Below are 55275 nucleotides of genomic sequence, written 5' to 3'. Positions count from 1 at the left end.
GAAGGCCACCGTTCGCTTCGTGACGGTCAACGTGTTGAGTTCAGCGTAGTTAAAGGTCAAAAAGGCTTCCAAGCGGAAGAAGTACAACCTTTAGACTAATCGTTGGATTAATCTGAAAAACGCTCCATCTATTGGGGCGTTTTTTGTTTATAATATGATACGTTTTTGTGATTAATAAGTTAGAGCACATTTTTATGTCATCTGGTTTTGAAACCTTAAATTTACATCCGAAACTGAGACAAGCTATTGCGGCCTTAGGTTTTAAGGAAATGACGCCCATTCAGCAAAAGGTTTTAAAATTTACTTTGGCTGGACATGATGCCATTGGTCGCGCCCAGACCGGTACCGGCAAAACCGCTGCCTTCCTCATTAGCGTAATCAATGACTTATTGAATAATCCGGTGAAAGAGCAGCGTTTCCGTGGTGAGCCGCGTGCCCTGATTCTGGCGCCGACCCGTGAACTGGCCTTACAGATTGAAAGTGATGCTAAAGAGCTGGTGAAGTTTACCGACCTGCATGTGGTGACCTTGTTGGGTGGTGTCGATTTTGACAAGCAAAAAGCGCAGCTGGATAAAAACTTTGTCGACATTATGGTCGCGACCCCGGGTCGTCTGATTGACTTTGTCGAGCAAAAAGAAGTCTGGCTGGATCAGCTGGAATTTCTGGTGATTGATGAAGCCGACCGTTTACTGGATATGGGCTTTATTCCATCGGTAAAACGGATTGTGCGTTTTTCACCGCGTAAAGAGCAGCGCCAGACTTTAATGTTCTCGGCCACTTTTAGCTATGATGTACTGAATCTGGCCCAGCAATGGTTATTTGAACCGGTGACTGTCGAAATTGAACCGGAAAAGAAAACCAATACCGATGTTGAACAGCGCGTATATATGGTGTCGAATTCAGACAAATATAAACTGCTGCAAGATATTTTGCGCGACGAGCCAATTGAAAAAGTCATGATTTTTGCCAACCGCCGCGATCAGGTGCGCCGTCTGTATGACCATCTGAAACGTGATGGCTATAAAGTGGTCATGCTATCTGGTGAAATTGCCCAGGACAAACGCCTGAAAATGCTGGACCAGTTTAAAAATGGCAAGCACAACATCATGATTGCCACCGATGTTGCCGGACGAGGCATTCACGTCGATGGCGTGTCGCATGTAGTGAACTTTACCTTGCCAGAACAGTCAGATGACTATGTGCACCGTATTGGTCGTACCGGTCGTGCCGGCACGCGTGGGATCAGTATTAGTTTCCTGGCCGAAGATGATGCCTTCTATTTGCCAGAAATTGAAAAAGCCATCGGGCAAAAATTGCCATTAACCCGTTTAGATGGTTATTGCTAGACTTTACTATGTCGTGTTGTTGCTGAGGCAGCTACCCGCATTAAAATGAAAAAATGGATCAGCTCCAAAGGACCTGATCCATTTTTTATTGCATCTTTTGATTACGTTCAGATTAGTTGGCCTGACAGCGGAAGGTGAGTACGGTCTGATAATCATCATCCTGTGCCAGCTGGGCATTACGACCCGAGATGGTGCCGAGCACAGTCGCGGCAGCCTGAATCATCTGTCCGGTCTGTTCATCGACCACGCCTTTTAAAGCGCCGTTATAAGTGGTCTGTTCATCGACCACCACCGGTGTAGCGCGGCTACCACAGGTTTTGTTGGCCGCACTAATCGCATTGTTTTTGGAGATGATATTGCTTTTACCTAAACCGGTGACTTCGTACTGATTATTTTCTTTCTGAATTGCCAGCGAAGAGGTCGGGTTTGAAGCACAGGCGGTCAAAAATAGCGCAGCGGTGGCTGCAGCACTTAAACCAATCAGCTTGTTCATGTGTGGTCCCCATATTTTATTTGTTGAATCAGTCATCTATCTAAACATATCTACACTTTTAGAGTTTGTAGAAGCTGTAAAGAAATGCAGTTTTATATAGTGGCTCTGTGACAGACAAGCCGGCCATTAAAACTCAGGATTTATACAAATAACCCAACGCAAATAGAGTAAATTCTGTGGTTTATGCTAATCTTGAGGCAGATTTTATAGATAGATATAAGCCAATGACGGATACAATGGAAGCTACGGTTCATCAGAATATTCATCAACGTCAGTCGATTGGGCATCTGGTCGAGCCGGCACCGAATGCAGCGCAGCTGGAGCGTGCCTTTCAGGCAGCCTTGACCGCGCCTGATCATCATCGTTTAAAACCGACCCGTTTTGTGGTGATTCCGGCAGAGCGCCGCGAAGCTTTTGGCGAGTTGCTGGTACAGGCTCTGGCCGATTTAGGCCAGACCGATGCGGTGCAGCTGGAACGTGTGAAACATCATCCTTTTCGGGCGCCGTTACTGGTGCTGGCACTGACCAAGTTCCAGCCGCATCCTAAAGTTCCGGATTTTGAGCAAACCTTAAGTACCGGGGCGGCGGTACAGAATTTCCTGCTGTCTTTGCAGGCCCAAGGCTTTGCCAGTATGTGGCGCAGTGGTGGCGTAGTGGAATCAAAATTATTGAAAAAAGCTTTGAAATTAAATGAAGATGATTTAATTTCAGGCATCATCTATATTGGAACTGCCGCAAAAGCGATTGCGCCGCGTGCGGACATTCAGACTGACGCCTATGTCAGTTACTGGACTGAATAAGCATCGCATACGGCTGAGGATATAAAAATAATGTCAGAATTGAATTTTGCCAGTCTGGTAGAACCGGTCAATATTGATCAGAAAACCGCATTAAGAATTACCGTCTTGGGTGGGGGCAGTTTTGGTACCGCCATGGCCAATACCGCGGTGCGTAACGGCTGCGATACCATGATCTGGATTCGGGATGAAGCCACCGCTGAAGAAATTAACCGCACTCATATCAATAAACGCTATTTGCCAGATTTTCCTTTAGAGCCGGGCTTAAAAGCAGTATCGGATCTGGAACTGGCGGTGCGCGACCGCGATATTATTCTGGTGGCCATTCCAAGTCATTCTTTTCGTGATGTGCTGAAGCAGATTAAACCGTTTATCACCTCACAGGCGGTGGTGTCTCTGACCAAGGGTATTGAGGCCAAAACCTTCTGCTTTATGAGTGATATTATTCGCGCCGAATTGCCAGAAGTGCCGTATGGGGTGCTGTCTGGCCCGAATCTGGCCAAAGAAATTGTAGCCGGGCAGCCCGCCGGAACCGTGATAGCCAGCCAGTCAGAACTGGTGCGTTATGCGGTGCAGCAGGCACTGCACAGTGCTTTATTTCGTGTATTCGGTAGTGATGATGTACACGGGGTCGAACTTGGCGGGGCGTTAAAAAATATTTATGCCGTGGCGATGGGCATGGCCGCCGCGTATAACGTCGGTGAAAATACCAAGAGTATGATTCTAACCCGCGCTTTGGCTGAAATGAGCCGTTTTGCGGTCAAGTTGGGCGCCAACCCGCTGACGTTCCTTGGTCTGTCGGGTGTCGGTGATTTATTTGCCACCTGTAGCAGTCCACTGAGTCGTAACTATCAGGTCGGTTATGCGCTGGGCAAAGGTAAAACCCTGGAACAGGCCACGCAGGAACTGGGCCAGACTGCAGAAGGGATTAATACCATTGTGCAGGTCAAAGCACGTTCTGAAGAGCTGGATGTGTATATGCCAATTACCAGCGCCTTGTATGATGTGATTTATGAAGGACAGCCGCCGCTGACGATTGCACTGGCACTCATGAAAAATGGCCATCGTAGTGATGTAGAGTTTGTATTGCCGCATCATGAAGTATAAATTGGTTAAAATATGACAGTTTGATGAACCGAACTGTCATATTTACTGCTTATAATGCGGACAAAATGAAATAAGGAAATGTATATGCAATTGACCCTAGTGCGTCATGGTGAAGCTTCACCACCCGTGCATGGTAATGATATTAAACGTCCCCTGACCGAACGTGGGCATACCCAGGCACAGCAAATGGCAGAGTATTTAAAAGATCTGATCCGTCCGGATGTGTTTGTGGTTAGTCCGCTGTTACGTGCCCAGGAAACGCTGGCGCATATCCAGACCTATTTTAAAGATGTGCCTGTGGTGATCTGCAATACCATTAAACCGGAGGATGATGCGACTCAGGCTATTGAGTGGTTATCGCATTTGCCTTATGAATCAATTGCCGTGGTGTGTCATATGAATGTGGTGGCACATATTGCAGAGCAGTTAACCGGGGAATCTTTCCATCCTTATGCGCTGGCAGAAGCGCGTATTTATGAGCAGGCGGTCATTGCTGCAGGTTTATCGACACAAATAAAAAGTTTTATTCCAGACGCATAACAACACACTTTATTTCATGGCAGTACAATAACAATGTTGCAAATATGGATGCCGGAAGCCAATGGGGTTTGGCAATGGTCGAGCGGGGAGTACTGGGTTCAGGCCAATACCCTTGAAGACCTGATTCAGGCGATACAGCTTCATCAGGGTGAAGAAGCAGTGGTGTATTTCCCGAGCCGGGATATACAGATGCTGCAACAGCAGATGAACAAGGCCCAATACAAGCAGCTGGGGCCAGAGGGGATTAAATTCCTGCTAGAAGAGTTTGTGGTATTGCCAATTGATGCCATGAAAGTGCTGCATCATTTTCAGCAGCCGGACCGCCTGACTTTACTTGGTGTGGCGCAAAGTCATGTCGAAACCTTGCAACATGCTTTGGCTTTATTACCGGTCAAAGTCACGGCCTTATTGCCGGACTTTTTATTGCTGCCGGTGCCGGAGCCTGAGCATATTGTGCTGGCCAATGTCTGTGGCCGGTTGCTGGTACGTGAAAATGAATATCTGGGCAGCTCGGTCGATGATCTGGCTTTATTTCTGGATTATCAGGCGCCTGAACAGCGTTATCAGATCAGTAATTTTACCGCCGAACAGATGCACAGTATTGAGGCCATCAGCACGCATGAGCAGTTAAGCTCCTTCCATTATGAAGTGCCGGTGCTGAAAAAAGCCAAACAGCATCCTTTTAATATTTTACCCAAAGCCAAAAGTGAATCGGGCATTTCGGGTTACTGGAAAGCCTGTGCTGCGGTATTTTTGGGGATTCTGGTGGTGCAGTTCAGTTATGATGCCACGCGCTGGTATCAGTATAAAAAAGTCGCGAATCAGACCGCGGTGCAGGCGATTGATCAGTTTAAATACTGGTTTGGGCAAAACTATCCGGTCACCGAACAAAATATTAAAAGCCAGTTTGAATATCAGTTAAAACAAAGCCAGACTGCCGATACCCAGGCCTTACAGCTGCTCAGTCGGATCGGGCCGGTATTGATGCAGAATCAGATTGTGGCCAGACGGGTCAATTATGATCTGTCCAGTCTGAATATGGAATTGCAGGCCAGTTCCGCAGCCAGCTTGCAGGCATTGACCCAGCAATTAAACCAGCAAGGCTTTAAGGTCGAGCTAGGTAATATTCAACCGGCCGCCAACGGCGCAATCGGACTGGTGAAAATACAATAATGAAAGCAGTAGAAAAAATTCAGCAGCGTTGGGATCAGTCGCTGGAAAAATTAAATGACTATTTAGATACGTTGAGCTTGCGTGAACGGATCATGGTGATTTTTACCGGTATTTTTGTGCTGGTGGCCGCCGTCGGATCGGCGCTGTGGTATATGCACGGCGCAGCAGATCAGCAGCAAAAACGGCTCAATACCTTAAAAGATCTGGTGGTGTGGATGCAAAGCAACGCCGTGACCATGAAGCCGGCCGGGGATGTACAGCTCAGCAGTCTGGAAAAAGTACAGCGCGTGGCACAGCAGCAGGGTTTATCGGTGGCATCGCAGCAGTCGGGTGAAAAAATTCAAATTGTAAGCAGTCATGCACAATATTCTGTGCTGGCCAATTTCCTGACCCAGCTGGCACAAATGGGATTAAGCATTGAAAAAATGGAATTAATTTCCGATGCCGGGCAGATTAAATTAACGGCGACAGTGCAATAACCGGTAAAAATAAACAATGGTCAAGCATGGTGTTTTCAACAATCTGGGCCTATAATAGGCCGACTTAAAAAGCCGTAGACTTTTGCCGATATGTTGTATTCTCTTGCCCGCCCTTTGTTGTTTTCTTTGGCACCGGAGCGTGCACATGAGCTCACATTATCTTTATTAAAATCAGGTCATAAAATGGGCCTGATGCGTCAGCAGGTGGCAGCAAAACCGGTCACCTGTATGGGTATTGAATTCCCGAATCCGGTAGGTCTGGCTGCAGGCCTGGACAAAAATGGTGCCTATATTGATGCACTGGCCGCTCTAGGTTTTGGTTTTATTGAAATTGGTACCATCACCCCGCGTCCGCAAGCCGGTAATCCATATCCGCGTCTGTTCCGTTTACCGCAGGCCAAAGCCATTATTAACCGCATGGGCTTTAATAATGATGGCGTCGATAAGCTGATTGAAAACGTCAAGGCCGCCAAATTTAAAGGCGTACTGGGGATTAATATTGGTAAAAATGCCGATACTCCGGTAGAAAAAGCGGTTGATGATTATCTGATCTGTTTAGAAAAAGTTTATAATTACGCCTCTTATATTACGGTCAATATCTCATCACCAAACACCAAGAATTTGCGTAGTCTGCAAAGCGGCGATGCCCTGACCGAGCTGTTGCAAACCTTGAAACAGCGTCAGTTGGCGTTGGCCGAAGAGCATCAGCATTATGTACCGTTGGTGCTGAAAGTTGCGCCAGATTTAGAACTGTCCGATATTGAATTTATTGCCCAGCAATTACTGCAATTTAAAATTGATGGTTTAATTGTGACTAATACCACCTTGTCTCGTGAAGGGGTAGAGAATTTGCCACATGGCGATGAAGCCGGTGGTTTATCGGGTGCGCCAGTATTTGAAAAGAGTACCGCGTGTCTGGCAGCCTTTGCCAAAACTTTAGAGGGCAAAATTCCTTTAATTGGTGTTGGTGGTATTCTTTCAGGTGAGCAGGCAGTTGCGAAACGCAATGCCGGTGCAACTTTGGTACAAGTGTATAGCGGTTTGGTCTATACTGGCCCGGAACTTGTGAAAGATTGTGTAGACGCACTTTAAAGTCATGAACGCCATCGATATCTTTATACTGATTATTCTGCTCATTGGAGGGCTTAACGGTTTGCGTCAAGGATTTATTAAAGCCTTTGCGAACTTGGTCGGTTGGATTTTTGCCCTGATTGTGGCGGCAAAATATGCTTCCGTTCTAGCGCCTTCAATGACCGCTCTCAGTGCTGATCCGGTGGTTCAGAAAATTGCGGCCTTTGCTTTTATTGTGTTGGTGATTGTGGTGCTGACCTGGATGGTGAGCGCATTATTAAACCGCATCTTGAAATCGCTGAAACTGGGCCCATTAAATCGTTTAGCCGGTGGTGCGTTTGGTACCCTCAAAGGTCTGCTGATTGTGCTAATTGCCATTCAGGGCATTGGGCCGTGGGTCGAAAGTTCGCCGCACTGGAAACAGTCCAAATTTATTCAAACCCTTTTACCTTATGCGCCTTGGGCCACACAAATGTCCAAAGATGCCGCCAATGAGGCTTTACAGCACATCAAATCAGAAGATGCTCCGAAATCTTCTGGTTCTTCATCTGAACCTGAACGAAAGGGCGCAGATGAGTCAACGAATAATCCTTTTTATTAATCCTAGCTGGTCTGCGAGGTTGCTATGTGTGGAGTAGTTGGTATAGCTGGTAAATCACCTGTTAACCAAATGTTGTTTGATGCATTAACGATGTTACAACATCGGGGACAAGATGCAGCTGGGATTGTCACTTGCCATGAAGGTCGCTTGTTCTTGCGTAAAGACAATGGCATGGTGCGTGATGTATTCCATACCCGTCACATGCGTGCCTTGCTGGGCAACTACGGGATTGGTCATGTGCGTTATCCGACGGCAGGTTCATCTAGCAGTGCAGAAGCGCAGCCGTTTTATGTGAACTCGCCGTACGGTATTACCTTGGCGCATAACGGTAACCTGACCAATGCCGAAGAAATTCATGAAGACCTGTTCAAGACCGATTTACGTCACATGAATACCGATTCAGATTCAGAAGTACTGTTAAACGTTTTTGCCCATGAATTACAAAAACGCGGCAAGCTGGAGCCGGCAGCAGAAGATATCTTCCATGCGGTAACGCGTGTGCATGAGCGTTGTAAAGGGGCTTATGGCGTGGTGGCCATGGTGACCGGTCAAGGGATTGTGGGCTTCCGTGACCCGCATGGGATTCGTCCGTTAATTTACGGTTCGCGTGAAACCGATGAAGGCATGGAATACATCATTGCCTCTGAATCGGTGGCAATTACGGCCCTGGGCTTTAAAGTCGAGCGTGACCTGGCACCGGGTGAAGCCATCTTCATTGACTCTAACGGCCAGATGTTTACCCAGCAGTGTGCGGCACAATCTGAATATCATCCATGTATTTTTGAATATGTGTATTTTGCGCGTCCAGATGCGACCATTGACGGTATTTCGGTTTATAAAGCCCGTTTAAAAATGGGTGAGAAGCTGGCGCAAAAAATTCTGCGTGAATGGGGTGAGGAACACGATATTGATGTCGTGATTCCAATTCCAGATACTTCGCGTACTTCGGCCTTGGAACTGGCCAACACCTTAGGTGTTAAATTCCGTGAAGGCTTTATGAAAAACCGTTATATCGGTCGTACCTTCATTATGCCAGGTCAGCAGCAGCGTAAAAAATCGGTACGTCAAAAGCTGAACCCGGTTGAGCTGGAATTTAAAGGCAAGAACGTGTTACTGGTAGATGACTCGATTGTGCGTGGTACCACCTGTAACGAAATTATCCAGATGGCACGTGATGCTGGTGCCAAACGCGTATTTTTCGCTTCAGCGGCGCCAATGGTGAAATATCCAAACGTGTATGGTATTGATATGCCGGCTAAATCTGAGCTAATTGCCTCTAGCCGTAGCGTCGAAGAAATTCGTGAAATTATTGGTGCTGACCGTCTGATTTTCCAGGATCTGGAAGATTTAAAAGCTGCAGTACGCACCCATAAAGTGCCAGAAGTCAATAATTTCGATTGCTCGGTGTTTGATGGAGTCTATGTTGCTGGCGGTATTGATGAAGCCTATCTGGATAATCTTCAGCAAAAACGCAGCGATACAGCCAAAAAGAAAAAAGACAATTATATCGATGTGAATATTGATGCTGCATCGGTAGATTTGACCGGTTTGAAAGAAGAATAATTCTTGTAAAACTGGCAGGAAAAGCGGGAAATTCCCGCTTTTTTCATTTATGATGTCGCCTAAAGACAATGTAATTTAAGGAAATTTACATTGAAAGATGTAGGTTACTACTTTATTAAAAACAAGAATATGATGTGGTCTGCAAGCCTGTGTCTGCTTGCGGTCATCCTGACAATTTTTATTTTAAATACTGTACTGGGGTTGCTGGTGCATTATATTGATGCTTCGCAGTCCATTTACTGGCATAGCTTAAGTCCTTATCTGGTCGCGGTACTGCTGTCTTTAATGGGCATTTCCATTGCCATTGAATTATATATTTTCCGTTCTGGCGGCCACTCACTGGCCAAGCAGCTGTGTGCACGTCGTTTAAGCCTGATTGAAAGCACGCCGGAAGAAAGTGTTGCCTTAAAAATTACCGAACAGCTGGCCGATACCTTCGCGATTGATACACCGGCGCTGTATGTCCTGCCGGATGAGGTCGGGGTAAATGCACTGACCGCCGGTTTTTATCCACGCGATATTGCGATTATTCTGACCTGGGGCGCCTTGCAAAACCTGGATGAGCAGGAACTGTATGGCTTGCTCAGTCATGAGTTTCATCAAATTTTAAGTGGTGAAACTGCGGAAAATACCAAGCTGAAAATTCTCTACAGCAGCCTGACCACGTTTAGCCAGTGGGGCAGTAAAGTGGCCAAACTCGGCTTTGGCAAGCAGTATTACAACACCGCTTATGCACCTGCCACGCCTTTTGTTGCACTGGGCGGCATGATCTGGCTGATTGGCAGCTTAGGCATGCTGATTACCCGTTTTATTAAATATTTAAACCTGAGCGGGCGTACCTTTAAAAACGACCTGAAAACCAAACGTTTAATCCAGAACAATGCCAATATTCAAACCCTGCTCAGGATTTATGTGCACCATGCCGGTTCGCAAATTCACAGTGAATATTCGGAATCAATTGCGCATATGTGTTTTGCCAACTCGCTGAGTCCGCAAAGCTGGTTGAATATCCATCCGAGTATTGATGCGCGGATTTATGAGTTAAATCCGGCACTGGTGCAGGATCTACAACTGGAAAATTTAAAAAAGCTGCGCAGTCAGCCCTGGTTTGGTCTGTTTCGTTCACTGGAAGAGGTCAATGGTGAATATTATGCACCGTGGAGTTCGCCGCAACCTTTGCCTTTATTGCGGTTATCCCCGATTAGTTTTGCCATTAAAGATGCAATCAAGCCGCTGAAACCGGAAATCCGCCGTAATATGCCGCGTCCGGAACTGATCCAGCGTGCCTTGCAGACGGCCACTGGTTCGCGTGAGGTGATGATGGCAATTTTAATGATTCGCCAATACCGCGAATTTATTCCGCCTGAAGTAGAAGTCAGCCGTGCCATTGTCGATGCCTTGTTGAATCTGGATGGTCGGGTGCATATCTCCATTTTTCTGGAAGCCTGCCAGAATATTGGCGGTATGCCGGCCAGTATCGCGCGGCAGTTTTTGACCAAGCTGGCCAAAATTATTCAGGAAGATGGGGAAATTGGACTGCTGGATGCCTTGCTGCTGGAGCGGGTCAAATCCGAGTTGAACCTGCTGCCGCTACATACCCCGACGGCGCTGGATGAAGTTAAACCGCAAATTGTACGTTTAATTGATGCCTTGCTGCATGTGCAGCAAATCAATAGCGGCAACCAGCTGGAAGTGCGGGAAAAAATTTTACAGCGCGTACTGACACCGTATGAAATGTCGCTGTATGAAGAAATTTCCGATGAGCCAATTGATCTGGCAGAAATTCTGAATGATATGGCCGGGCTGTTGTTGCGTGACCGTTTAAGTATTCTGGGTATTGCTGAAGCCTGTTTGTGGAATGACCGGATTATCACTCAGGATGAGCTGGATGTACTGGAGCTGCTGTACTGGCGTTTAGGCTTTGCCACCGAAGAAATGGTCGAGCGTATGCAGAAGAAAAACAGTTTAATGATTATCTAAGGACTCTATTTCTGAGTGCGGTAGGTGGATCGTGTCATCATCATTGAGCAGCTTTGATATGACTGGATGCAGAAAGCACAGCAAAACCGGACTAATCCGGCTAGAATAGCCCTATGGACATAAGTGACGATAGCAGATGATTGGGCATCAACATGAGATTTTGGCAAGTTTGGGAATTGATATATGGATTCCCCGAGATGCTGCATCTCAAAATTTACCCGCATCTTCCTTATGGCGCGATCAGGCCCCGGCAGAACTGCTGACTGAAATTGTCATGCCGGCAGCTGTCGCGGCGACAGTACCTCAAGATATTGCCTTACAGCTTAGACAGCCTGTTGCGGAACCACAAGTCTCTCCGCAAGAAAATCCAGTAGAAAGCCCGGCAGAACCTGTCACACCTGCAGCCCTGGTGGAAGTGCAGCCCGCCTTACAGATTGATGCATTTCATCTACAAGCCATTGTTAAAGAACAATATACGATTGTGCTGGATGCCACCCACATCAATGAGTCGCAGCAACAGTTATGGCGCAATATCCAGCGTGCGGCACAGGCAGAATTTTTTGAGCTGAATTGGCCTTTTGCTTTGCCTGAGCTGCAAGATGGTCGAGCGGTTTCGGTATATGTACAAGGTTTTCTGGATGCGATTGCACTGGAGAAAAAGATCATTGTGTTGGGTCAATTGCCTCATGTACAGTTAACGCAAGCTACAGCATTGCCCGCTTTGGCCGAGATGCTAGAACAGCCGCTATTGAAAAAACAGCTATGGCAGGCTATGCAAGATAAAAAACACATGACGGATCAGGAATGAAACAAAAAGTTATCGCATTTAGTCAGGTTGATCAGGACGTTTTAAGCCAGCTGAAACAGCAGTATGATGTGGTAGAAATTAGCCCGAAACTGGGTGATGTTAATGAGCAGATTCGTACTCATGTCCAAGATGCTGATGGCATGATTGGTGCGGGGCGTTTGCTCAATGCCTCTAACCTGACGGGTGCGCGCCGTCTTAAAGTGGTTTCCAGTATCAGTGTCGGTTATGACAATTATGATGTGGACTATCTGACTGAGCAAAAGATTTATCTGTGCCATACACCGCATGTGTTAACCGAAACCACTGCTGATTTGGCTTTTAGTCTGTTAATGGGAGCCGCGCGTCAGCTGGCCTATCTGGATCGCTGGACCAAACAGGGTGAATGGAAACGTACCGTTGGCCCGGCCCAGTTCGGTCAGGATATTCATGGTAAAACTTTAGGGATTATTGGTCTGGGTAATATTGGTGCCGCCATTGCCCGTCGTGGGCGTTATGGCTTTAACATGAATATTCTGTACCATAACCGCCGTGAAAATCTGGCGCAGGCGCAGCCCTTAAATGCGCAATATCACAGTTTGGATGAGCTGCTACAACAGTCGGACTTTGTGGTGGTCGCGGTGGATTTAAACGCCGACTCGATCGCTTTAATTGGTGTGCGTGAATTTGAGCTGATGCAAAAACATGCGGTATTTGTGAATATTGCCCGTGGTTCCGTGGTCAATGAACAGGCTTTAATTGACGCGCTGAAACAGAAGAAAATTTTTGCGGCCGGTCTGGATGTCTATGAAAAAGAACCGCTGCAAAGTTCGGAGCTCTTTAATCTGGACAATGTGGTGACCTTGCCGCATATTGGTTCGGCGACGGCAGAAACCCGTAAAAAAATGGCCTGGCTGGCCTATAAAAATCTGGTGGATGTGCTGGAAGGCCGGCAGCCGGGCTATGCGGTCAATGGCGGATTTGCGTAAAACTTCCTAACACTTCGTTGCATATTTCTTCGATATTGAATGCTATATTCAAGACACGAGCAGATAATTTGAGAACGGCAATTTGAAACGGTTGTTTTTAGCAGGCAGTTTAGGCCTGCTTACAGCATTCACTTCGACACATGGGGTAAACTTCACCACTTCACCACAATTTAATGTGCCAGAAATTGGCGCAGGGGTGGGGCTGATCGATCAGCAAAAAGAACGCATGATTGGTGAAAAAGTCTATCGTGAAGTGCAGCGTCAAATGCCGGTGGCGCAAAATCCGTGGCTGGAAGACCAGCTGTTCTCGGTCTTCTCGCATCTGCTCAGCCAGACCCAAATGGGCCAGCCCATTGGTCTGCTCATTATTAATGATCCGCAAATTAATGCCTTTGCCGTGCCAGGCGGTCTATTTGCCTTAAATACCGGTCTGGTGACTTCTGCGCGTAATATGGATGAAGTGGCCGGGGTGATGGCGCATGAAATTGCCCACGTGACCCAGCGTCATTATAGCCGTTCACAGGAAGCTTTTAAGGGACAGGGTCTGCTGGCACTAGCAGGTGTGCTGGTGGGTGCATTGGTAGCATCCCAGGCCGATGGTGATGCCGGTGCTGCCGTAATGATGGGTTCACAGGCTGCATTAATGGATAAGCAGCTGACCTATAGCCGTAATCAGGAACGTGAAGCCGACCGGATTGGCATGCAATATATGTATACCGCCGGTTATAACCCGCAAAGCATGGCCGATTTTTTTGAGGTAATGCATCGTGCCACCAGCCGGGTCAGTTTCCTGCCAGATTTCTGGTTTACCCATCCACTAACCACAGAACGGATGAGTGAAGCGCGTTTACGTGCCAACCAGTTGCCACGGGTGAAATCATCATTACGTGATGAAGAATTTGATATTTTAAAACAGTACACCTTGGTGGTATCCAATCAGGCGACAGAGCAGCAATTGCAGGTGCTGGCCAGCCGTAACAACTTTGCTGCACAACTGGCTTTAGCGGCTTTTTATACCCGGCAGGGAGATTATGCCTTGGCACAGCAAACCCTGGACCAGGCCAAAAATCATCGCCGTTTACATCATCTTATTAGTTTAATTCAAACTGACATCTATTTAGGGCAGAATAAGCTGAGTGAGGCTTATAAAGTGATCAGTTCACCTGCGCGGATTATGCCGGAGAATCGGGCCTTGAATTACAAGCTGGCTGAAGTGCTGATCCGGCAGAATCAGCCGGCTGAAGCACAGGCACTGGTGCAAAAGTTCCTGAACCGGAATGAGCGTGATTTAAGTGCCTGGCGTTTGATGCAGCAGGCCGCCAATATTGATCGTAGTTCGCCATTACGCACGGTGAATGTATTGCGTTATCGTGCAGAACTGCAATACTGGTCTGGATGGGAGGAAGAAGCGATTAAATCCTTGCTGCATGCCCAGCGTCTGGCCAAAGACAATCAGGCCATGACTGCCAAACTGAAAACACGTACCACAGAAATGCAGCGGGAACGACAGCTCAAAATTTAACAGCATGAAAAATCATAACAACAATAAGGAGAATAATGATGTTACAGGGACAATGTTTATGCGGGCTGGTGTATTACCATTATCAGGCCGAGCTGGAAAAGACCATTTTATGTTTTTGCCAGCATTGCCAGCGTGCGCAGGGGACCATGCTGGGCTGGAATAGCCCGATTGATCAATCCAAATTTCAAATTGTACGCGGACAGCAATATTTAAAAGAATATTTTCACAGTCCGAATAAGGCGCGGGTGTTTTGTCAGGAATGTGGTAGCCCGATTTATTCTTACCGTTTAGATTTACCGGGGGTTCTGCGTTTGCGTTTGGGAACGGTGACTGAAGGCTATGTGCCGGCACCCATCGAGCAGGCTTTTGCACATCGAAAACCGCAGTTTTTGCAAGTCAGTCTGCTGGAAACCTCTATAAGGCATGGGGTTTAAAATGCTAGAATTCCGGCTCCTGGCTAAATAATGATTTTAAATAACGCGATGAAAAAATTATGGATGGGCGTATTGCTCTGGGGGAGTCTGTCTGTGGTCCAGGCAGCAAGTGTGGAGCAGTATGTACTGGCGGTTGAGCAGATTAACCAGAGTTATAAGCAGCAGACCCGGCAGTTTTTAAAGGGCTTGAATCCGCAGCAATCGGGTTTTAGTCCGGCGCAGCAACAGCAGTTTTGTGGCATTGTGCAGAATTATATTGATCAGCTGTATAGCGCTGCAGATGAAAACCGTGCCTATCTGGATCCGCAATATCGCAACATGACCAAGCAGGATGTGGCCCAGCAGGTGTATTCATCTAAAGAAATGCAGATGCTGAAAAAATATCAGGTCAATTGTGCACACTGATAGAAGTGACTCAAGAACTGCTTAAAACTTTAGGCAGTTTTTTTATTTTCGGGAAAATAAACTGATACAGCTGTTGATGCTGTTCGGGGAGGAAGTGAGGCGTATGCCTGACTTGAATTAGCTTAATTTGGCTTTAATTTTGGCAGATACTTGTGCAGGATCGGCGCGCCCGGCTATGAGCGGACGCAGAGAATTCATCACCTTACCCATATCTTTCATGCTAGTAGCTTCTTGCGCTGCAATCGTTTGCGCAATGATGGAATCAAGTTCTTCCTCAGTCATAGCTTCTGGTAGAAACTGAGATAACACCTCAATTTCGGCTTGTTCCTTACTAGCTAAATCTTCTCGGCCAGCACCTTCAAAGGCTTTAACCGATTCTTTACGTTGTTTAATTTGCTTTTCAATGACCGCAAGAACCTGAGCATCGTCAAGCTCTTTGCGCTCATCGACTTCGATTTGCTTAATTGCCGCCTGTAGACTACGAATGACCGTTAACTTGTCCATTTCTTTAGCGCGCATTGTCGCTTTCAAAACGTCAGTAATCTGGCTTTTTAAAGTAGTCATGTTTTAATCCAGGCAGTCAATCACAAATTAATCTTAGTAAAGGCGAGTAGTACGTACTGATTCACGCGCCAATTTCTTTTGGTAGCGTTTAACAGCAGCAGCTTTTTTGCGCTTACGTTCTTGAGTTGGTTTTTCGTAGAATTCACGCTTACGTACGTCAGCTAAAACACCTGCTTTTTCGCAAGAACGTTTGAAACGACGGATAGCTACGTCTACTGGTTCGCCTTCTTTCAATTTAACTTGTGGCATGAAGAATCCTCATTAAGTTATGGATAAGATCTGGGGCCGAATTGCCCTCGATCACAAGTGAAGGTCAGTATTTTACTCATTTACATCTCATATCACAAGTCTATAATAGTTCCCGCAATAAATTTGATACAGGTTATAGGCAGTTTAATGATCGTTTTAGGCTTAGAAACATCGTGTGATGAAACAGGACTCGCGCTGTACGACAGTGAGTTGGGTTTACGCGGACAGGTGCTGTATAGCCAGATCAAACTGCATGCCGAATATGGCGGCGTGGTGCCAGAACTGGCCTCACGGGACCATGTGCGTAAACTGATTCCATTAATGAACGAACTGCTTGAGCAAAGCGGTGTGAAAAAATCGGATATTGATGCCGTGGCCTATACCCGCGGTCCGGGCCTGATGGGCGCCTTGATGACCGGGGCTCTATTTGGCCGTACCTTGGCATTTGCCTTAAATAAACCTGCGATTGGCGTGCATCATATGGAAGGGCATATGCTGGCACCGTTATTGTCTGCAACGCCGCCTGAATTTCCATTTGTTGCACTTCTGGTTTCAGGGGGGCATTCACAGCTGATGGCCGCGTATGGCATTGGTCAGTATGAACTGCTGGGTGAGTCAATTGACGATGCGGCCGGTGAAGCTTTTGATAAAGTGGCCAAGATGATGGGCTTGCCGTATCCGGGTGGGCCGAATATTGCCAAACTGGCCGAGCAGGGTGATCCGAATGCTTTTGCTTTCCCGCGTCCGATGCTGCATCAGGATTTAACCTTTTCCTTTAGTGGTTTAAAAACTGCCGTTTCGGTACAGATGAAAAAACTCGGTGATGAAAACCGTGATGCCGATATTGCCGCCAGTTTCCAGGAAGCGATTGTAGATACTTTGGTAAAAAAATCGGTGAAAGCATTAAAACAGACCGGTTTAAAACGTCTGGTGATTGCTGGTGGCGTGAGTGCCAACAAGCGTTTGCGTGAACGTCTGGAAGCCGATTTAGCCAAGATTAAAGCCACGGTTTATTATGCAGAGCCTGCGCTGTGTACCGATAATGGTGCCATGATTGCCTTTGCCGGTTATCAGCGTTTGAAAGCAGGGCAGCAGGATGGCTTGGCGGTAACCACAACGCCACGTTGGCCGATGACGGAGTTAAAAAATCCTGAAGCGGTTTAAAGATAGATAGGAAAGGGGCGGAAAGCCTCTTTTTTATTGTCTTGGTTTTATTGAGTAGAAATTTTCAACAAATAATAAATTATTTTGACTCTGCCATAGTAAGTGTTTTCTTACAGATACCGTAAAATGGTTTAATCATATAGGAATCCCGCTCTATGATAGGCGGAATTAAGAATAAATTTAATTTTTTATAAAAGTGTACAAATAAAAAATATTTTTTATTTGTCTTATTTTTGATCATTTATGGTTTTAAATAAATAGAATAAAATTAAAATAGGGAGAGTGAGTGTTTTTATTGGTTATCTTCGCTTTTAAGCAAAGATTAGAGTAGTTTAAATGAATATATCTAAATATTTTTTTATTTTAGGTCTTGGTTTGTCTGCTATTGTTAGCTTTGAAACCCAAGCATACAATTATACATCAAAAGGGGTGGGTGCAGACAGAAGTAAAGCATGTAATCAAGCTGATGAGAAAATTCAACGTGGTTCGACTACTTCAGGTTGTATATGTTCAAATATTCAACAAACCTATTGGGTTTGTAAAATAAACTATGATAAGCCTAAGCCAGTTGTATATACTGCACCTCCGATTTATCAAGCACCTGCTCCTACACGACGCTCATATAATTTCAGTGCACCAGGTGTGTTATAAGTAAAAAAGGCACTATGTTTAACATAGTGCCTTTTAAACTTAAAAACCTGTTCCATTCGCTGGATCACATTTTTGCTTAAGAAATGTCATGGCATAGTTTACACGTGTCGCTATATCTTCACTTCCTAATGAAAAAATAGTGTATGGTTCATTATTTTTTAAGCGTATAGAAACAAGTTCTTTAGATTGTTTAACTTCTAAAACCTTTCCCCAATCAATTCCATTTTCGGTACTCCCTAGTCGTAAGTCAGGTCTTAGGGATACTACCGGTTCAACCATTGAACCACCATGATAAACTCTCAAAGATAAGCTATTATTATCATAATTTATTTTGCTAATACAACGATCAATAGTAGTTACGTTGGTAATTTTACTATAGCCTTCGAGTCGTGCTGATCCATCATGCTCATCAGCCATATCTGAAAAATATTTTTTTAAATCTCCAGATTGGATACCTTTGTCTGGTAATATAATCGTTAAAAATTTTTGTGCATTTGCTACAGTTTGCTCTGCTGCTATAAGTGGTGTTGTAAATAAAAAACAGCTGGACATAATAGTCAGAGACTTTAGGTAATTCATGTATAAAAAGCCAAATAAATAAATCGTTTTATTTTAAAATAAAACTCCTCTACTTTAAAGATTAGTATTTTTCTTTTTTTAGCAGTATTAGGTAATATATAAATACAACTTAAAAGCTTGATTTTTTGATTTTCAAATGAAGAAATATTTAATTTATATATCGTTCTTTACCACCACAGGTCTTTCTGCAGAATATGTAATGATTGGACCTCCTTCTGGAGAGTGGGGGCGAACCTATGGTGAAACTTATCAAAACTCGGTAAAACAAAAAGAAATTCAAAAACAGGTCGATTTGTTGGGTAAACACCGGACAGCAGAAGCTCAAAAAATGGTGGATCTTGCAGACGCAGCGCGTAAGGCAAGAGGTGAGAATACTGATTCAGTAATTAAAAATAATGATCAAAAAAAATCAGAAATTAAAAAAGAACAGTTAAGTTTAAGTGAAAAAGAAAAGGAGCTTAAACGTAAACTGGCTCAAGTCGAGAAAGAAGAGCAAGAAGCAAGAAAGAAAATTGAGTTATTACAATATCGTAATGCAGTACGTAATGGAACCAGTGTAGGTGCACTTCGTTGTGGGAGTTCAGGGCGTCCACGTGTGCATTTGGTGGGTGTAGTTGGACGTGCAACACGACCAGATCACGTGTATTCGGATTGCCGTTTGAAGCAGGTACAGTATCGTTGTCGTGGTGAAGGAAATTGGCAATTTTATACAAATAATTTATGGGTCTTAAGTAATGCATGTATTGGTATTGGTGATGACGTAATAGTAAATGTTCACTGTGATGCTGAACAAGTTGAAGTGCGACCAACACAATTTAGCTGTGATATTCACTAAGTTATATCCAGTAGCACAGTATTCAGCTTTTATCTGTCAACTCATTTTATGAGGAATGGCAAATCTATGTATCATGTTTAGTTTCAAGGTTTTGATTAATAAGATAGTGTTTTTCAAAGAAGTATTGGAGAATTTAAAAATAAAATGAATGATAAAGGGATCAAGAATGATTCGTCCTGCGACAATTGAAGATGTGGCAGTTATTGCACAAGCGCATGTGCAGAGCGGGCAAGAAACCTGTCAGCAGATGCTCTATCTACCTATTTTGGCGGAATATAAGCTAGATACACGGCTTGCTTTATGATTGCAGGTGCTCAAGCTCAATAACCATATTCTATTGGTTACAGAAGGAGCAGGGCATATTCAGGGCTTTATTGATGTTTCGCTAAGTGAAGCAAAAGGCATTGCCAAAATTATAGCGTTATATGTATTGAAAGCTGCATAAAAGCGTAGGATTGGTCGAGTCTTGTTTAAAGAGGCATTAAAAGATATTCACCCAATGCAATATCCATAGATTTTACTCAATGTTTATGATCAGAACCCAGTCTGTCAGTTTGATGAACATATGAGAGCAAAATGCATTACTGCTGAAGATGTTAGCAATGAAGGTAAAAATCTCAAGGTTCTACATATCTATGGGACCGCGATGCATTTGCTGATTTAGATGGTTTGATTTAGTAGATTCAGAGTAAAAATTGCATGATACACAAGATAAAAGACTCGGCTTTAAAAGTCCGAGTCAGGTATTATGGCAACAACATGGTGTTGCACTTCAAATGCGAATCTAAGAAGGCCCAAAGCGATATTTACGTTGAGCCTGATCTTTTGAATTTTCTATTGTTCCAGATTATTCAACTGAGTTGCCCCAATCCAGTGCTTCGAGAACTGATAAGCGGCACGACCAGAACGCTGCCCACGCGCCTGACACCAGCGTAAAGCTTCGGCACGCGCTTCAGCGGTGAGCTCCATCTCCGCCTTTTGCAGATAATGCTCGACAATTTCTAAATACAGATTCTGATCCATTGGATAAAACGACAGCCACATCCCGAAACGATCGGACAGCGAAATTTTTTCCTCAATCGCTTCCTGTGGATGCAGCTCGGTATATTGCGGCACATCTACCCGTGTTACCGGTGTATTTTCATGCATAAACTCAGGTAATAAATGCCGGCGGTTACTGGTGGCATAAATCACAAAATTACTTGAACCGGACTGTAATGAACCATCTAGCACGCTTTTTAAAGAACGATAATTTTCATCTTCGGCGTTAAAGGCCAGATCATCACAATAGACAATAAATTTTTCCGGCCGATCTGCAATCAGCTTCTGAATTTCAGGCAAATCCGATAAATCATCACGTTCAATTTCAATTAACCGTAACCCTTGTGCTTCATACTCGGTTAGCAGGGCACGCACAATGGAAGATTTTCCGGTACCACGTGAACCGGTAAGCAGTACATCATTGGCCGGTAAGCCTTTTAAAAACTGCAAGGTATTTTGAATTACTTTTTCTTTTTGTTTTTCAATGCCTTTTAAATCTTCCAGATAGATTTTTCGTGGCTGGTAAATGGCTTTTAACTGTTGATCCTGCCATTTAAATGCCGATGCAGAAAAATCGGTGGCTTGCTTGAGTTCAGGCAAATGTTGCTGGAGCTGCTGTAAAACGGTTGCAAGCGAGGTGAGAATATTATCGGGTAAATCAATATGCGCCATGATTATTCAGCTTTTCGGTCTAGGTCAAAAGATTATCGGGTGCACAAACGACTGTATACCAAGGCGAAATGATTTAGCAATGAAAACATGAATTATGCAATTGAAGAATGTCTGAAATTTCTGCATAGTTAGGAGACATCGACAGATCAGCGCCTATTCAGCGAAGCGCAGAGGGAAGCTATGTTGTTTAAAGAGTTTAGCCAGGACATTAATCCTCATCAGGCCTATCGGATCAAAAAATTAAAACGAAAAATAGAACATGCCGAGAGTTACGAAGAATGGAAAAATCTGGCACTAAAAATAGATGAAGAATCGGGGGCGCAGGAATGGAAGTATGACAACACCTCGCCGTATTTTGATGCTGAAATTATTGCCCATCGTCTGAATTTATTACGCCGTTACCGCCTGGCAGAGCGCACCAGCGACCTGATGTATATTCTGCGTGAAGGCCTGACCTATGATGTGGCCAATATTGCCCATCCGATGCTGTTTACCGCGACCTATGTCGGCACCAAAAAAATTATTGAAGATTATATTGAAGAAGTCAGCAACAGTCTGGCCTTTATTGCATCCAAAGAATGCCATTTACTCAGTACTCAGGAAAAGATCGAATTTTTTAAAAACTGTCAGGTGGCCTATGGCCAGCCGGCGATTATGTTTTCAGGCGGGGCAACCCTGGGTCTGTTTCATACCGGCGTGTGCAAGGCGCTGCTCGAGCGTGACCTGATGCCGCAAGTGCTGTCCGGTTCCAGTGCTGGGGCGATTATGACCGCCATGCTTGGCATTTCTAAACCATCGGAGATGATGCACATTTTAAATGGCGAATCGTTCTTTACTGAAGCTTTTCATTTTCGCCGCTGGGAAGACATTTTAAAGGGCAATGGCGGTATTGCCGATGTGCGCTATCTAAAAAAATTCCTGCTCACCAACCTGGGTGATGTCACCTTTGAAGAAGCCTTTAAGGTGTCCGGGCTGCATATCAATATTGCAGTCGCACCGTATGATGCATCACAGGAAGCACGCATCATGAACAGTTATACCTCGCCAGATTTGCTGGTCTGGAGTGCGGCTTTGGCTTCCTGTGCGGTGCCGGTGCTGTTTCCGCCGGTGCGTTTAACCAGTAAACGGCAGGATGGTGAACATACACCCTATATGGGCAGAACCCGCTGGGTCGATGGCAGTGTGCGTAGTGATTTCCCGCAGGAAAAAATGGCGCGTTTGTATAATGTGAATTACACCATTGCCAGTCAGGTCAATCCGCATGTGGTGCCGTTTATGCAAACCGATGCCGAGCGTTTCCGTAAAGATATGCTGAGCTGGCCGGAGCGCATTGTGCGCCGTCAAGGCAAAGTGATTAGTAAGGGGATTATGGACTTTACCCGTGAACGTGTCGGTGGTGTGCCGGCGGTACGCCGTCTGCTCGATCATGGCCATGGCATTGTCGATCAGCGTTATTATGGTGATGTGAATATTGTTGGCAAATATGGCTGGCGTCATTATAGCTATATGTTGCAAAATCCGCGTCCACACCTGTTCCGATTGCTGCAACGCGAAGGTGAACGCGCCACCTGGCCAAAAATCTCCATGATTGAAACCCATGCCCGCGTGGGTAAAACCATTCAGCATTGTCTGGAACTTTTAGAATATCAGCAGAACCCCGTTGAACACGCCAAATCCGAATTTATTGCCGTTTAGTCCGGCTGAACTTGAACACTATTGTTTTGAGTTAAAAACCAAGCCGCAAAGCTTCAAGATGGGGCGGCGTCTGTTTCAGTTTCAACAAGGGCAATCTGTATACTGGTTGAAAGCCCAGCAGAGGGATGCGCATCCGCAACTGAGCGCAGGTTTTTGCCGAGAGCTGGATTTTTATCGCCAGTTTCAGCAGGCAGATGCACCGGATTTTTTACTGCCATTCTATTGTAGTCAAAATACCGAAATGCTGTGCATTCAGCAGGAGACTTTTCAGGATTATCTGATTGTGCCAGATGCGCCGGCGTTTTTTACTTTAGCACCCTCACAATTTAGCCCAAGCCAGATTCAAACACGCTTGCTACAGGTACTGGACAGTCTGGAACAGCTAACACGGTTGGGCTATCTACATGCAGATTTAAAAGTCGAACATTGGCGCGAATGGACAGGGCAGGTCAAACTGATTGATTTTGAGCAGTTGCAGGCCATAGATGATCCGCTAATGTCCAATATGACCGCCACACCACGCTATATGGCACCTGAATTATTTCATGGTGAAGCCAAAACGCTGGCCAGTGATCTCTATGCATTGGGGATTATTATCTATGAATGGCTGACTCAGCGCCGTTTACAGGCCAAAAGCTATCAGGATTGGGCCTATTTGCATTGTCAGCAGCTTAAAATTGAGTTACCCGCAGCGTATTTGGGCTTTCAAGACTTGCTTGAGGTGATGCTCAACAAACAAAAAAGCCAGAGAGAAGTCAGTTTTTTTGCCTTAAAAACGCTGTTAAGCACTGAAAATGCTTAAGAAAAAACCCAAATAGAGGCTTTTGTTTTTTATTTAAACAAACAAGTGGCTTTTTCATAAAAAGGGCTTGTCATCGGGAAGTGATCTCTATAATATACACAGCCATCGGGGGCGTGGCGAAATTGGTAGACGCACTGGATTTAGGTTCCAGCGCTGCGAGGCGTGAGAGTTCGAGTCTCTCCGCCCCCACCACTTAATTATCAAGTGAGCTTGATTTTAGGTAACAGAGGATTGGTGTAATGGTAGCATGACGGTCTCCAAAACCGTTCGTCAAGGTTCGAATCCTTGATCCTCTGCCAGAATTTTGAGAAATCCAGCATTAAGTTGGTACCCGGTATGGGGGCGTGGCGAAATTGGTAGACGCACTGGATTTAGGTTCCAGCGCTGCGAGGCGTGAGAGTTCGAGTCTCTCCGCCCCCACCACTCAAAATCAGCAAGGTTAAACTCCTCGCTTCTTTTGTTGAACCGGCCAGCTTGAGTATTTCTTCAAAAAATTGGCATCTTTATATGGGGATGTGGCGGAATTGGTAGACGCACTGTGTTCAGGTCGCAGCGCCGCAAGGTGTAAGAGTTCGAGTCTCTTCATCCCCACCAAATTCTGAAAAAGCAGGGCAGATGTCCTGCTTTTTTATTGCCTGTTATTTTGTCAGGCTTTTATCTCGCCCAAAGAAAAGCCCGCAGAACAGACGGTTCAACGGGCTCAAGTTATGAGAACACTTTATTTTTCTCGATCAAAGAGTGCGTAAACGAATTCAGGCTTTTAAGTGGTCCTCAAATTCTTCACCGAGTTGTACGGCTAGTGCATTGCCGGCCAGTTCACCAGTGACCAGACCATATTCTTTTTTAAAACTAAAGGTAAAACCACGGCCATCGGCTAAATTTTTGACTGAATATCCCAGTTTTTCTAACCAAATACGAAAGGCAATTAAATTTTTAGCTTTTACCACTTTTTTCACGAGTGTACTCCCTTATCTTCAATAAAGTATAGATATGGTTATATCAAGATTTTTTAAAGGGCAAAATTCAAGAATGTGTCAAAAAATATTGAGACTGATGATTTTTGCAGCAAAAAAGACAGAATTTGAGCGCCTGAAAAACATGTATTGATGAATAAAGCGGCAGAATTTTAAGCAAATTTTAAATTAATTGATTGATATATTTGATGTATTTTTATTCTAAATTTTCAACATTATCTATGGGCTATTTAAGCCGGCTTGAAATAATTTGTTAAATATTGATGACAACACATCTTTAAGTATTTCTTACAACCTCGGCCCGGCGCGAGATAAAAAGTTGTAGCGATCTGCCGGCTATAATTTGCATACGCTGAGTGATTGATGGCTTTATTTTAAGCCATAGCGGGCCTGGAGATCGGGTATCATAAAGTACAGCCACAGGAGTGAGTAAGATGACGCCAAATACTATTGAAGCTGACGTACAGCAGACCATTCAACAGATGCAGCAACAGGGCCAAACCCCGGTGGCGGTAATGCTAGGCCATGAAGACTGGCTGGTCTTTACCGAACAATCGCAGGTGGCCTACACTCCATTTGGCAGTGCGCGTCGTTATCAACCAGCGTTGGGCGGCTTACTGCTGGTACGCATTGATGAAATGAATGCGGTACGTGTGGTGACACAGACCGAGCTGGATGCGTATGCGGCCAGTCACCAGCTGTTATAAACCGGTTAAACCGCTTTAAAAATTATCTTTCATTTCACGTAATTTTTGGAATTCTTCGACGCTGTCCACCCGTAAAAAAGGATTGGTCTGCAGTTCCAGTTCAATGGTACTTGGCAAGGTCGGCTGATTTAGCAGGCGTAAATCTTCCACCTGCTGATAACGCTGTTGTAGCGCCAGATTATCCGGTTCAACATGCAGGGCAAATTTGGCATTGGATAGGGTATATTCGTGGGTGCAGTACACTTGGGTGCGCGCTGGTAATGCCGCCAGACGGTTTAAAGAGTGATACATCTGCTCAAAGGTGCCTTCAAAAACCCGGCCGCAGCCCATCGCAAACAGGGTATCACCGCAAAACAGGGTATCGATGGCATCCATAAAGTACACAATATGCCCCAGGGTATGGCCGGGAACTGTCAGTACATCCACCTGCAGATCATGAAATTTAAAATGGGCTTCATGCTGCAAAGGGTGGGTGATAAACGGGATTTTACTCAGCTCTTCGCGCGGGCCATAGACCGGAATATTGCGGGATTGCAGCAGTTCTGGCACACCCCCAATATGGTCTTTATGCCAGTGGGTCAGCCAGATCTGGCTTAAATTTAAACCATGTTCACGGCAATACTGTTCCACCGGTTCGGCTTCGGTGGGGTCGACCACAATCACATCTCTGGATGTACTATGTTCCAGCAGCCAAATATAATTCTGTAACTGGTTCTCAATATCCAGCAGATGCACTTTATAGTTGCTCATCCCTTACCCCCACATAATATAATGCCCAGTATAGCCTGAAAGCATGTTGTCGTCGCTGTGTATCCAAAATTGATCTTTGACTGAAAAGGTCTACAATAAGCCACGTTTCAATTTTCCCCTGCACGTTCATGAGTTTTGCCTATCGCGCCGATATTGACGGTTTAAGAGCGATTGCCGTCCTGTTGGTGATTTTTAATCATATTGGCCTGTCTATTTTCCCCGGTGGTTATATTGGCGTCGATATTTTCTTTGTGATTTCGGGCTATTTAATTACCTTGATTTTAAGCAAAGAAATCCAGAACCAGACTTTCTCAATCGGTCGCTTTTATAAAAAGCGGGTGGTGCGTTTGGCACCGGCCTATTTTACTGTACTGAGTGTGGTGAGTCTGGTGGCCTGGCAGGTGATGCTGCCCGATGAGCTGAGTCGTTATTTCGACAGTGTCTTTTATGCCACGTTTCTGATGGCCAATATTTATATGCAGCGTGAAGTCGGTGATTACTTCAGTCAGAGTGTCAATGAAGTGCCGCTGCTGCATTTATGGTCGTTGGGCGTTGAAGAGCAGTTCTATATTTTCTGGCCGCTGATTCTGCTGTGCTTTATGAAAAGAAGTAACCGGCAATGGGGTCTGCTGATGGTCGGATCTTTTATTCTCATGTCGTTGCTGTATGCGCAGCAGCAGTTGAGCGTGAATGCCGAGAAAGCCTATTACAGTATGCCGGTCCGCGCCTTTGAACTGCTCTTGGGTGCGCTGATCTGCTTTTTGCCACAAATAAAATGGTCAAAATGGCTGGCGCAAACGCTGGTCTGGAGTTGTCTGGCGCTGTTGTTAGGCACGGCAATGTGGTTGGATCATGCCACACCATTTCCGGGCGCAATGGCGCTGATTCCATGTCTGGCAACGGCCTTGATTATTTATATCGGCCAGAGCGTGCAGTCGCAGAATGTGGTACTGACCAACCGTTTTAGCCTCTGGATGGGCAAAATTTCCTATCCTTTATATTTATGGCACTGGCCGGTAATTGTACTGTTCAGTATCTATATGCTGCCGGTTAATGCCGGTTATCAGCTGGCTATGGTGCTGCTTAGTATCGCGCTGGCCTATCTGACTTATCGTTATATTGAACAGCCGAGCAAAGGTTTTGTGATGGCTGCCAATTACAAGGTCATTCTGAGCGGTTTTGTGGCGCCGGCGCTCTGTTTTATTGGCGTGGCGCAGCTGGTCAGTCAGCATCAGGGTTTTCCGGAGCGGCTAAGTCCGCAAGTGCAAAACCAGATGGCAGCCTTAAATTCGTTTGCGCATGGCATCCGGCAGAAATGTCACAGCTTTCCCAATCCTGAAACGCTGGCCAATCCGCAAGACTGTGTGCTGGGTGTGGAAAAACCGCAGATTGATTTTATGCTGATTGGTGATTCACATGCCAACAGCTATACCGGACTGCTGGATGTCTGGGCCAAAGATGCTGGACTGCGCGGTTATGACAGCACTCAGGACACCACTATTTATTTACCGGGTGTCCAGCGTGGCCGTGGTGAGCATGAAGTGGCTGCCTTTCAAGCCCGCAATGACGCAATTGAGGCGCATTTAAAACAGCATCATTATCAGTTTGTGGTGATGTCAGCTGCCTTTAGCCAGTATCTGGATGCCGGGCATGATCTGCATCCGAGCGCAGAAGAGGACAGTCAGGTCGCGAATCATTTAGACAGTTATTTTGCCGGTTTACAGGCTGCGGTGGATAGTGCACTGGCCAGCAGCGAGTATGTAGTGATGCTGATGGATGTTCCGGTGATTGATCCGGATCAGGCCAATTGTTCATTACGCCGTGAATGGCTGGGGATTGAGCGTGAATGCGCGGTGTCGGCAGAGGAATTCCAGCAGAGCAATGCACCAATTTATCAGTGGATGAGCGAATTGCAGCAGCAGTATCCACAACTGATTGTGGTCGAGCCGACCAAGGTGCTGTGTGATGCGCAGCAATGTGATTTAAGTGTCGAGGGAACGCCGCTGTACCGAAATCAGGATGATGATCATCTCAGTTTTAAAGGTTCGGAAGCGCTGGGGCAGGCCTATTTACAGCAATACGGCAATCCGCTGAAATCGCTTTAATCTTTCTCGTTTGCACAAAAAAGCCGTGAATTGATCACGGCTTTTTTATTGTATTTCAGCTTAGCGGATTTTCGCCAGGAAACGGCCTAAACGGCTAAGCGCTTCACGTAATTCATTTTCAGCTGGCAGGAACACCACACGGAAATGATCTGGGGTTGGCCAGTTAAAGCCGGTGCCTTGAACCAGCAGCACTTTTTCGGCTTTCAGGAAATCCAGCATCAGTTTTTCATCATCTTCAATGGCGTAGACATTTGGGTCCAGTTTCGGGAAGCAGTACATCGCACCTTCTGGCTTGACGCAAGACACACCCGGAATTTCGTTCAGCATTTCCCAGGCAATATTGCGCTGTTCATACAGACGGCCACCCGGACGGATCAGGTCATTAATTGACTGATAGCCACCAAGCGCGGTCTGAATCGCATATTGCGCCTGATGGTTGGCACACAGACGCATAGAGGCCAGCATGTCCAGACCTTCAATATAGTCGGCTGCGCGTGAACGGTCGCCAGTAATGGCCATCCAGCCAGAACGGTAGCCGGCAATACGGTAGGCTTTAGATAAACCGTTGAATGAAATACACAGCTGATCACCAGCCAGGGCTGCAACCGACACATGCTCAATGCCGTCATACACGATTTTGTCGTAAATTTCGTCGGCAAATAAAATCAGATCATATTTTTTTGCCAGCGCGACAATCTGTTCCAGCACATGACGTGGATAAACTGCACCGGTCGGGTTGTTCGGGTTAATAATCACAATACCGCGGGTATTGGGTGTGATTTTGCTTTCCATATCGGCCAGATCTGGATACCAGTGATTTTCTTCATCACATTTATAGTGAATGGCCGTACCACCCGATAGATTGACCGCCGCCGTCCATAGTGGATAGTCCGGCATTGGAATCAGCATTTCATCGCCATCATCCAGCAGGCCTTGCATGGCCATTACGATTAGCTCAGACACGCCATTGCCGATATAGACATCATTAACGTGCAGGTCAAAAATGCCTTTTTGCTGATAATACTGGCAAATAGCCTTACGTGCCGGGAAAATCCCTTTGGAGTCGGTATAACCGACTGCATTTGGCAGGTTCAGCGCCACATCGTTAATAATTTCCTGCGGGGCTTCAAAGCCGAAGGGGGCGGGGTTACCAATATTCAGTTTAATAATTTTATGGCCGGCTTCTTCCATTTCATTGGCCGCTCGTAACACAGGTCCGCGAATGTCGTAGCATACATGCTCGAGTTTTGAGGATTTTTTAATTTCGCGAGGAGTCGTGTTACCTGTGGACATAATTCCATCCAATTATATGTTTCTGTTAGCAAAAAATAGATTACGCAATTATCACAATCTATACTGAAATTTAGCTAGATATTTTGCAAGCTCTAGCGTAAATATGGAAGTACTGAAGCATGACATTGAATGTCAAAGATTTAAAGGAGTTAGTGATGGGAAAACTCAATAAAACAGACCGAGAATGGCAAAGAGAGTTATCACCAGAAGAGTTTCGGATTACACGACAAAAAGGAACCGAACCGGCCTTTACAGGGAAATACTGGAACAGCAAACAGGATGGGGTGTATGTGTGCCGTTGCTGTGGAGAAGCCTTATTTTCTTCCGATACCAAATACGACAGCGGCAGTGGCTGGCCAAGTTTCTACCGTCCGATTGCCCCGGGGGTCGTGGAAGAACATAACGATCAGTCGCATGGCATGGTGCGTACCGAAATTGTCTGTCATCATTGTGATGCACATTTGGGCCATGTTTTTGATGATGGACCGCAACCGACCGGCTTGCGCTATTGTGTCAACTCGGCGTCATTAGAACTAAAAACACAAGAAAAAAGTGATGAGGAAACCTATCCATGACCAACATTTATCAGTTTGAGGCTGAGTTGTTAGATGGGAAAAATAAATCATTTGCCGATTATGAAGGCAAGGTTTTATTGGTGGTGAATACCGCCAGTAAATGCGGTTTTACCCCGCAGTTTGCCGGACTGGAAAAGCTGTATGAAAAATATAAGCCCCAAGGCTTTGAGGTGCTCGGCTTTCCCTGTAACCAGTTTGGTGGCCAGGACCCCGGTTCCAATGAGCAGATCGGGGCCTTTTGCCAGAAAAATTATGGGGTCAGCTTTCCCATGTTTGCCAAGGTTGATGTCAAAGGCCCGGAAGCACACGCAATTTTCCGTTATTTAACCAATAACAGCAAAGGCATTTTGGGCAACGGCATCAAGTGGAACTTTACCAAGTTTTTAATTGGTAAAGATGGCAAAGTGCTGAATCGCTATGCACCAACCACCAAGCCGGATGCATTGGAACAGGATATTGAACAGGCTTTACAAGGTTAATACAGGACAAGCGACTTCAGCATCAGCTTTAATTTTGGGGATGATCCTCATCCATGCAAACAGTGTTTAGTCCTGCCTAAAATGAAAAATCCACTCAATAGAGTGGATTTTTTAATATCAGCACCTACAAAATCGCTTTGAGGCGTTGAATCACCTGTTCGCACTGGGCGATATCGGCCACCAAGGCTAAACGGACATGATTTTCACCCGGATTACCTTGCTCGGTTTCACGCGATAAATACCGGCCCGGCAACACTTTAATATGCGCTTTTTCCATCAGCATTTTGGCAAAGGCTTCATCATTATCAACTTTGAGCCAGTAATAGAAACCGGCATCCGGTTTTTGTAAAGGGAGTAGTTGCCCCAGCTCGCTTTGGAACAAGTCAAATTTGGCGCGGTATTGCACGCGGTTGTCTTCAACGTGCTGCTCATCATCCCAAGCCGCAATAGAGGCCAGTTGATGCTGTACCGGCATGGCTGCACCGTGATAGGTACGGTATTGCAAATACGGTTTCAGTAAATCGGCATCGCCGGCAACAAAGCCTGAACGCATCCCCGGCAGATTGGAGCGCTTGGACAGGGAATGGAAAACCACGCAGTTTTTATAGTCGTCGCGGCCTATTTCGGCACAAACTTCGAGCAGGCCAGTCGGTGCTTCATCAAACCACAGTTCTGAATAGCATTCATCTGAGGCAATTACAAAACCGTATTGATCGGACAGTGCAATCAGCTTTTTAAACTGGTCTTTGGACAGTACCGCACCGGTCGGGTTGCCCGGCGTGCAGACAAATAGCAAGGCAGTTTTTTCCCAGACTTCGGCCGGCACGGCATCAAAGTCACCTAAATACTGGTTGTCTTCGGTACAGTTAATGAAATACGGTTTGGCCCCGGCCAGTAAGGCTGCGCCTTCATAAATCTGGTAAAACGGGTTTGGCATCACCACATACGGTGCATCTTCACGTTTCACCAGTGCCTGTACAAAAGAGAAGATCGCTTCACGGGTACCTGAAACCGGTAAAACATGGTGATCTGCACTGATGCTGTTTAGCTTGAAACGGCGACTTAGCCACTGGGCAATGCTGTGGCGTAATTCAGGCAGACCCTTGCTGTTCGGGTAAGTCGATAAATGCTGGAAGTTGTCAATAATGGCCTGTTTTACAAATTCCGGTGCCGGGTGCTTCGGTTCTCCAATTGAGAGGGGAATCAGCGGTAAATCGGCCGGTTGTATATCCTGAAAAAGTCGGTTTAACTTTTCAAATGGATAAGGGTGCAATAAAGACAAACTTGAGTTCATGTAATCGTTACCGATAGGTTGATGTTAATGTTGGCACACCTGATTTGAGGCTTCATCAAGTGCTGCCTTTAATTTGGCCGCAAAGCTTTTGGCTTCTTCTGCATTCATGGGCGCGCCATCTTTTTTGGTGACAAAGAAAATATCTTCGGCACGTTCGCCTAGGGTGGCAATTTTAGCAGAATGAATATCCAGCCCCTGCATCATAAACAAGCCGCCGACTTTGGCAAGTAAGCCCGGCTGGTCAAGTGTTGCAATTTCCACCATGTTCTGGTTGAGTGCGGCATTCAGGCTAATGTCGACAGTATTTTCAATATCAAAATGGCGCAGCTGGCGCGGAATCAGGCGCTGCATCAGTCCCGGATATTTATCCGACTGGCTTAATGCGGTGACCAGTGATTGAATCACGGTGTCCTGACGCTCGGCATCGGTTAACAGGGTGCCAAAACGGTCCAGCACCACATAAGTATCTAAACTAAAGGCTTTGGTGGCGGTAATAATCCGCGCGTCCTGCACATCCAGATTCATGCGGTCTAAAATCGCCACCGTGGTGGCAAACAGGTTCGGCTGATCTTGGGTGTAAATAAAGATTTGCACCGCATCTTGCGCATATTTACGATGCGCGCGCATCAGTACCAACGGTGCCGGATTATCACTGTGCTGCAAGATGGCACGGGTATGCCAGGCAATTTCATCGGCGGTTTCTTTCAGGAAGTATTCATCGCCCAGTTCCTGCCAGACTTTTTCCACTTCTTCCAGCGAGAAATCCTCGACCAGTAATTCGCTGGCCGCAAATTTGGTGTCTTCAATCAGCATCTGATAATCCACCGGACGACCCAGGCCAGAACGGATCACATCACGGGCATGGGTGTATAGCTGGCGCATCAGCGAGGCGCGCCAGGTGTTCCATAAGGTTGGATTGGTGGCGTTAATATCGGCCACAGTTAGGGTATACAGATAATCCAGATGTTCCATATCGCCCATCAGTTCGGCGAAAGCTTTGACCACATCCGGATCGGAAATATCTTTTTTCTGTGCAGTGACTGACATCAGCAGATGGTTTTGCACCAGCCAGGCCACCAGATTGCATTCACGCTCGGTAAAGCCATGCGTGCGGCAGAAGGCAATCGCATCGGCGGCGCCAAGCTCACTATGATCGCCGCCACGACCTTTGGCAATGTCATGGAAAATTGCGGCCAGATAGACAATGTCACGACGCGCCAGACGCTGGAACACCGAGCTGACCACCGGAAAATCTTTGGCAAATTCCGGTTCTTTAAAGCGGTTCAGGTTGCGAATCAGCAGCAGGGTGTGCGCATCGACGGTATAAATATGGAACAGGTCATATTGCATCAGGCCGGTAATTTGCCCGAAAGCCGGAATATAGTTGCCCAATACACCATAGCGTTTCATTGCCACCATGGTGTCATATAAACGGTACGGCGAGCGTAAAATCGCCATAAACAGCGCCTGATGGACTGGATTATCACGAAAATCGCGGTCAATGCGTTTGGCAGCCAGGGTCAGCAGGCGTAAGGTGCGGGCACGAATCCCGGTAATTTCAGGACGATTGGCCAGCAGATAGAAAATTTCCAGAATCGCACTGGGCTTTTCAGAAAAAATCTTGTGATGCTGCACCGCCAGTTTGCCATCGACCAGTTTGAAGTTTTCATTAATTTCTTCAATCTGGCGTTCATATTGCGGCAGGCGCGGGGTAATCACCGATTCATTAAAATAGGCCAGTAACATTTCATTTAGCGTCGACACCTGCTGCGCGGTGCGGTAATAACGCTTCATGAACTGTTCAATCGGATAATTGGGTGATTTGCCTTCTTCACGGACATAGCCGAACTTGGCTGCAATATCACGCTGATAATCAAACAGCAGACGGTTTTCATCGCGTTTGGTCAGCAGGTGCAAATAATGGCGAATTTCCCAGAGGAAACTTTCGGCTTCTTCCAGCACGCCCAGCTCAAACTCGGAAATAAAACCCAGATGCACCAGATCATAAATACGGTTGACACGGAAATGCCGTTTGGCAATCCAGCCAATCTGGTTAATATCGCGGATGCCACCCGGTGCAGTTTTAATATCCGGCTCTAAATTGCTTTCGGTATGGTTGTGCTGAGCATAGCGTTTGGCTTGCTCTTCCATCTTGGCATCAAAAAAGGTTTTATCGGTCCAGGTTTGCGACACAATCCGGCGTGGCCATTTGGCCAGATGTTCATTGCCAATAATCAGTCGTGCTTCAATTAAAGCGGTGGCCACAGTCAGGTCATTGGTGGCCTGAATCACGCAATCCTGAATGGTACGCACGCTAATGCCGGGTTTGAAATTACCGACATCCCACAGCGATGAAATAAAGGTTGAAATCAGCTTTTCCTGTTCCGGCGAGATTTCATCTTCTGACAGGATCATGATGTCGACATCGGAATAGGGCAACATTTCGCGGCGGCCATAACCGCCCACCGCAAACAGGCCTAAATCGGTCTGGTCCAGTCCGGCATGTTGCCACAGGAATTTTAGCGCCTCATCAATAAAATTGGAGCGCGCCAGAATAATGTCACGGATCGAATGTCCATTTTCAAAACATTCCCCCAGCTGATGTTCAACATCACTTCGCCACTGATTAATGGCCTGAATGTCATGGTTACTTTTTACGTAATTCAGCAAGGGTAAGGTGTTGATCATGAACAGCGTTCCGTGTTGTGCGACTAGTTTTGATTGACACTGACGTTTTGTGCAGTAGCGTAAGCCAGCTCACGTGCCTGCTCAGTGGTTTCTGCGCGGGCGGTGGCCACACCCATGCGGCGACGCTTGAAGCCTTCCGGTTTGCCAAACAGACGTAAATCAGTATCCGGGTGAGCTAAAGCAAGATTCAAGCCAGAAAATGACAGGTTCTGGTCATCTACACCGGCATAAATCACTGCACTGGCAGCCACACTATGACGCGCCGTGTTCACTGGCAAGCCGAGAATCGCACGGGCATGTAATTCGAATTCACTCTGGTATTGTGAGGCCAACGTGACTAAACCGGTATCGTGTGGACGAGGTGACACTTCACTAAACCACACTTGATCGCCTTTGACAAACAGTTCTACCCCAAAAATACCGCAGCCGCCAAGTGCGGTGGTAACCTTGTGGGCAATACGTTTGGCTTCTGCTAAGGCCTGGCTGCTCATTGGTTGTGGCTGCCAGCTTTCGACATAATCACCGGCATCCTGACGATGGCCAATCGGGTCGCAGAATGAGGTTTCAATTTCACCAGTTTCTGGATGTTTAGAGCGTACCGTGAGTAGGGTAATTTCAAAATCAAAATCAATCTGCGATTCAACAATCACGGTGCCCTGATTCACACGGCCACCGGTTTGCGCATAGTCCCAGGCGGCATCGACTTCATCAAAGCTTTTTACCCGGGATTGGCCTTTGCCTGAGGAGGACATCACCGGCTTCACAAAGTTTGGATAGCCAATATCATCACAGGCTGCACGGAAGCTTTCCAGCGAGTCGGCAAAACGGTAGGCAGAGGTTGGCAGTCCCAGTTCTTCTGCAGCTAGACGGCGGATGCCTTCGCGGTTCATGGTCAGATTGACTGCTTTGGCTGATGGAATCACGGTAGCAACGTTTTGCGCTTCAATATCCAGCAGCACTTCTGTGGCAATAGCTTCAATTTCCGGCACAATCAGATGCGGTTGCACCTGAGCAATCAGCTGTTTCAGTGCGTTAGGATCGGCCATATTAATGGTATGGGCATGATGCGCCACTTGCATGGCAGGGGCATGATCATATCGGTCGGCGGCATGCACTTCTACACCTAAACGCTGTAAAGAAATCACCACCTCTTTCCCCAATTCTCCTGAACCCAATAGCAATACTTTAAATGCCGAAGCTTGAAGAGGAGTACCAATCGTCACGCTCATGTAATTCATCCATGCTTGATTTTATGGGCTTTTAGCATAGCAGAACTGCACCGCGATGTTAGTGCCGATTCGGAGAAAATCGTGATTTTGTCCAACAATTTTTAGACGCAGTGGGCAAGAGGAAATACAGTGTTGAAAACGCAGCACAACTGCAGCCCTGCGTCAATGGGTCTGGTGTTGAAGTCAAAACCTAGAAGGAAAATGGAATATAGGTATAAATCAGGCCATAGGTCACGGCCGCAGTCAAGGTGGCCGGTACAATTTTCTTGTATTTAAAATACAGCCCGGCCAGCACTATAAATCCGACCAGCATGGCAAAACTTTTATTGGGCGTTTCCAGTAACGGTGGCAAGGTCGCGACCACCAGCATTGAACTGATTGCGGCAATACCAATTGAACCCAAAGCAATCTTTAGCCAGAGGGCACCCCGTTTTTGTGAGTCCTGCTGAAACTTCTGAATCACAAAAAACGGTCCAAAGCGTGAAGCAAAATTGGCGATGCCGACCACAATCCCGACCAGAATAATTTCAAGATTCATGTGAGCCTCCTGCGTATGCATCATCCGGTTGTTTTAAGACATAGTGTTTGAACAGACCTGCAAAAATGCCCGATAAAATACCAATAAAGATGGCAGCGGACAGGTCAATGAAATAGCAGGCGATGGCAGATACCACCAAAGTCACACTGACCACAAAGGTATGTTTTTTCTCAAAGGCGGCCAGCAGGAAACTCAGGAACAGGGCCGGTAACAGGAAATCCAGTGCGGCTTGTAAAAACTGCGGCAGCTTACTGACCTGATCGGCAAACAGACCGCCCAGTAAAGAACCGAGCGCCCATGACATCCAGCTAAACAGACTTAAGCCGAGCATCCAGGATTCCGACCATTGTTGCCGGCGCTGCGACAGCTTGATCATGCCGGAAGCAAAGACTTCATCGGTCAGGCCCCAGGCCCAGATCGCGGTTTTCTTTAAATTGAGCCGGTCCTGAATCAGGTTGGTTAAGGCCGGGCCATAGAGCAGATGGCGAATATCCAGTGCAATGACAGTCAGGGCGGTCATCCAGATGGAGGTGCCGCTGCCTAACAGGGCCACCACCAGAAACTGGCTGGCACCGGCATACATGGTGCAGGATAAAAACAGGGCTTCCCAGGCGCTAAAACCGAATTGGGTCGCCGAAACGCCAAATGCAAAAGAAACGGGGAGATAAGTAAAAATAATGGCTTGGCTATCTTTAGCGCCTTGCCAAAAACCGGCTGGCTGTGTGGAAAGCGTTTTGTGTTCAGACACGACACACCTGAAGGAGAGTTGAACAAGGAGTCAAATGATGATTGTGTATTGTACCCGAATTCACTAGCATAGTGCCGAAATGTTTGTTGAAGCGAGCCAGATATGTGGATGTTCAAAACACGTCAATTTGTGGTTGCAACTGTACTGGGCAGTAGCCTGTTATTACAGGCCTGTGGGGGCGATCAGTCCGGTGAAAAGCCGGAAATTAAACCTGCACCGAAACTGACCAATGATGCAACGGCGTATGCAGAAGCGGCCTGGAAGCTGATGAATGAGGTGGAACCTTATGTTTATCGCAAACAGCGCAATTTAATAGAAGATAATGTACGCAAACCAGCACGCCAGTTAAGTACCGAATGGCGCATTAACGTCAAAATGACCGATTCAGTCACCGAAGGTAAATATGCTTTATGCCGTAAAGCACTCACCAGCCTGGAAATCTGGGCGCGTGCGACGTTAGAAAGTAGCGCAACGGTAAGCCAGAAACAGGCCGATTATGAACGTGATAAACAGCAATGTGCCGATGCAATTGCCCATCCGGAACTGGGCAATACCGATCCCAAACAAAAAGGCAATGCGATTGCAACAGCATCCTGAAGCATCAATAAGCGGAGTTCTGGCTCCGCTTTTTTAATGGCTGCGCCGTATTGAATTGATCTTTGCAATTAAGAACAGCAATTACACTACACCATCAACCTTGTAATATTCTGGTGCAGTTCTGGAATTGATGAGCACTTGTAGTGCGGAGGAGTGCACTGGAATCAAGCACTTTCGAAAACTGGGAAGCGCAGGAAATTCAATAATATCTCAGTAAATCAAAGAAGACATCAAGATCGGCTCGCTGATTGATTAATTTTCTTGCTTAAACTGTGGTGAGCCAAAGATTGCTCTTCAAAAAAAAGAGTATAAAAAACCCTCAAATATTTGAGGGTTTTTCATTGATATCAGGCGATTACACGTTAAAACGGAAGTGTAAAACATCACCGTCTTGTACGATGTAAGTTTTACCTTCTAAACGCCATTTACCTGCTTCTTTGGCACCAGCTTCGCCGTTGTATTGTACGAAGTCATCATAGGCCACACATTCAGCACGGATAAAGCCTTTTTCGAAGTCAGTGTGAATCACACCTGCTGCTTGTGGAGCGGTTGCACCGACTTTCACCGTCCAGGCACGTACTTCCTGCACACCGGCAGTGAAGTAAGTTTGTAGGCCGAGTAAGCCATAACCTGCACGGATGACCACGTTCAGGCCAGGTTCTTCCATACCCATCGCTTCTAAGAATTCAGCACGTTCATCATCTTCTAATAATGAAATTTCGGCTTCAATCTGGTTGCAGAGTGGTACTACAATCGCATTTTCAGCTGCTGCCAGTTCACGTACTGCATCTAAGTGCGGGTTGTTTTCAAAGCCATCTTCCGCCACGTTGGCAATATACATGGTTGGTTTTAAGGTTAATAAACCAAAACCACGAATCAGTTTACGTTCGTCATCGTCCAGATTGGCTGCACGTGCCGGTTTGCCTTCATCCAGTAATGGCAGGATTTTTTCTAAAACGGCTTTGGTCGCAACTGCTTCTTTGTCGCCGCCTTTGGCTGTTTTGGTTAAACGGGTCACGGCTTTCGATACCGTTTCTAAGTCGGCCAGCGCAAGTTCAGTGTTGATGGTGGCAATATCGTCCAGCGGGTCAATTTTACCATTGACGTGAATGACGTTTTCATCTTCAAAACAACGCACCACGTGAGCAATCGCGTCAGTTTCACGGATGTTGGCGAGGAACTGGTTACCCAGACCTTCACCTTTTGAAGCACCTGCAACCAGACCGGCGATATCCACAAATTCCATGGTGGTCGGCAGGACACGTTGTGGGTTTACAATGGCCGCCAGTTTGTCTAAACGCGCATCCGGCACCGGCACAATACCGGTGTTTGGCTCAATGGTACAGAACGGGAAGTTTTCAGCAGCAATTGCAGCTTTGGTTAAGGCGTTGAAAAGAGTCGATTTACCAACGTTAGGCAGACCTACAATACCACAATTAAAACCCATGAAATGACTCACAAAGTGTTATTCAAAAATTGTCGCTGATTTTACATGAAAGCCAGCATAAAGTCAGGTCATGGCGGGGATGTTTGTTGAAAAAGCATATTTCTGAAATATGTGCTGCGGATGGTGGAGTAATGCGTGCCGTATCTGTGTTGATTTTTAAACAGGATAGCCTGACCTAAATACGCTTGATGAAGCGTTTGGCCGAATACCGGCGATTTTTGAATAAAAAGCGCATTGTTTTTCGGCAGCAGTATGACTAAAGTAGCCAATGGATGTTGGCTGTTCAAATTATTGAACAAAAAATAAAAATTGACGGAGAAGATATGCGTATTTTGTACCAGTTTCCTTTATCTCATTTTTGTGAAAAAGCACGCTGGTTGCTGGATCATAAGGAACTGGATTATAACGCGCAGAACTTAATTCCGGGTGTGCATCGTGCTTTTGCCAAGCTAAAAACCGGACAAAACAAGCTGCCGATTTTACGCGATCAGGATCAATGGATTGCGGACAGTACCCAAATTGCCCTGTATTTAGATGAGGTGTATCCGGAGCATACCTTATTACGCCCAGACCCGACACAGCGCAATGAAGCACTGGAGATTGACCAGTTGGCCTCGACTCTGGGCTATCACGTTCGTCGCTGGGGCTTGGCACATACTTTATCTGAAAGTGAGCAGCCTTTAGATTTGCTGATTGGTGAAAAAGGTTATTTACGTCAATTTGAAAAATACTCCAAACCGATTATGAAGATGCTGATTTCCAAAGGCTATCAGCTGGATCAGGACAAGGTTGATGAATCGGAACGGGAAATGCGCCGTTTAATAGCCGAATTAAACCAGCGTCTGATAGCCAATGGCGGCGCATATTTTGTCGGTGAGCGTTTAGGCCTGGCGGATATTGCGGTCTGTTCCATGCTGGCTCCGATTCTGGAAATTCAGGATACACCGTGGGAAAAAGAGCAGGGCGAAACCTTGTCCGAACAATTCCTGCAATTTAAACAGGAGCTCAGTGATTTACCTTTAGGGCAATATGTACTGAGAATTTATCAGACCGAGCGTCATGCCCGTGTGGACTGGCGCGGTATCTAAACGGCAACCATAAAAAATACGCGCCTGTAGCGCGTATTTTTATGACTTTATCAAATCCATTAAATGAATGGGGTAGATGAATCCAGATCAATTGCAGGCAGTTGCGGCGCAAGGCTGAGCAGGTCAAAGTTGCTGCTACTGCTTTCTGTACTGGTCGATTGCAGAGCTTCTTGAAGTTCAGGTAACAGGTTGTCCAGACTCAGACTGCTGTCTGCTCCTGTACTGGCGCCTTGTAACAGATCTTCCAGATTAAAGTCAGTTGAACCAAATGCATCGCCCAAGCTGTCAGTAAGATTGCCTAGGTCAAAGTCTGTGCCACCGTCAGTCAGACCTTCCAGTAAGCCACCTAAATCAAAACCACTGCCGATGTCTGGGAGACCGCCAAGTAAGGCACTTAAGTCAAACTCACTGCTGCCACCTGTTAAGCCTTCAAATAACTGGGTCAGTGTTTCAAGGTTCAGATCAGCTGTGTTATTGCCGATGAGTCCTTCAAACAGTTCAGAAATCGTTTCAAGGTTAATTTTTTCACCCGTATTACCACCGATTAAGCCACCGACCAGTTCTGAAATTGCACCAATATCAAAGTCGCCGGCGCCACCGCCAATCAGACTACCGACCAGATCAGCAATCGCTGCAATATCGAGATCGCCCGAACTACCACCCATCAGGCCGCTCACCAGTTCTACGATTGCGCCAATATCAAAGTCGCCGGCACCACCGCCGATGAGACCACCGACCAGGTCAGCAATGGTACCAATATCCAGGTCGCCCGTATTACCGCCAATCAAGCCACCAATCAGCTGGCTGATGGCTTCAAAATCCAGATCAGCAGTATCACCGCCAATCAGACCACCGATTAAATTGCTAATTGAGCCCAGATCAAAACTGCCCCCATTGGCTTGGGTCAGTTGATTAATCAGGCTAGAAATATCCAAACTGCCGCTATTACTTCCTGTAAACTGGCTGATTAAATTGCTAAGACTGCTACTGTCCAGGCTGTTTCCAGACAACAGACTTTGCAATAAGCTGTCGAGGGTTGGGGGTAGAGGGGCTGGTGAGTTGTCCAAACCAGTTCGACAAGGTCGAGCTGATGCCACTGAAAAAGCTGCTGGTTTGGGTTTCGACAGTTAAAACCGGGCTGAGCTTGCTTTTCAGCAAACTGAAAGATTTAAAAGCCATGAAGACGATTCCTTGTGTTCTTATGTTTTTGTTTTGCTGGTGTTGAAACGCATCTTTTTTTAATCTATTTGTATACACTTGTAAAAGATGAACGTTCTGGAATTAGCTGTATTTGGGCAGAGAAGGCAATTTAAACGCAGTAGAGAGAAGGAAATTTTTGAGAAAACAGCGGTTTATTGAAGCTAACCGTTTATCTGTTTTTAAAAGATCAAGATAAATGGCAGAGGTCTGATCCGTTAGGCTACAGTTGTGTCTGCACATCATATCTTGAAAAAAAATTTCAATAGATGAAAAAATAATGAGAAATAAATATTGTTGTGGTACTGATTCGGCTAAAATTATAAAGTGTCATTGCTTGTTAAAAAGAGTATAAAAATGGAACTGGATCGCTTTGATAAGCATATTCTTGAAATTTTAAGTCATGAAGATGTCAATTTAAATGAATTGTCGGAGCGGGTGAATTTGTCGGTGAGTTCGGTACATCGCCGGATTAAAAGCCTGATTGATCATAATATTATTTCAGGTTTAAAACGGGAAATTAATTACCAGAAACTCGGCTTTAGTCTGCATGTCCTGTTGCAGGTGTCGCTGAGTAAACATGATACCGATACCTTTGCCAAGTTTCTGGAAGAACTGGAAAATATTCCCGAAGTGATTAATGCCTTTTTGGTGACCGGGCAAACCGCTGACTTTATTGTAGAAGTGATTGCGCGGGATATGGAAAACTACAGTGAAATTTTACTCAAACGCATTGGTAAAATTGACCATGTGGTGGCGCTGCATTCGAGCTTCGTCATTAAAGAATATAATGTTTTAAACTGCTCGAATTTGCTCAATAAAGTTTAATTTCTAAGAAATAAAAAACGCGCCAGATGAGCGCGTTTTTTATCTGTAAGTTTTAAGCATCTAAGGCTGCTAAAACGTCATCAGAGAATTCAACGTTGGTATAAACGTTCTGAACATCATCCAGATCTTCAAGCATATCAATCATCTTCATGATTTTCTTAGCCTGATCGATGTCGGTGATTTCAGCTTTGGTTGATGGGCTCATCACCACTTCAGCATTGTCAGATTTTAAACCTGCTGCTGCTAAAGCATCCTGAACGGTACCAAATGTTTCTGGAGTGGTAATCACCAGAATTTCATCTTCAGAGACTTCAATATCTTCTGCACCGGCTTCTAATGCCACGTCCATGATCTGATCTTCTAAAGACACATCTTCAAACGTAATTTCACCACGTTTGGTGAATAAGAAGGCCACTGAACCGTTGGTGCCTAAGTTACCATCGGTTTTAGAGAAGCAGTGACGAACGTCTGGTACGGTACGGTTTAAGTTGTCAGTCATGGTTTCAACAATCACGGCCACACCGCCGACACCATAACCTTCATAGGTGACTTCTTTTAAGTCATCGTTATCTTCACCGCCAGCACCACGTTGAATCGCACGGTTAATCACATCACGTGTCATGTTGACTGATAATGCTTTTTCGACTACAGCACGTAAGCGAGGGTTGCTCCCTGCATCCGGACCGCCGAGTTTAGCAGCAGTTGTCAGTTCACGAATGTATTTGGTAAACAACTTACCACGACTAGCATCTTGTTTGGCTTTACGATGCTTGATATTGGCCCACTTGGAATGACCCGCCATGCGAAATATGCTCCTTGTAGATTGGCTGTATGCCGATCGAATTGCACAGATTCTACCATAAGCCCTTTTTCTGAAAAAAGGGCAGGGTTTTAAGTTTTAACTGAAAAATTTACGCTGTTTTCACGTCTGGAATAATAATATCCAATCCGGTGTTTTCTTTATAGAGCTGTTTGATCAGCGCGAGATCATGCGCCAGGTCGGTTGGATAAATTTTACCAAAAATCCCGCCTTGCTTGGTTTTAGAGTTGGCATACATCAGCACAATCGGCACATTGGCGGCTTTGGCAATATGCCAGAAACCGGTACGAATTGGCTTACGTGCTTCACCATTTTTGGCACGGGTCGCTTCAGGAGCAATCACCAGATTGAATTTTTCATTGCGCTGGAACAGCTCCACCATTTGTCCCACGATGTCCTGATTGGCTTTACGATCAACCGCAATACCGCCCACGGCTTCAAGTACCGGTTTAAGTGGACCTTTGAATAATTCTTTCTTGATTAAGGTATGAATTTTCATGTCGAAAATTTGGAAGATGGCCAGTGATAGCACTGCATCGAGCATCGAGGTATGCTCAAAACCAATAATGACCTGTTTATCTTCCAGAATATCAGGTTCGACGTTATAGCTCCATCCGGCAACTTTAAATGCAGCTTCGCCAATAAATTTTTTTAACATGGGTACAGAGTAAAACAAACGAAAGCGCATAATTTGTGCTTGTTGGGCTTTAGAGTCAAGGGTTAATTTGTGCAACTGTGCAGAAAAAATAAAGACCTGTTTAGCCGCAGAATATAATCTAACAACTTATTGTTTTTAGATATAAATTAAAAGTTATTAAGACTTAAAATAAATGAGTATATAGAAAATTACTATTAAAAAAGTGAAAAAAAAGCTATTCAGCAGATAATTTAAGCATTAGACTTTTGTCGTAGATAGGTCGTAGTTCAGGCCAATGTCCAACTTTAGGCTTAACCTCAACAGGAATAGCAAAATGACATATTTGACCGCACTAATTGTTGCTTCGCTCATTTTAATGGTGATTGTGCTTTGGTCTATTGCTGAACTTGTGTTCGAATCGCGCAAAGAAAAGTCACTGAACTCAAAAAGAGTTTAAAATTTCAGCAATACGAATACTTTATAAGTTTTTGTACTCACGATATAAAGTTATTTCAAAAAAGTATAATTTTTTATTGATTTATTGCTTTTTTATCTTAAAAAAATAAATTTCGAATTTACCTCTCATGATATGAGCGCAGTTTCAGTGCAATGCTTGATGAGATGATGTTGTGCAATTTCCTGCTAATTTTTAAGCTTCTGGTTAACTGTTGTCTTACTGTACAAGCGATTTTGAAAGGGCTTGTATTTTAAAAAAATCTTCGATAGTATTCATGGCGCCTGAACTTGTTGATATATAACAATTTCAGTGAAAAGGGCCTATAGCTCAGTTGGTTAGAGCAGCGGACTCATAATCCGTTGGTCGACAGTTCAAGTCTGTCTGGGCCCACCATATAAAACAACCACTTACGTGTACTAATCGTAAGTGGTTTTTTTGTTTTTAGATTCTGGTAAGCAAATGGTAAGCAGCTTAAATCAACATTATTCTGTAAGCATTCGCTAAACCCCATAGCTATTTTTTAATTTGAGTTGGGTTTCCATCGGTGTGGAAGTAATACTTCAATCTGGGTCACTTTATGTATCGGCAACCTTTTCGGCACATCACTTAATTGGGCATGCGGATCCAGTCCATTCAGCTTTGCTGACTGAATCAGGTGTATGATATTAGCTGCTCGCTGACAACTGCTCATCGAGCCAGCAAATAACTAGTTATTACGTCCCAAGGCCCTGGAACACATCTGATTTTAGATCCCTTATGAAGCAATGCTTCTTATGTTGATTGGTAAGTTACCATCAACCAGATAGCGGCCAGAGTGCTTGCCAGTTTTTTAGGCTGTAGTTGATCCTCAGAGCGGTTAGGGAATCCGATAGCAGCGTCAGATGGTGTTAGTTGAGCCATTAATATAGTCTCGATTTGAGGTATTCATTAAAGCGTTCAACTTACCTTTGGTCTGTACATAGTAGGGCTTACATATGCGGGGGCAAAAACCATATTTTTTTAACACAGTTGAGCTGTTAGGGTTCAAGTTTGGTGACTGATTATATTGTTGCAAGATATTCCCTTAAGATTCTGACCGTTTCTAGATATTCAAACTCTAAAACTTCTTGGTAGAACACAACGGCAGGAATCCATTCAGGATAAACAGCATTTATGCGTTCGAGCAAATAAAGTTTATATAAGTCAAGAATACATATTCTAGGTTATAAGCCGATACGGCTTTGTTGCACAAAGATTTTATAACTATATGATTTTAAAGGTTTTGATTATTTTTTGATCCAAAATTAAATTTATTTAAATCAGATGCCTACATATTTATGCAACAAAGCCTGTCTAATGTCGTATGTGTATTGGTAATATGTCCATATATATAGGTCTCTTTATTTTGAAAATACACATCAAAACAAGGACTCATTAAATTATCTTTGTGAGCTTGAATCTTAAAAATTGGACACAAATGATTCAAATAATGATTGATCCAGTCATTCTGATTTTCAAATGAAGAATATGGTCTAAGATTGGCATATAAATCCTGTAGATTCGCAATGATTGCTGAAATATCAGGATTGAAGAAAGATAATATAATCTCGTTGGTTTTAAATTTCTTTACGATGTATTCACCATGCTCATCAGGCTGTATTGATGTAAGTTGCGCACCTGTTTCAGTATATTCAGAATAGGTCAATTTTGAGTTTTGAATATGGAAATGATGTGCTTCTAACTCTCGCATCATTCTTGATATTTTTAGGCACTTTGGCAGGTCTTCAAGATTGGATTTGGATAATTTAATAAAGAACTCAACTGCACGATCTAAAACTGTTTTTTCCCCTGTGCCAGCAATGATGCCATCCTTCCAAAAATAGAGCTTATCTGAATCATCCGAGAGGAATTCATAATCTTCGGCTGCTTCACGTTTATCCGCAGCAACGATAATACTATCTTCTAATTGGATTGAGATGATAAACGTCATACGAGAAAGTTAATGCTCTGATTGGGATTTTATTGTATTCTCACGACCATTATTGTCAAATTAAAAGGACATAAAATGGCTGGTGGCTCTCAAATAATTATTAATAAAGATGGAATTACTTTTATTACCCCTGCAAAATTCGAAGCAAAAGCTGGACAGCATTTGTTTAAGAATGGGGCGAAAGTTTCAACTCAACTTCCGATCTTGCCTATCGCTAACCAACCTTATATTCTTCAATATTTAGTGAAAACGAAAGACAATATTCCATTGGTAAATAAACCTTATTTTATTATTGATCAAGCAGGTAATTTGCAGAAAGGCGTAACCAATGCCGAAGGTTTAATGAAACTGAATACAACACCATCAGCTCAAGATCTTGTGACTTATGTGATGGCGAGTGAAATCGAAGAAGCACAAGAAGTCGGTGGAGAAGAAGAATAACATGGCAACGTACTATTCACGATTACAGTTTAAAGTAAATCCGCCTCTGCAATATAAAGACTTTTCCTTCCAGTTTTTAGTTGTTAACAGAGAACTAGGCAAGACAATTTTCAAAGACGAAGGAAGCTTCGACCAAAAAGGATTTGGTAAATGGTTTCATATCTATCAACCGAATCGACTGTTGATGTATAAAATCAAATATCGGGGCGAGGTCATTAAAACGCTTACCGCCAAAGCCTATCCTGAACCCAATAAATGGAGTTTTTTTGAGTTTAAAACGACAGTCAGAAAAACAGAAAACGTTAAAGAAAATATACAAGAAATACGAATCAATGACGGTGAGGTTGCGTGGTATTTGGTTAAAAAGTCTGAACCTGTGATGACTTGGGCGCAGCGAGTATTTAAAAAGCCATTGACGGAAAAAGATTGGGGAATTTTAAAAGCGAACAATCCACATTTGACTAATTTGGTCTCAATGGGTGTTTTGCAGCCTGGGCAGGTGGTAATTATCTCAAATTCAACCACAGCGAAGGAATTACCCGAATATAAAAAGCAAGCACAGCAGGCACATCAAAATTTAGAGCAAATGAAAAAGGATAAAGATTTTGATGCGGTGTTTTTCGCACAAAACTATGAATTTTTCTACGATGCATTATTGAGAGAAAACGCCAAGATTATTAATAAAAATATCTTTGAAGAAAATGACCATCCCCTAACGATTAAATTTAATAAGCAAGAAGAAGATGGATTTTTTGAGCAAAAGATGGCGGTTGATGCTTCTTTATCATTGGTTGAGGGACAAGCGCATCGGGTTTACAGATTACATGGTGAACTCGCTCTAAAGTATGCCGAAGAACAAGCCAAAGGCTCAGGGTTAGCAAACCCTAAAAATTTTACCCAGTTCAAACAGAAGTATGCAAACTTGTATAGGGAGTTAGATAACGAAGGAACTAAGAAATTCTTGCGTTGGGATCAGTCGATTAAAACTACCAATATGCGCCGTATGTTGAAGCAATCGGCATTGGTTAGAGACAATAACTTTAAAGGTGGACTCAAAGAATACGCCAAAGAAATGGGCAAAATAGGTAAGTTTGCGACACAACTAAAGATAGCGGGTTATGTGTCTATTGCTACGGATGTTGTAGGTTCAAGCATAAAAGTATATGAAGCTGCACCTGAAGATAAAGCAAGAACAACAGTGGTTGAGACAGCAAAGTTAGGAACTGGAATTGTTGCTGGCACATTTACAGCAGCATTAATTGTCGGTTTGGCTACAGGTGGCACAGGATTAATTGTTATTGGAATTGTAGCAGTATCGGCTGCACTTGCTACGAAAGGTGCATCAGAAATTGCTGGCGTTGGTGCGGGATATATGTATGATAAAGTGGAAAGTATAAATGAATAAAATTATCAACTTATTGGTTTCAGATCATATATTTGCCTTGTTCGCTTTTGGTTTTATATTTATTCTTCTTTCTATATTCATGTATTTGGTATTTTATATATATTTAAATATTAATTTAAGGGGTGTTTGCAAAATTATATTTAATAATGAGAAAAAATATAGTAGTCCTTTAGAACCTTTTGATTTTATCGCCCTTAGTTTTCTACCAACTACTTTTTGGAGAGAGGTATTAAATATTAAATATAATAAATCTTTTAAAAAGTTGTATGGCAAGGAGTTTTATTACCAGTTAAATAAGGGGCAGTTAGTAGAGTTGCTTAGTGGGTATAGGTTTTACTTTATTTTTCAATATCTTATTTTTATTTCATCAGGTTTGGGATTATTGCTTTTAGTAGCAGGATATATTTTACAGCAAGATATTTAGATAAAGTATTGATTTATTGGGGGAGGTAGATAAGAGACCTTTCAGATGCTGCCTTAGTAATGGCAGAAGAGAAAACCAGTCGAAAATATCGAATACATGGTGAACTCGCTCTAAAGTATGCTGAAGAACAAGCCAAAGGCTTAGGGTTAGCAAACCCTAAAAACTTTACCCAGTTCAAACAGAAGTATGCAAACTTGTATAGGGAGTTAGATAACGAAGGAACTAAGAAATTCTTGCGTTGGGATCAGTCGATTAAAACTACCAATATGCGCCGTATGTTGAAGCAATCGGCATTGGTTAGAGACAATAACTTTAAAGGTGGACTCAAAGAATACGCCAAAGAAATGGGCAAAATAGGTAAGTTTGCGACACAACTAAAGATAGCGGGTTATGTGTCTATTGCTACGGATGTTGTAGGTTCGAGCATAAAAGTGTATGAAGCTGCACCCGAAGACAAAGCAAGAACAACAGTTGTTGAGACTGCTAAAGTTGGCGCTGGTATTGGTTTTGGAATTTATGCAAGTTATTTAATTGTCGGACTTGCGACAGGTGGAACAGGATTAATTGGTATTGTTGCTGCTGGAGCTGCTATTGCCGCTAAAGGTACATCTGAGATTGTTGGATGGGGTGCAGGAACGGCTTATGATGTTATTGAAGAAAATGTAAGCAAATAAGGGCTTTGTTGCATAAATATGTAAGCATCTGATTTAAATAAATTTAATTTTGGATCAAAAACAATCAAAACTTTTAAAATCATATGGTTATGAAATCTTTGTGCAACAAAGCCGTTTTGAACATACCTATGGGGCATTTGCTAAAGATTTTATCCATGTACATCATATCGAGCCGTTACATGACATTGGCAAAGAATATGAAGTAGATCCTAAAGAAGATTTACGACCTGTTTGCCCAAATTGTCATGCCATGCTCCATAAAACTGTAAATGGTATTCCAATGACGATAGAGAAATTAAAAGTTTTTTATAAGTATTCTCTTAATAACCCACTTAGACAAACTTTTGAAGATGAATAAAAAATTTTTAATACAGAATCCGTGCGGTATAAAAGGCTGGTTACAGCAGATGTTTGTTTAATCAAAATTACTCACAAAAAGACTTGTGATTTTTAAACTTCAAGTGTGCTTATGAGGGTTTATATCGATCTTAATTTGAACATTTGAAGTCGATGTGTTCTCACGTAGACTTGCCTAAAAATACTTGAAAAGTAAAATGGTAGCGCAATGAAGTCTTATCGATAGTGAATAAGAAAAGTCTCATTGTATTCACTATAGACATATATTTTTGTTGGTTTCTACGGACTATTCTAAGTCTTTAATTGGTTAAATAATAATTTTGGGTAACTATGATGTTAGATTGGCAAAAATGGAAATACGAAAATCGATACAAAATTCAGCATATCGTCGGATATGAAGAAAAATTTGTCGATGAAATTTTAAGCCAAATCCCAGAAATTACGCCCAATGATGTTGTTGCTCAATTTCCATTTAAAGACAGTAATGCAGGTAATCGCTATATCGATTTCATGATTATCAACGAAACAAAAGGTTATAAACTACCGATTGAACTAGATGGTTATGCCAAAATCAATAATAAAGGTTATGAAAAGTTTAACGATTTCCTAGAACGCCAAAATGATTTGATCCAACAGTTTGGTATTGTGTTGCGTTATACGAATAAAAAAGCATTTAACCAACAGCAACGAGTCATTTCTGAAATACGTCAAGCTTTAAAAGCACAAGCAAATCGACAAATTACTGATGCTTCAAAGCAGAAGCAGATTCAAAGCCTCATTCAAGAATATGAAGCAAAAATTGCAGAATACGAAAGACTCCGAGTCAAAGACAGTCAAGATCAATCAGTTGATATAACAGGTGAGCTGGGTCAAGTCCGTAGTGGTCTTAACACCTTCAAGCAGAACCATATGAAAGAGCTCGAGAGAGTTCGGAAAGAATTAACGGATATCAAAGTTCAACAAAATGAACAATTAGGCTCAGTCAAAAAAGAAATACGTAAGTATGTTCTTATGGGTGCTGGCGTAATGGCGTCAATTGTACTCGGTGCTGTAGTCTATGTTCAGTCAAAAACAACAACTCCAAACAATGAGATTTTAGCACTTCAGTCTTCTGATGGTTTTTCAGAACAGGAAAATGACTTAAGTGCTCATCGTCCTGCTAAGAACTATATTGAAGCTTCACAAAGCTCACAATATGTCGGTGAGCATAAAGTTGTGTGTGGTCAAGTTGCAGAATACAAAAAATTCTCTAAAGGAGTTTATTTGAATTTTGATCGACCTTATCCTAATCCGACCTTTACTGTTGTGATTTGGAACAATAATTCGGATGTCAGTCAACAACTTCAAAACGTAGAAAATAATACACTCTGCGTGAAAGGGATGATTGAAGAGTACAAGGGTAAACCGCAGATGATTGTGGGCTCATTGGAACAAATCATTTAAAGAGAAACAGAATGTTTGAATTTGCTATTGGTTTTGCAATTTTCGTAGCAGTCATGATTGTTCTAAGTATTTGCAATTTTTTTTCAGAGACCTATCAGGAGCTGAAAGAAAAAGAGCGATACGATCTTGAGCAAAAGAAAAAACGAGATGCATTAGCCTTAGAAGAACAGAGAAAGAAAACTGAACAAGAGCTAGAGGTACAGCGACAGAAAGCTGAACAAGACTTAGAGCTGAGAAAGCAAGCTGGGCTTGATCCTATTTACCAAGAACAAATGCGTAAGAATAAGCACTACAAGGCTATGATTGCTTGCCTAATTGTTTTCATCGTTTTGATAGTAGGTTACTTGATAGTTTCGAAAAGTGATTCGAGGTCTGAAGCAGATTATGGTACTTCTTCAATAGGAGATGAAATTACTGTTCCGTCACAAGAAGAATCATTAATTGGTCAGGAAAATCAAAATTTACCTGAGAGATTTACTCCTGTAGTAGCCAATAAACAACAGGTAGAAAGTACACCATCTGAAATTCAACCTGTTGCTCAACTAAGAGAGATTGTTGAACCGACTGTCGCAAATCCATTTGAAGGAAATATAGACGATACAAATTTATCGTCATCCAGTCAGATTTCAGTCTATGAAGCCGATGCATATATTGGGGAAAATACGACTGTCTGTGGTGAAGTCAGTCAAATTTCACAAACAGCAAAAGCAACATATATAAATTTTGGTGGAAGATATCCAAAACATAAATTCAGCGCGGTGATGTGGTCAAACAACATCATGCCAGCATCAGAGGGTAGCAATATTTGTATCTCTGGCTTAATCGAAAGCTACAAAGGTATTCCTCAAATTGTTATTCGCTCTCCAGAAAATCAGGTTTCTAATCATTAAATAAGTAAGGTGTATCTCATGCTAAAAAAAATTTTAGTCACGTCTCTACTGTCTTTAGCAAGTGTCAGCACTATCGCTCAGGAAGCTAAAATTGAGGCAATTAAAGCACCGTTCCATGTTGGTAAGACAGTCATGGCTTGTGGTCAATTGGCAGAAGTTAAACATTTTGAAAATCGCCATTATTTGAATCTTGATCGAAAGTATCCGAATCAAACGCTAACGCTTTTAGTTTGGGACAATAACTACAAATGGTTTGAAGAGCGTTTTGGTCGCATTGATGGCATGGTTGGTAAACGTTTCTGTGCTCGAGGAACGATTGAAGAATACAAAAATAATCTGCAAATGAAGGTGAACAATCCTCAGTTCTTACGCTTGATGAAATAGTGGATTTTCATGTGTCTGAGTTGTGGATTCGAATAAAGCAGGTCTTAGCAAAGGCTTGGGAAATCTTCCAAATGCTTCTAGGATTGGCTTTTATCCTCTTTTTGTTGGTTTCATGTTTTTCATCGGACGATAAAGACGATGATTATCAAAAAGATAATTATGAGCCTTATAGCTATGAGCATAACGATGTCTATCAAAATGAGCCTTATTACGAGCAGGATACGTATTATGATCAGGATGATGACGAGTATCCTAGTTATGAAGAAAAATGGTCTCCTGAAGGTGACTATATTGGGTCATGAATGATAGAGATTAAAAAATCAGACCTTTAGGGTTCTGATTTTTTTATATTTTTTCGGCTTTGTTGCACAAAGATTTTATAACTATATGATTTTAAAGGTTTTGATTATTTTTTGATCCAAAATTAAATTTATTTAAATCAGATGCTTACATATTTATGCAACAAAGCCCATTTCAAGCCAATTTCTGCTTTTGAGTGGGGTAAAGTAATTTGAACCGTTAACATGTCAGTAGGAGTAGGATCTAATGGTGCAGAGCAAGATAAGGCAATAAATGCAGGTTTATTCGGTAGTGGTGAGCGATCATTCCCTGGCTTACCATCAATTAAGCGAATCCATTTGGATACAAGATTTGTATTCAATCCATGTTGCAAAGCGACCGAAGCAATTGAAACGTTCGGTGCTTTAAGGCAAAGGATTTCTTTCTTTGCTTCGAGAGGTTCATGTTCATCAGGGTTGTTACGTCGTAAAGGCTGTACGGCCTTATTTGTCTCGGAGAGTGGTGGCAGTCCAAACAACAAACCCCATGACCATAACTTATGGGGCTTGTTGGCTATTTTGCTGCGTATTGTGTGGCTTTTTGTGATTAAGCCTTACATCGCTTCACGCTGCGCTTCATCTTCCAAATAGCTTTCTAAAGAATCATCTAGCGCATATAACCATGGCGTGTGATGTGGCTTAGCCATTTTTCCAGTCATTACTGAGCGATAGACTTTATCTCTAAAGCCCATAATGTTTTCTTTTTTATGCTTTTTCCATTGCATGAAAATATCATGCACTGCATCAATATTGAATGATGGATAGTCCGTCTGCGCAATCAGGCGTTTGATGTAATCGCCTTGGAAGCGGGCAGATTGTTCATCGTTCAATAGGCGCTGCTCTTTTTCATGTAAGGTCTGCGTATGGCTCTGCATTTCTGCCGTGCTTGGTAAAGTAATTTTGCCCAAAATCACATCACGGACAAACCATGCTTGCGCATCAAACATATTGAAGGTGTACCATTGATCTTGCATGCCCAAGTAGAACAAGCGAGGATTCTTTTCCCACACCACACCCTGATATAAACCCTGCGGATAAAGGCAGTTATGTGTTCTGAGGCGTAGGTTATCTTCAATAAATGGGAAGTGGTGCAAATAGCCTGTGCATAAAATAATGGCATCAATTTTGGCAGATGTTCCATCACCAAAATAAGCAGTATTTTCATCTACACGCAGTAATTGTGGCTTTTCAGACCAGTTTTTAGGCCATTTAAAACCCATGGCTTTACTGCGATAGCAACTGTAAATTTGCTTAGCACCGTATTTATAACATTGTGAACCAATGTCTTCGGCAGAGTAGCTGCTGCCAACCAATAACACAGACTTACCTTTAAATTCCAGCGCATCACGGAAGTCGTGTGCGTGCAAAATGCGACCATGGAATTGATCAAAGCCTTCATAAACAGGAACACGTGGGGTAGAGAAGTGTCCAGATGCAACGACAACATAATCAAATTGTTCTGAATAGTGCTGTTGTTGTGCATAATCTTCGACATCTACCGTGAATTTTTGCGTTGTTTCATCATAGGCAATATGCTGAACGGCACTATTGAAACGGACTAAATCTTTGACCTGTGCTTTTTCTGCACGGCCTTTGATGTAATCCCACAGTACTGCACGTGGCGGATATGAAGCGATTGGTTTTTTGAAATGTTCATCAAAAGTATAATCGGCAAATTCTAGCGCTTCTTTGGGGCCATTTGACCATAAATAGCGGTACATACTGCCGTGGACAGGTTCCCCATGTTCATCTATACCAGTGCGCCAAGTATAGTTCCATAGCCCGCCCCAATCATTTTGTTTTTCGAAACATACAATTTCAGGAACTTGTAGACCTTTGGCCTTTGCTGACTGAAACGCTCTTAATTGGGCCATGCCACTTGGGCCAGCACCAATAATTGCAATTCGATCCATTGCTATCTCCATTAGTTTTGAGTTCTTAATTACCTCTCCAATTTTGAGTGTCACAATTTAGGATTTGAAATATAAGCATTATAAAGATAAGCAAATACAATCCTAAATTGAGCGATTAAAAATCTGTTCAAAATAGGATGTGAATTAAAAAATAAGAAAAAATAATAAAATGTGCTAAAGACAGTAAAAATTACCTAAGCAATTCATCTTTATAAAAAACACATTTTTTAAGAAAGCTGATCTTATCATAATTTCTGATTAATTGTGGCTTTGCTTAGTTATAAAAGTGAATTTAAAGTCATTCCATTAATATTGGCGGATTCAAGCGGCAAGTGCAACAGTATAAAAACCAGCCATAACTTCACTAGGCGTATACCAACCTAGTGTTTTTCTAGGACGATGGTTGAGTGCAAATTCTATCTGCTCTATTTGTTCGTTTGACACGTCATCAAACGATGATGGTTTTGGCAGATATTGCCGGATTAAACCATTCGTATTTTCATTCCTTGCTCGTTGAATAGACTTGTAAGGATCAGCAAAATACGTATCTATGCCGGCATCAGTGATTCTTTTGTGTTCGGCAAATTCCTTACCATTATCAAAAGTAACACTATAAGCATGGCTCATCCGTAAACGATCTAAGTAAGCGTCCGCTGAGCCCCATAGCTATTTTTTAATTTGAGTTGGGTTTCCAGCGGTGTGGAAGTAATTCTTCTATTTGGGTCACTTTATGTGTCGGCAGCCTTTTTAGCACATTACTTAAATAGGCATACGGATCAAGCCCATTCAGCTTTGCTGACTGAATCAGCGTCATGATGTTCGCCGCTCGCTGACCACTGCGCAGCGAGCCAGCAAACAGCCAGTTCTTACGCCCCAAGGCCCAGGGACGCATCTGATTTTCGATCCCTTGCGCAGCAATGCTGCTTGTATCTTGATTGATATAGTGATTAGCTACCACTATACGCAAATTGTAGAGTTTGGAGTGCTGCTAAAATCTTAAATTTGAACCTGAGATAAAACCTACAATTTGCCCTTATCCCTCATACAACT

60 protein-coding genes, 5 tRNA genes and 4 pseudogenes (1 of these 69 only partly in view) are annotated in these 55275 nt (G+C 43.9%); 44 read left to right on the top strand and 25 right to left on the bottom strand.

All coding sequences use genetic code 11. The features are described from left to right. Both FTU50_RS06840 and rhlB read left to right on the top strand, forming a co-directional pair. Positions 1-99, top strand: partial view of a cold-shock protein gene (locus tag FTU50_RS06840; RefSeq protein WP_005177104.1) — the 3' portion only. The gene continues 114 nt to the left of window position 1, outside the view; only the last 99 of its 213 coding nucleotides appear in the window; its start codon lies off the left edge, out of view; the stop codon is at positions 97-99. A gap of 95 nt (positions 100-194) precedes the next feature. After that, the gene (gene rhlB / locus FTU50_RS06835; protein ID WP_180054827.1) at positions 195-1346 is read left to right on the top strand and encodes an ATP-dependent RNA helicase RhlB; all 1152 of its coding nucleotides are present in this window, start codon (positions 195-197) and stop codon (positions 1344-1346) included. Positions 1347-1458: 112 nt separating this feature from the next. On the opposite strand, the gene FTU50_RS06830 is transcribed toward rhlB, so the two are convergent. Then, complete coding sequence (locus FTU50_RS06830; protein ID WP_005177108.1) at positions 1459-1839, bottom strand: hypothetical protein; 381 nt, start codon at positions 1837-1839, stop codon at positions 1459-1461. A gap of 224 nt (positions 1840-2063) precedes the next feature. Here FTU50_RS06830 and FTU50_RS06825 point away from each other — a divergent pair, with 224 nt between their 5' ends. From FTU50_RS06825 to FTU50_RS06760, 14 genes are all read left to right on the top strand, one after another. Further along, complete coding sequence (locus tag FTU50_RS06825) at positions 2064-2639, top strand: nitroreductase (RefSeq protein WP_180054825.1); 576 nt, start codon at positions 2064-2066, stop codon at positions 2637-2639. Between the two features lie 30 nt (positions 2640-2669). Then, positions 2670-3743: an NAD(P)H-dependent glycerol-3-phosphate dehydrogenase gene (locus FTU50_RS06820; protein ID WP_016658361.1), complete on the top strand. Its 1074-nt coding sequence runs from the start codon at positions 2670-2672 to the stop codon at positions 3741-3743. Positions 3744-3827: 84 nt separating this feature from the next. Then, on the top strand, positions 3828-4283 hold the full coding sequence (gene sixA, locus FTU50_RS06815; protein ID WP_180054823.1) for a phosphohistidine phosphatase SixA: 456 nt from the start codon (positions 3828-3830) through the stop codon (positions 4281-4283). Positions 4284-4316: 33 nt separating this feature from the next. Further along, the gene (gspL, locus tag FTU50_RS06810) at positions 4317-5456 is read left to right on the top strand and encodes a type II secretion system protein GspL (protein ID WP_180054821.1); all 1140 of its coding nucleotides are present in this window, start codon (positions 4317-4319) and stop codon (positions 5454-5456) included. Continuing rightward, complete coding sequence (gspM, locus tag FTU50_RS06805) at positions 5456-5935, top strand: type II secretion system protein GspM (RefSeq protein WP_075175184.1); 480 nt, start codon at positions 5456-5458, stop codon at positions 5933-5935. Before gspL ends, gspM begins: the two co-directional genes overlap by 1 nt. Positions 5936-6025: 90 nt before the next feature. Further along, positions 6026-7027: a quinone-dependent dihydroorotate dehydrogenase gene (locus tag FTU50_RS06800; RefSeq protein ID WP_180054820.1), complete on the top strand. Its 1002-nt coding sequence runs from the start codon at positions 6026-6028 to the stop codon at positions 7025-7027. Between the two features lie 4 nt (positions 7028-7031). Next, positions 7032-7607, top strand: coding sequence for a CvpA family protein (locus FTU50_RS06795; RefSeq protein WP_016658356.1), 576 nt, complete (start codon positions 7032-7034; stop codon positions 7605-7607). Positions 7608-7631: 24 nt separating this feature from the next. Further along, on the top strand, positions 7632-9170 hold the full coding sequence (gene purF / locus FTU50_RS06790) for an amidophosphoribosyltransferase (protein ID WP_180036627.1): 1539 nt from the start codon (positions 7632-7634) through the stop codon (positions 9168-9170). A 90-nt stretch (positions 9171-9260) separates the two neighbouring features. Beyond that, positions 9261-11150, top strand: a complete 1890-nt coding sequence (locus FTU50_RS06785) for a M48 family metallopeptidase (RefSeq protein WP_104505564.1) — start codon at positions 9261-9263, stop codon at positions 11148-11150. Positions 11151-11286: 136 nt separating this feature from the next. Next, positions 11287-11958 carry a hypothetical protein gene (locus FTU50_RS06780; RefSeq protein ID WP_180054818.1) on the top strand — a complete coding sequence of 224 codons (672 nt, stop codon included), beginning with the start codon at positions 11287-11289 and terminating at the stop codon, positions 11956-11958. After that, positions 11955-12923, top strand: a complete 969-nt coding sequence (locus tag FTU50_RS06775) for a D-glycerate dehydrogenase (RefSeq protein ID WP_180054816.1) — start codon at positions 11955-11957, stop codon at positions 12921-12923. Before FTU50_RS06780 ends, FTU50_RS06775 begins: the two co-directional genes overlap by 4 nt. A gap of 82 nt (positions 12924-13005) precedes the next feature. Beyond that, positions 13006-14445: a M48 family metalloprotease gene (locus FTU50_RS06770; protein ID WP_180054814.1), complete on the top strand. Its 1440-nt coding sequence runs from the start codon at positions 13006-13008 to the stop codon at positions 14443-14445. A 38-nt stretch (positions 14446-14483) separates the two neighbouring features. Further along, positions 14484-14879, top strand: coding sequence for a GFA family protein (locus tag FTU50_RS06765; RefSeq protein WP_180045962.1), 396 nt, complete (start codon positions 14484-14486; stop codon positions 14877-14879). A 48-nt stretch (positions 14880-14927) separates the two neighbouring features. Continuing rightward, positions 14928-15284 (top strand): hypothetical protein, encoded by a 357-nt coding sequence (locus tag FTU50_RS06760; protein ID WP_171502426.1) that lies wholly within the window; start codon positions 14928-14930, stop codon positions 15282-15284. A gap of 117 nt (positions 15285-15401) precedes the next feature. On the opposite strand, the gene FTU50_RS06755 is transcribed toward FTU50_RS06760, so the two are convergent. Together FTU50_RS06755 and rpsU are read right to left on the bottom strand one after the other, a co-directional pair. After that, complete coding sequence (locus tag FTU50_RS06755; RefSeq protein ID WP_005177146.1) at positions 15402-15848, bottom strand: GatB/YqeY domain-containing protein; 447 nt, start codon at positions 15846-15848, stop codon at positions 15402-15404. A 33-nt stretch (positions 15849-15881) separates the two neighbouring features. Then, a complete protein-coding gene (rpsU, locus tag FTU50_RS06750) occupies positions 15882-16097 on the bottom strand; it encodes a 30S ribosomal protein S21 (RefSeq protein WP_001136722.1) in 216 nt (71 codons plus the stop codon). 147 nt (positions 16098-16244) lie between these two features. Between rpsU and tsaD the strand changes: the two genes are divergently transcribed. Together tsaD and FTU50_RS06740 are read left to right on the top strand one after the other, a co-directional pair. After that, a complete protein-coding gene (gene tsaD, locus FTU50_RS06745) occupies positions 16245-17261 on the top strand; it encodes a tRNA (adenosine(37)-N6)-threonylcarbamoyltransferase complex transferase subunit TsaD (protein WP_160241428.1) in 1017 nt (338 codons plus the stop codon). A gap of 336 nt (positions 17262-17597) precedes the next feature. Beyond that, positions 17598-17912 carry a hypothetical protein gene (locus tag FTU50_RS06740; RefSeq protein WP_141667071.1) on the top strand — a complete coding sequence of 105 codons (315 nt, stop codon included), beginning with the start codon at positions 17598-17600 and terminating at the stop codon, positions 17910-17912. A 39-nt stretch (positions 17913-17951) separates the two neighbouring features. Here the strand turns inward: FTU50_RS06740 and FTU50_RS06735 are convergent, their stop codons facing one another. Further along, on the bottom strand, positions 17952-18491 hold the full coding sequence (locus FTU50_RS06735) for a hypothetical protein (protein ID WP_074382963.1): 540 nt from the start codon (positions 18489-18491) through the stop codon (positions 17952-17954). Positions 18492-18627: 136 nt separating this feature from the next. Between FTU50_RS06735 and FTU50_RS06730 the strand changes: the two genes are divergently transcribed. From FTU50_RS06730 to FTU50_RS15535, 3 genes are all read left to right on the top strand, one after another. Next, positions 18628-19326 (top strand): hypothetical protein, encoded by a 699-nt coding sequence (locus FTU50_RS06730; RefSeq protein WP_141667070.1) that lies wholly within the window; start codon positions 18628-18630, stop codon positions 19324-19326. A 166-nt stretch (positions 19327-19492) separates the two neighbouring features. After that, entirely contained in the window at positions 19493-19630 is a 138-nt protein-coding gene (locus tag FTU50_RS06725; protein ID WP_157797501.1) for a hypothetical protein, read from the top strand. A gap of 6 nt (positions 19631-19636) precedes the next feature. After that, a complete protein-coding gene (locus FTU50_RS15535; protein WP_257222781.1) occupies positions 19637-19771 on the top strand; it encodes a hypothetical protein in 135 nt (44 codons plus the stop codon). Between the two features lie 389 nt (positions 19772-20160). On the opposite strand, the gene FTU50_RS06720 is transcribed toward FTU50_RS15535, so the two are convergent. After that, positions 20161-21039 carry an ATP-binding protein gene (locus tag FTU50_RS06720; RefSeq protein WP_168405100.1) on the bottom strand — a complete coding sequence of 293 codons (879 nt, stop codon included), beginning with the start codon at positions 21037-21039 and terminating at the stop codon, positions 20161-20163. Positions 21040-21219: 180 nt separating this feature from the next. On the opposite strand from FTU50_RS06720, the gene FTU50_RS06715 reads away from it, so the two are divergent. The 6 genes from FTU50_RS06715 to FTU50_RS06690 all read left to right on the top strand — a co-directional run bounded on the left by FTU50_RS06715 (position 21220) and on the right by FTU50_RS06690 (position 24130). After that, positions 21220-22734, top strand: a complete 1515-nt coding sequence (locus tag FTU50_RS06715) for a DUF3336 domain-containing protein (protein WP_005177157.1) — start codon at positions 21220-21222, stop codon at positions 22732-22734. Continuing rightward, positions 22700-23536 carry a protein kinase gene (locus FTU50_RS06710; protein ID WP_180054812.1) on the top strand — a complete coding sequence of 279 codons (837 nt, stop codon included), beginning with the start codon at positions 22700-22702 and terminating at the stop codon, positions 23534-23536. The genes FTU50_RS06715 and FTU50_RS06710 overlap by 35 nt, the downstream gene beginning before the upstream one ends. Before the next feature lie 107 nt (positions 23537-23643). After that, positions 23644-23728 (top strand) — tRNA-Leu (locus FTU50_RS06705). A 33-nt stretch (positions 23729-23761) separates the two neighbouring features. Next, positions 23762-23835: transfer RNA gene (locus tag FTU50_RS06700), tRNA-Trp, on the top strand. A 39-nt stretch (positions 23836-23874) separates the two neighbouring features. Continuing rightward, positions 23875-23959: transfer RNA gene (locus FTU50_RS06695), tRNA-Leu, on the top strand. An 86-nt stretch (positions 23960-24045) separates the two neighbouring features. Beyond that, a tRNA-Leu gene (locus FTU50_RS06690) sits at positions 24046-24130 on the top strand. Positions 24131-24288: 158 nt separating this feature from the next. On the opposite strand, the gene FTU50_RS06685 is transcribed toward FTU50_RS06690, so the two are convergent. After that, a complete protein-coding gene (locus FTU50_RS06685) occupies positions 24289-24492 on the bottom strand; it encodes a hypothetical protein (protein ID WP_005177162.1) in 204 nt (67 codons plus the stop codon). A gap of 452 nt (positions 24493-24944) precedes the next feature. On the opposite strand from FTU50_RS06685, the gene FTU50_RS06680 reads away from it, so the two are divergent. Beyond that, positions 24945-25217, top strand: a complete 273-nt coding sequence (locus FTU50_RS06680) for a hypothetical protein (protein ID WP_005177167.1) — start codon at positions 24945-24947, stop codon at positions 25215-25217. Between the two features lie 15 nt (positions 25218-25232). On the opposite strand, the gene gloB is transcribed toward FTU50_RS06680, so the two are convergent. Beyond that, positions 25233-25967 carry a hydroxyacylglutathione hydrolase gene (gloB, locus tag FTU50_RS06675; RefSeq protein ID WP_180054810.1) on the bottom strand — a complete coding sequence of 245 codons (735 nt, stop codon included), beginning with the start codon at positions 25965-25967 and terminating at the stop codon, positions 25233-25235. Between the two features lie 128 nt (positions 25968-26095). Between gloB and FTU50_RS06670 the strand changes: the two genes are divergently transcribed. Further along, the gene (locus FTU50_RS06670) at positions 26096-28072 is read left to right on the top strand and encodes an acyltransferase family protein (protein WP_180054808.1); all 1977 of its coding nucleotides are present in this window, start codon (positions 26096-26098) and stop codon (positions 28070-28072) included. 60 nt (positions 28073-28132) lie between these two features. On the opposite strand, the gene FTU50_RS06665 is transcribed toward FTU50_RS06670, so the two are convergent. Next, complete coding sequence (locus tag FTU50_RS06665; RefSeq protein WP_005177173.1) at positions 28133-29365, bottom strand: pyridoxal phosphate-dependent aminotransferase; 1233 nt, start codon at positions 29363-29365, stop codon at positions 28133-28135. A 155-nt stretch (positions 29366-29520) separates the two neighbouring features. On the opposite strand from FTU50_RS06665, the gene msrB reads away from it, so the two are divergent. After that, complete coding sequence (gene msrB, locus FTU50_RS06660) at positions 29521-29940, top strand: peptide-methionine (R)-S-oxide reductase MsrB (RefSeq protein WP_005177175.1); 420 nt, start codon at positions 29521-29523, stop codon at positions 29938-29940. Continuing rightward, complete coding sequence (locus FTU50_RS06655; RefSeq protein WP_104469920.1) at positions 29937-30419, top strand: glutathione peroxidase; 483 nt, start codon at positions 29937-29939, stop codon at positions 30417-30419. The genes msrB and FTU50_RS06655 overlap by 4 nt, the downstream gene beginning before the upstream one ends. Positions 30420-30543: 124 nt before the next feature. Here FTU50_RS06655 and dapC read toward each other — a convergent pair whose 3' ends face one another. The 5 genes from dapC to FTU50_RS06630 all read right to left on the bottom strand — a co-directional run bounded on the left by dapC (position 30544) and on the right by FTU50_RS06630 (position 36916). Beyond that, on the bottom strand, positions 30544-31713 hold the full coding sequence (gene dapC / locus FTU50_RS06650) for a succinyldiaminopimelate transaminase (RefSeq protein WP_168370450.1): 1170 nt from the start codon (positions 31711-31713) through the stop codon (positions 30544-30546). A 24-nt stretch (positions 31714-31737) separates the two neighbouring features. Beyond that, positions 31738-34401: a [protein-PII] uridylyltransferase gene (gene glnD / locus FTU50_RS06645; protein WP_005177196.1), complete on the bottom strand. Its 2664-nt coding sequence runs from the start codon at positions 34399-34401 to the stop codon at positions 31738-31740. 23 nt (positions 34402-34424) lie between these two features. Further along, on the bottom strand, positions 34425-35630 hold the full coding sequence (gene purT / locus FTU50_RS06640; RefSeq protein ID WP_373685471.1) for a formate-dependent phosphoribosylglycinamide formyltransferase: 1206 nt from the start codon (positions 35628-35630) through the stop codon (positions 34425-34427). A 190-nt stretch (positions 35631-35820) separates the two neighbouring features. Then, complete coding sequence (ygaH, locus tag FTU50_RS06635) at positions 35821-36168, bottom strand: L-valine transporter subunit YgaH (RefSeq protein WP_104472645.1); 348 nt, start codon at positions 36166-36168, stop codon at positions 35821-35823. Next, entirely contained in the window at positions 36158-36916 is a 759-nt protein-coding gene (locus tag FTU50_RS06630) for an AzlC family ABC transporter permease (RefSeq protein ID WP_045795021.1), read from the bottom strand. The genes ygaH and FTU50_RS06630 overlap by 11 nt, the downstream gene beginning before the upstream one ends. 102 nt (positions 36917-37018) lie before the next feature. Between FTU50_RS06630 and FTU50_RS06625 the strand changes: the two genes are divergently transcribed. Beyond that, positions 37019-37513 (top strand): hypothetical protein, encoded by a 495-nt coding sequence (locus FTU50_RS06625; RefSeq protein ID WP_005177204.1) that lies wholly within the window; start codon positions 37019-37021, stop codon positions 37511-37513. 355 nt (positions 37514-37868) lie between these two features. On the opposite strand, the gene ychF is transcribed toward FTU50_RS06625, so the two are convergent. Next, on the bottom strand, positions 37869-38960 hold the full coding sequence (gene ychF, locus FTU50_RS06620) for a redox-regulated ATPase YchF (RefSeq protein ID WP_005177206.1): 1092 nt from the start codon (positions 38958-38960) through the stop codon (positions 37869-37871). 323 nt (positions 38961-39283) lie between these two features. On the opposite strand from ychF, the gene FTU50_RS06615 reads away from it, so the two are divergent. Beyond that, the gene (locus FTU50_RS06615) at positions 39284-40048 is read left to right on the top strand and encodes a glutathione S-transferase family protein (RefSeq protein ID WP_005177208.1); all 765 of its coding nucleotides are present in this window, start codon (positions 39284-39286) and stop codon (positions 40046-40048) included. 59 nt (positions 40049-40107) lie between these two features. On the opposite strand, the gene FTU50_RS06610 is transcribed toward FTU50_RS06615, so the two are convergent. Both FTU50_RS06610 and FTU50_RS15530 read right to left on the bottom strand, forming a co-directional pair. After that, positions 40108-41058: a hypothetical protein gene (locus tag FTU50_RS06610; RefSeq protein ID WP_228721966.1), complete on the bottom strand. Its 951-nt coding sequence runs from the start codon at positions 41056-41058 to the stop codon at positions 40108-40110. Further along, entirely contained in the window at positions 41033-41227 is a 195-nt protein-coding gene (locus FTU50_RS15530) for a hypothetical protein (RefSeq protein WP_228721967.1), read from the bottom strand. The genes FTU50_RS06610 and FTU50_RS15530 overlap by 26 nt, the downstream gene beginning before the upstream one ends. Before the next feature lie 375 nt (positions 41228-41602). Between FTU50_RS15530 and FTU50_RS06605 the strand changes: the two genes are divergently transcribed. Beyond that, complete coding sequence (locus tag FTU50_RS06605) at positions 41603-42073, top strand: Lrp/AsnC family transcriptional regulator (RefSeq protein ID WP_005177212.1); 471 nt, start codon at positions 41603-41605, stop codon at positions 42071-42073. 52 nt (positions 42074-42125) lie between these two features. Here the strand turns inward: FTU50_RS06605 and FTU50_RS06600 are convergent, their stop codons facing one another. Further along, positions 42126-42875: a YebC/PmpR family DNA-binding transcriptional regulator gene (locus FTU50_RS06600; protein WP_005177213.1), complete on the bottom strand. Its 750-nt coding sequence runs from the start codon at positions 42873-42875 to the stop codon at positions 42126-42128. 109 nt (positions 42876-42984) lie between these two features. Beyond that, a complete protein-coding gene (locus tag FTU50_RS06595; protein WP_005177219.1) occupies positions 42985-43551 on the bottom strand; it encodes a 1-acyl-sn-glycerol-3-phosphate acyltransferase in 567 nt (188 codons plus the stop codon). 752 nt (positions 43552-44303) lie between these two features. Here FTU50_RS06595 and FTU50_RS06590 point away from each other — a divergent pair. Next, a tRNA-Ile gene (locus FTU50_RS06590) sits at positions 44304-44380 on the top strand. A 127-nt stretch (positions 44381-44507) separates the two neighbouring features. Here FTU50_RS06590 and FTU50_RS06585 read toward each other — a convergent pair. The 3 genes and pseudogenes from FTU50_RS06585 to FTU50_RS06580 all read right to left on the bottom strand — a co-directional run. Continuing rightward, positions 44508-44874 (bottom strand): annotated as a pseudogene (locus FTU50_RS06585) (transposase domain-containing protein); the annotation flags it as partial. Between the two features lie 156 nt (positions 44875-45030). Further along, a pseudogene (locus FTU50_RS15525) lies at positions 45031-45189 on the bottom strand (IS21 family transposase); the annotation flags it as partial. 104 nt (positions 45190-45293) lie between these two features. After that, positions 45294-45956, bottom strand: coding sequence for a hypothetical protein (locus FTU50_RS06580; protein ID WP_127801374.1), 663 nt, complete (start codon positions 45954-45956; stop codon positions 45294-45296). 75 nt (positions 45957-46031) lie between these two features. Here FTU50_RS06580 and FTU50_RS06575 point away from each other — a divergent pair, with 75 nt between their 5' ends. From FTU50_RS06575 to FTU50_RS06535, 9 genes are all read left to right on the top strand, one after another. Next, positions 46032-46397: a hypothetical protein gene (locus FTU50_RS06575; RefSeq protein WP_127801947.1), complete on the top strand. Its 366-nt coding sequence runs from the start codon at positions 46032-46034 to the stop codon at positions 46395-46397. Between the two features lies 1 nt (position 46398). Further along, positions 46399-47802: a hypothetical protein gene (locus tag FTU50_RS06570; protein ID WP_163170037.1), complete on the top strand. Its 1404-nt coding sequence runs from the start codon at positions 46399-46401 to the stop codon at positions 47800-47802. Continuing rightward, the gene (locus FTU50_RS06565) at positions 47795-48226 is read left to right on the top strand and encodes a hypothetical protein (RefSeq protein WP_075167881.1); all 432 of its coding nucleotides are present in this window, start codon (positions 47795-47797) and stop codon (positions 48224-48226) included. Before FTU50_RS06570 ends, FTU50_RS06565 begins: the two co-directional genes overlap by 8 nt. Positions 48227-48285: 59 nt before the next feature. Further along, positions 48286-48900: a hypothetical protein gene (locus tag FTU50_RS06560; protein ID WP_228154778.1), complete on the top strand. Its 615-nt coding sequence runs from the start codon at positions 48286-48288 to the stop codon at positions 48898-48900. Between the two features lie 100 nt (positions 48901-49000). Beyond that, positions 49001-49258, top strand: a complete 258-nt coding sequence (locus FTU50_RS06555) for an HNH endonuclease (RefSeq protein ID WP_228153101.1) — start codon at positions 49001-49003, stop codon at positions 49256-49258. A gap of 332 nt (positions 49259-49590) precedes the next feature. After that, positions 49591-50700, top strand: a complete 1110-nt coding sequence (locus FTU50_RS06550; RefSeq protein ID WP_158650619.1) for a hypothetical protein — start codon at positions 49591-49593, stop codon at positions 50698-50700. A gap of 11 nt (positions 50701-50711) precedes the next feature. After that, complete coding sequence (locus FTU50_RS06545) at positions 50712-51590, top strand: hypothetical protein (RefSeq protein WP_127801917.1); 879 nt, start codon at positions 50712-50714, stop codon at positions 51588-51590. 18 nt (positions 51591-51608) lie between these two features. Beyond that, entirely contained in the window at positions 51609-51974 is a 366-nt protein-coding gene (locus tag FTU50_RS06540) for a hypothetical protein (protein ID WP_104489485.1), read from the top strand. A gap of 11 nt (positions 51975-51985) precedes the next feature. Next, on the top strand, positions 51986-52276 hold the full coding sequence (locus FTU50_RS06535) for a hypothetical protein (protein WP_127801918.1): 291 nt from the start codon (positions 51986-51988) through the stop codon (positions 52274-52276). A 137-nt stretch (positions 52277-52413) separates the two neighbouring features. On the opposite strand, the gene FTU50_RS06530 is transcribed toward FTU50_RS06535, so the two are convergent. The 4 genes and pseudogenes from FTU50_RS06530 to FTU50_RS06515 all read right to left on the bottom strand — a co-directional run. Next, positions 52414-52794: a hypothetical protein gene (locus FTU50_RS06530; protein ID WP_228153100.1), complete on the bottom strand. Its 381-nt coding sequence runs from the start codon at positions 52792-52794 to the stop codon at positions 52414-52416. 72 nt (positions 52795-52866) lie between these two features. Beyond that, complete coding sequence (locus FTU50_RS06525) at positions 52867-54225, bottom strand: NAD(P)-binding domain-containing protein (protein WP_005177227.1); 1359 nt, start codon at positions 54223-54225, stop codon at positions 52867-52869. A 321-nt stretch (positions 54226-54546) separates the two neighbouring features. Beyond that, positions 54547-54867 (bottom strand): annotated as a pseudogene (locus tag FTU50_RS06520) (IS30 family transposase); the annotation flags it as partial. A 31-nt stretch (positions 54868-54898) separates the two neighbouring features. Beyond that, positions 54899-55156 (bottom strand): annotated as a pseudogene (locus FTU50_RS06515) (transposase domain-containing protein); the annotation flags it as partial. Between the last annotated feature and the right edge of the window lie 119 nt (positions 55157-55275).

The organism is Acinetobacter sp. YH12112 (genome assembly GCF_013418945.1).
Lineage (GTDB): Bacteria > Pseudomonadota > Gammaproteobacteria > Pseudomonadales > Moraxellaceae > Acinetobacter > Acinetobacter indicus.
This window is presented reverse-complemented; position numbering and strand designations above follow the sequence as displayed.

Excerpts from the sequence above, each read along its gene's own strand:
- FTU50_RS06680 (WP_005177167.1), top strand. The coding sequence starts at position 24,945 with ATGACGCCAAATACTATTGAAGCTGACGTACAGCAGACCATTCAACAG.
- FTU50_RS15530 (WP_228721967.1), bottom strand. The coding sequence starts at position 41,227 with ATGGCTTTTAAATCTTTCAGTTTGCTGAAAAGCAAGCTCAGCCCGGTT.
- FTU50_RS06720 (WP_168405100.1), bottom strand. The coding sequence starts at position 21,039 with ATGGCGCATATTGATTTACCCGATAATATTCTCACCTCGCTTGCAACC.
- FTU50_RS06765 (WP_180045962.1), top strand. The coding sequence starts at position 14,484 with ATGTTACAGGGACAATGTTTATGCGGGCTGGTGTATTACCATTATCAG.
- FTU50_RS06725 (WP_157797501.1), top strand. The coding sequence starts at position 19,493 with ATGATTCGTCCTGCGACAATTGAAGATGTGGCAGTTATTGCACAAGCG.
- purT (WP_373685471.1), bottom strand. The coding sequence starts at position 35,630 with ATGAGCGTGACGATTGGTACTCCTCTTCAAGCTTCGGCATTTAAAGTA.
- FTU50_RS06760 (WP_171502426.1), top strand. The coding sequence starts at position 14,928 with ATGAAAAAATTATGGATGGGCGTATTGCTCTGGGGGAGTCTGTCTGTG.
- rpsU (WP_001136722.1), bottom strand. The coding sequence starts at position 16,097 with ATGCCACAAGTTAAATTGAAAGAAGGCGAACCAGTAGACGTAGCTATC.
- purF (WP_180036627.1), top strand. The coding sequence starts at position 7,632 with ATGTGTGGAGTAGTTGGTATAGCTGGTAAATCACCTGTTAACCAAATG.
- FTU50_RS06560 (WP_228154778.1), top strand. The coding sequence starts at position 48,286 with ATGGCAGAAGAGAAAACCAGTCGAAAATATCGAATACATGGTGAACTC.
- ygaH (WP_104472645.1), bottom strand. The coding sequence starts at position 36,168 with ATGAATCTTGAAATTATTCTGGTCGGGATTGTGGTCGGCATCGCCAAT.
- FTU50_RS06755 (WP_005177146.1), bottom strand. The coding sequence starts at position 15,848 with ATGACTACTTTAAAAAGCCAGATTACTGACGTTTTGAAAGCGACAATG.
- FTU50_RS06665 (WP_005177173.1), bottom strand. The coding sequence starts at position 29,365 with ATGTCCACAGGTAACACGACTCCTCGCGAAATTAAAAAATCCTCAAAA.
- FTU50_RS06550 (WP_158650619.1), top strand. The coding sequence starts at position 49,591 with ATGTTAGATTGGCAAAAATGGAAATACGAAAATCGATACAAAATTCAG.
- ychF (WP_005177206.1), bottom strand. The coding sequence starts at position 38,960 with ATGGGTTTTAATTGTGGTATTGTAGGTCTGCCTAACGTTGGTAAATCG.
- gspL (WP_180054821.1), top strand. The coding sequence starts at position 4,317 with ATGTTGCAAATATGGATGCCGGAAGCCAATGGGGTTTGGCAATGGTCG.
- FTU50_RS06565 (WP_075167881.1), top strand. The coding sequence starts at position 47,795 with ATGAATAAAATTATCAACTTATTGGTTTCAGATCATATATTTGCCTTG.
- FTU50_RS06525 (WP_005177227.1), bottom strand. The coding sequence starts at position 54,225 with ATGGATCGAATTGCAATTATTGGTGCTGGCCCAAGTGGCATGGCCCAA.
- FTU50_RS06735 (WP_074382963.1), bottom strand. The coding sequence starts at position 18,491 with ATGAATTACCTAAAGTCTCTGACTATTATGTCCAGCTGTTTTTTATTT.
- FTU50_RS06795 (WP_016658356.1), top strand. The coding sequence starts at position 7,032 with ATGAACGCCATCGATATCTTTATACTGATTATTCTGCTCATTGGAGGG.
- dapC (WP_168370450.1), bottom strand. The coding sequence starts at position 31,713 with ATGAACTCAAGTTTGTCTTTATTGCACCCTTATCCATTTGAAAAGTTA.
- FTU50_RS06715 (WP_005177157.1), top strand. The coding sequence starts at position 21,220 with ATGTTGTTTAAAGAGTTTAGCCAGGACATTAATCCTCATCAGGCCTAT.
- sixA (WP_180054823.1), top strand. The coding sequence starts at position 3,828 with ATGCAATTGACCCTAGTGCGTCATGGTGAAGCTTCACCACCCGTGCAT.
- FTU50_RS06800 (WP_180054820.1), top strand. The coding sequence starts at position 6,026 with ATGTTGTATTCTCTTGCCCGCCCTTTGTTGTTTTCTTTGGCACCGGAG.
- FTU50_RS06595 (WP_005177219.1), bottom strand. The coding sequence starts at position 43,551 with ATGTTAAAAAAATTTATTGGCGAAGCTGCATTTAAAGTTGCCGGATGG.
- glnD (WP_005177196.1), bottom strand. The coding sequence starts at position 34,401 with ATGATCAACACCTTACCCTTGCTGAATTACGTAAAAAGTAACCATGAC.
- FTU50_RS06780 (WP_180054818.1), top strand. The coding sequence starts at position 11,287 with ATGATTGGGCATCAACATGAGATTTTGGCAAGTTTGGGAATTGATATA.
- FTU50_RS06545 (WP_127801917.1), top strand. The coding sequence starts at position 50,712 with ATGTTTGAATTTGCTATTGGTTTTGCAATTTTCGTAGCAGTCATGATT.
- FTU50_RS06580 (WP_127801374.1), bottom strand. The coding sequence starts at position 45,956 with ATGACGTTTATCATCTCAATCCAATTAGAAGATAGTATTATCGTTGCT.
- FTU50_RS06570 (WP_163170037.1), top strand. The coding sequence starts at position 46,399 with ATGGCAACGTACTATTCACGATTACAGTTTAAAGTAAATCCGCCTCTG.
- FTU50_RS06540 (WP_104489485.1), top strand. The coding sequence starts at position 51,609 with ATGCTAAAAAAAATTTTAGTCACGTCTCTACTGTCTTTAGCAAGTGTC.
- FTU50_RS06740 (WP_141667071.1), top strand. The coding sequence starts at position 17,598 with ATGAATATATCTAAATATTTTTTTATTTTAGGTCTTGGTTTGTCTGCT.
- FTU50_RS06830 (WP_005177108.1), bottom strand. The coding sequence starts at position 1,839 with ATGAACAAGCTGATTGGTTTAAGTGCTGCAGCCACCGCTGCGCTATTT.
- FTU50_RS06600 (WP_005177213.1), bottom strand. The coding sequence starts at position 42,875 with ATGGCGGGTCATTCCAAGTGGGCCAATATCAAGCATCGTAAAGCCAAA.
- FTU50_RS06670 (WP_180054808.1), top strand. The coding sequence starts at position 26,096 with ATGAGTTTTGCCTATCGCGCCGATATTGACGGTTTAAGAGCGATTGCC.
- FTU50_RS06730 (WP_141667070.1), top strand. The coding sequence starts at position 18,628 with ATGAAGAAATATTTAATTTATATATCGTTCTTTACCACCACAGGTCTT.
- FTU50_RS06615 (WP_005177208.1), top strand. The coding sequence starts at position 39,284 with ATGCGTATTTTGTACCAGTTTCCTTTATCTCATTTTTGTGAAAAAGCA.
- FTU50_RS06575 (WP_127801947.1), top strand. The coding sequence starts at position 46,032 with ATGGCTGGTGGCTCTCAAATAATTATTAATAAAGATGGAATTACTTTT.
- tsaD (WP_160241428.1), top strand. The coding sequence starts at position 16,245 with ATGATCGTTTTAGGCTTAGAAACATCGTGTGATGAAACAGGACTCGCG.
- gloB (WP_180054810.1), bottom strand. The coding sequence starts at position 25,967 with ATGAGCAACTATAAAGTGCATCTGCTGGATATTGAGAACCAGTTACAG.
- FTU50_RS06655 (WP_104469920.1), top strand. The coding sequence starts at position 29,937 with ATGACCAACATTTATCAGTTTGAGGCTGAGTTGTTAGATGGGAAAAAT.
- FTU50_RS06775 (WP_180054816.1), top strand. The coding sequence starts at position 11,955 with ATGAAACAAAAAGTTATCGCATTTAGTCAGGTTGATCAGGACGTTTTA.
- FTU50_RS06825 (WP_180054825.1), top strand. The coding sequence starts at position 2,064 with ATGACGGATACAATGGAAGCTACGGTTCATCAGAATATTCATCAACGT.
- gspM (WP_075175184.1), top strand. The coding sequence starts at position 5,456 with ATGAAAGCAGTAGAAAAAATTCAGCAGCGTTGGGATCAGTCGCTGGAA.
- FTU50_RS06820 (WP_016658361.1), top strand. The coding sequence starts at position 2,670 with ATGTCAGAATTGAATTTTGCCAGTCTGGTAGAACCGGTCAATATTGAT.
- rhlB (WP_180054827.1), top strand. The coding sequence starts at position 195 with ATGTCATCTGGTTTTGAAACCTTAAATTTACATCCGAAACTGAGACAA.
- FTU50_RS06625 (WP_005177204.1), top strand. The coding sequence starts at position 37,019 with ATGTGGATGTTCAAAACACGTCAATTTGTGGTTGCAACTGTACTGGGC.
- FTU50_RS06605 (WP_005177212.1), top strand. The coding sequence starts at position 41,603 with ATGGAACTGGATCGCTTTGATAAGCATATTCTTGAAATTTTAAGTCAT.
- msrB (WP_005177175.1), top strand. The coding sequence starts at position 29,521 with ATGGGAAAACTCAATAAAACAGACCGAGAATGGCAAAGAGAGTTATCA.